Genomic DNA, 57,671 nt, shown 5'->3' on the forward strand with positions numbered 1-57,671 from the left:
AAAGTGCTGTGACATAACAGTCATCACAACACTACAGATAATCATAAAGTTACTTCTTTTATAAAATTGATAAACGCTTTATTACCACGCTCTTCAGCAATTTCAATTGGAGTTTTACCAGAATTATTCGTTTTAATTTCAGCACCGTTTTTTAACAAATGTTCAGCAATAGACGTATTCCCTTCAAATGCTGCGATATGTAATGGAGTGTGACCTTCACTGTCGTTAATATTAGGATCTGCTCCATTAGTTAAAAGAAAATCGATGACTTCAATTGATTTAGCACCTGCGATTGCTGCATGGAGTGCTGTGTTTTGCGGTATGAATGAAAGCTTTGAGTGAGAAATTGCATTGATTTGTGCACCATTTTTTACTAAAGTTTTTACAACTTCATATTGACCGTAATGAGCTGCGATTCCAAGTAATGTTAACCCATGCTCATTTTCTTCGTGAATCAAATTTGGCTGCTCATTTATTAACTCCATTACAATTTCATTTTCGCCTTTTTCCGTCGCATCAAATAATTTTGCAAGTAAACTTTCCATATTTATCTCTCCTTATTTCTACATTCAATTTGTAAATAGTTTAAAAATAAATGAAGCTTTTTATTTAAAAGTCTCGCCTCATCTAGATCTACTGGTATTAATTGAATTGTATTTCCTTGTTGCATTTGTACAAGTTTCCAAAGGTCTGAATAAATTATTGTACCTAATGTTGCATATCCGCCTGTAGTTTGAGAGTCTGCTAGTAAGATAATTGGTTGGCCAGTTGGTAGTACTTGGATCGTTCCAAAAGTAGTGCCTTCTGATAGAATATTTGAATCAAACGGTTCTAAATTAGATTTTTTTGAACTTAAATACATTCCCATTCGATTAAACGTACCAATTGTAAGTGGTTCAGATAAAATTTGTGATTTTATCTGGTGAGGTATTTTCTCAAAATGACTACTTTTTATAAAATGAACCAAATTATGCTTTGGATAGATTGGAATATACTCATGTTTTAGTCCATTTTTCACTAGTTTATAAGAAGAGCTTGAACCATAAATTTTGGTACCTTTTTTAGGAATTAATCCAAGAGAAGCAGGCTCATACGATGACTGACTTTCGAAATGAGATTCACTTTTAATACCGCCGGGTACTGATATATATGAATAAACACCAGAATTCCCCCCGTTAAAAGTCAAAATTTCCCCTTTTGCTATGTCGATTATTTTATTCATCTCAATTAATCTACCGTTAATAGTAGGTTTCAAATTTCCACCTGTAATGACGATTGAAAATTGATTTAATGCTTTTAGAAGGGTACCACCCAACGCAATTTCGATACTAGCCACGTTTAATTTATTACCTATTAATAGATTTCCAATTTGATAAGCTAACTTGTCCATAGCACCAGAAACAGGAATACCTAAATGTCTAAATTTGTTTCTACCAATATCTTGAATTGAAACAGTTACGCCTTTTTGTAAAACTTCAAAAAGCTCTTTCAAAGTATTACGCTCCTATAGACTTAACAAGTATATTATTTTCACTAAATACCTTACGTAATTCGCTCGCTAATTTAATCGAAATTTCTGAATCACTATGAATACACATGGTATCAGCTTGAATTGGAATATCTTTACCTGAAATTGTCGATACGGTTTTGGTTGTTACAATTTGAAGTGCCTGATTAATGGCATCTTTCGTATTGTGATGAACCGCGTTTAATTGATTACGTGGTACTAATAAACCATCATCACCATAAGCTCGATCTGCAAATACTTCTGAAGAAAAAGGAATATTCATTTCAATCGCTGCATCTATTAATTTGCTATTTGCTAGTCCATATAAGGTTAGTGAAGAATCGAAGTCTTTCATTGCTTTTGTAATTGCTAAAGCGAGTTTCAAATTTGTAGCTGCCATATTATAAAGTGCACCATGAGGCTTTAAATGACGAAGTTCAACTTGGTTTACTTTGCATACCGAATAAAGTGCACCAATCTGATAGAGAACTAATTTATATATTTCTTCTTCACTGAACTTCATTTCTCTTCTACCAAAACCAAGTAAATCAGGAAAACTTGGATGCGCACCAATTGATAAATTATACTGTTTTGCTAATTTTACTGTTTCATAAATTACAAATGGATCTCCTGCATGATATCCGCAAGCGATATTGGCTGAAGTAATATGTGGCATAATTTGCTCATCATTTATTTTGTAATTTCCAAAACTTTCACCTAAGTCACAGTTTAAATCAATGTGAATCAATAAAACGCACTTCCTTTTTAATTGAATAGTTGTCCACTTTCACTAGCTGTTCAATCTGATTAAATTCTTCGATAGTAATCTCAAAAAATTTCACTAAATCTCCAGGTTTAAAGTTTTCTGTGCCATTATTTTTCCTTGAAAATATTGAAATTGGAGTACGTCCAATAATATTCCAACCACCTGGAGATTCAAATGGATAAATCCCAGTTTGATTTCCAGCAATTCCAACCGAACCCTTTAAAACTGTTTTGGGCTTGATTAGTCTTGAAGTTGATAGTTTAGAATTTAACCCGCCAAGATACGGAAACCCAGGTATAAATCCAATCATATAAATGGGATACACTTTTTCTAGATAAAGTCGAACTACCTCTTCTGTTTTTAGTTTATTATCTTCTGCTACTTTTTGAAGTTCTGTCCCAAAAGTGGCATTAAAACAAATAGGAATTTCATAAATTATGTGTTCTCTGTTAATTTTTGAACCATTATAACGATTAAAATGAGATTTTATTTCTTGGTTTATATCCGTGTATGAACAGTTAATTGAATCATAAAAAATCGTAATCGAATGATAAGATGGTACGACTGCTGTTATTTTCGTCATTAATTTAGTTTTTAGATATTCTGAGAAAGCATGTACTAGATTATTTGTTTCCATTGAAATCGAATCACCTAAATAACATACTAAGCCAAAGCAACCTAATGGAAAAATATCTAATTTAGTGCTAGTCATTTAGACTAATTACTTCAATTGCAAGCTTTATAGCATTCGTCAAATCTGTTTGCGACCAACTTGGCAACTTCCGATCAATTACGGCCATTTCATGTGAAGCTGGAATATGAATAAAGCCACTAGGAATTTTCTTGTTTAATTTTTTTAATTCATTAAGCATTTGATACATAACGTTATTACACAAATAAGTACCAGCAGAATCGGATATTTCAGCTGGAAATTTGTGATTGTTTAATTCATTAACAATCTTTTGAATTGGAAGTGTTGTAAATAGTCCATCCGGGCCTTCTGGATCAATTTTAGCCCCTGCATATTTATTCCCTTTATTATCCGCTGCACCATCATTGCAATTTATGGCAATTCGTTCAGGCGTTATTTTAAATCTACCACCTGCTAATCCTAATGATATAACCGCCGATGGGTTATACTTATGAAACAATTTTAGTAACTCATTACCCACTGTACTAAAATCAACAGGTAAAACTGCCCCGATAATTTGTAACCCTCCAACCTCTTGATTATTTAACTCTTTCACAATTTCTTCTGTAGGATTAATTGAAAAGTTCAGAAAAGGTTCAAAACCTGTTAACAATAATGTGTTCAAAAGCATTCAGTCCTTTGGTAGAATTTATATAGTTCAATATTTCGACAAGCTCAGTATAATTTCCTGTCATATTAGTAAAAGAGGTTGAATTCCAAGTTATGTTCTTTTTAAATTAGGTCATCTGTTCAATATTGACTATTAAAAACTGTTTTTTTCGTTATTTCCTCACAATACGGTATGTGAAATTTTCAGTATTAGACATAAAAAAAGAAACTTAAACCTCTCTTTTTTAAGAAAAACTTAAGTTTCTGATATAATTTTATTCTTAAGAAGAACCTCCAACAGTTAATGAAACTTCAATTTTCTTATTCTCAACAACTTCGTTAAATATGAGTTTCAATAAATTTTTAGCCGCTAATGAACCCCAATCAAATGTAGAATAAGATACTGTACTTAATCTAGGTGTTACATATTGTGATAATTCAATATTATCAAAACCTACAATAAAAACATCTTTGCCTACTTTGTAATCTGTATCTTGTAAATAGTTATAGATCCCAATCGCCATTTCATCATTTAAACAGAAAACTGCACTTGGTTCAGTATAGTTTGAAAAGATTTGTTTTGCTGCTAACTCTCCTGAATCTTTCATGAAATTTCCACCGATTTCAATTAACTCAATTTCAGGGTAATTTGCTAATTCTTCTCTAACACCTTCCATACGTTTTCTTGAATCATATGATCCTTCTGGCCCTGTTACAACATATACTTTTTTGACATCATTTTTAAGAAGTTCTTTAGTCGCTAATTTAGCTCCACCGTTATTATCTAATAGAACTCCTTTAATATTTTTGTGCTGTAATTCTCGATCCATTACTACCATTTTATAATTTTTTTCAGCATAATCTAAAAGTTCTTCATCTGAAAAAGCTTGATCTAAAATGATTCCACCGTCAATTACTTTTTCTAGTAAAAGTCGGTGAGATTGTACGCCAGAACATGCAATTAATTCATACCCTTTGTCGTTTAGAGCTTGTCTCATTCCTCTTAATAGTGGTCCGTAAAAATAACCTCCATAATCAGCTAAAAATACTCCAATAATTTTTGTTTCTTTAACCTTTAACATTCTTGCCGCTGCATTAGGAACATAACCTAATCTATTTGCGATCTTCATAATTCTGCTTCGAGTTTCTTCTGTTACTTTTGGGCTACCATTCAATGCATATGACACTGTTGAAATGGAAACACCAGCTTCTTTGGCAATATCTTTTATTCCCGCCATCCCATATCCTCCATTCTATGTATACCAAAAAGCCTATTTTTTATATTTTTTACTTTTATTACGTTTAGATTAAATGTAGATGAATACAATACATATTTTAATTTTATCAAAATTAAGTAAAATTTTCCTACATTTTTTTCACCCTTTGTACCTAAATGAAAAATCTTACATTTTTATTTAAAAAGTGAGCACTGAAGTATTTTAATCATCCATCGCCCACTTTTACATCTCAGATATAATTTAAGAAGAAATTAAGTTATTGTGTTTCCAACCTAATATTTTAGCTCCATTCTTTACAAAATCGTTTTTCATGTATAAATCCCATATTAATCCTGTTTGATAGTTTTCAATCATCAGCAATGTCACACCTTTATCAATTCCAATTACTCGATCTGACACCCAGTTTGATGTAACGTCTCGATTATATGAATCTAGGAAACCATATTTGCTCCATAATTCAGGTACATTATTCAATACTTTTTCTTTAATAATTTAATCCCTTTTTTATCGAGTTTTGATGAAAATAGTTCAATGTTTACGTCAATTATAAAAGTAGTTGTATTGAAACAAAAAAGCCATATCTATGATATGACTTTTAAATAAGATGTTACTTTAAGGCAACTCTCGTATCCGTTTTTTAATAAGCTCATTTTAAATAAGAAGATGAACTACAAAATTTGTTATAGTTTCACGACTTATATCTTCTATCAATAACATATCACTTACCCAAAAATATTTACCGCCCAGACACTCGCAATTAGCTTGATTTTTTTCTCCTAAACTCAAAATATTTTTATATGTAATAAAGGTTGCATCTCCTTCTGTGCCATCTTCAAATATTACTTTCACATCTGTATTTGCATCATATATATCATATTCGTTTGCCCACTGTTCAGCTTCAATCCAAATTTCTTTCATAATACACCTTTTTACTTAGTATTTTATTTTTTATTAATGCTTACATTAGTTGAACTAAAATTTTTTTCATACCCAAATGCAGCTCTTCTACTGACATACTCTTCTTCATCAAGTATATATTTTTGTAGGAGTTGTTTAACCTCTATTCCAAAGTCTGTAATTTCTCCTAGTCCATAGGCAATCTGCCATCTAGCCTCAAAATCATTAAAAGATACTGAGTGTTTAGCTAATTTAATCAGTTGATTCGGATGATCAATTAACTGGCAAATAATGTTTTCACACTCATTATCTCTTGCTAAAATAAATAAAAATTTATTAACTAATTTACTACTCCAATTTTCTACTGGTATTTTTTTAATTAAGTTATTGGTAGATTTGTATATTCGATCCCAATGAAGATAATCGGTCTCCCATTCTCTGTAAGATTTTTCGCATGTTTTAGACCATAATATAAAACTTTCAATTTCTTTTATTAATTGAGACTCAAATTGTTTGTCCACTTTAGATTCACTCCTACAATATAAGAAAGTCAGTTTTTTTAACTAAATGTAATTTACTACAAAAAAAAGAACAAACTATGGTTGCTCTTGAACTTTAACTAATGTTTTAAGTTATTTTGAAGAAGTAGAAAATAATTTTCTTAACTATTCTACAATTTTGTTGAATAAAAAAGCCGCTCGTGTTCTTCAACTATTCAATGTGTTAGTTCAAAATACCGTACAACTATTTGTTCCTTATGTCCGTATTATCATATCTCATTTTTATAGTATAAAGTATAGTAGCAATCGCTAAAGTTACAATTGATGTAATTGTTTCTATTTTTTTATTGTCAAAGATTATGTAAATAATATTTATAAGTATTATCAGTATAAAGAAAATGGTTCTATACTTTCGAACAATAACTTCCATTAAAAATAGCACCTCTATTCCTTAAAATAACGCCTATTATTTATTCTACTTACTGTTTAAGTATTACTTCCTTTTAAAATTAATTTAAATGTTGACTATATTAAAGTCCAGTACCAACTGAAGTTACTTTGTAACCTTCTTTAATATTTTCAGAAAAAAGTGCATTTAGCTAAAAAAAAGTGAGGTTTCGGCAAATAAAACATTCAGCCAAGACCTCACTTTGCTTTTATTTAAGTATTCACGATAACTATTTAATATCACATAAACAAATTTAACAAATACATATAAAAATCAAATGAAATCGAACTTTGGTTATGATGCAATACTATATTCCTATTTTTATTAATTGAATAGTCTCGTTGCCAACTCGATAATTCCGCCAAATGTTTAAAATTCGGTCTAGTAACAGAATTAGAAAGATAGGCAGACCGATATGCACCTGGCCATCTCATATTATTTAATGAAAAAATCATTTGTTCGGCTGTCATTATCCCTAATCCATGTCCAAAATACGTACCATCACCAAGAACAACTGCATTTTCTCCTCTCCACTCAGGGGTTAGTGGACTAAATTCTGGATTATTAAAATATACGATATCCCCAGGTAAAATTCGGTCAGAATACTGGGCACCTATTCCTAAGTTAGGATCAGTATGCCAGCCGTATAAATAGATGTTTTGAAAAATTTGATTAAATAAGTCTTCACCAATCAGATTTAGGACCGCATGGTAATAGATAATGACCATTGCCGTTGCACATTCAAACGCATATAATGAACTATTAAAGTAAATATCATTAATCGCGTCAGAAGGTCTTACACCTTGCCTTAATAGGAACCCTCCTGTTCTCATTAATTGCCAGTACATTGGATTACATCGTGATTTTGCAAATACTGCAAAGCTTAATCTATTTTGAAACATAGCTCTCGCACTTAAAGTGATATTATTTCGCAACATACTTTCAAATTCATCAATGGATCGAAAATCATGAACCGTCGGATTTTCATTCATCTGTTGAATTTTCATACTTATAACACTATCAGACGCCCCTGTGTCACTTTGTTGAACTGGCATCCTCGATAAATGATTCATAATATACCTCTTTTCAGCATCAAGTATTATTTTCCATATATACCCATCATATTCAAAGATTGCTTTGAAGTGTATATTCGACGAAGAACCTTTCTCAATGGTTCTTTTTTTTATACACAAATTTGAAAATGTAAAGGAAAATTAGCCATTAAGATACTACATCTCCAATAGTTATATATATTAAAATTCTCATTGTTACTAAGAAACAAATAGGAACTTTGAAGTACCATAAGCACAAAAAAGTACCATATATACTCATAATATTGGTAAAGGTATAATAGATCTGACTTACTTTATATTGCTTATTTTAATTAGTTTGCTGTAAAAGTATGTTTATGAAATTACGTATGTATTATTAAACCAATTAGTAAAAGGTAATAATGTGCGAAGGAAAATTAATTTAGGATAACGATATCTATAAATACTATTTTTGATAAATGTGAGGAATTGAAAAATGAAAGAACAAAAACTTGCTATTAACGTATACCATGCAGAAGAAGCTAATGTAAATGCTTATATTTTTTCAGATAATAAAGGAACCTTTATTGTAGACTGCACACGAAACAGCGAGGAGGCACGAAAAGTAGCGGCACTTGCACTATCAAAGGGTTCAATACCAAAGACAATGCTAATTACACACGGACATCCGGATCATTATCTCGGTATGGGGGCTATGTTGCAGGAGTTTCCTGATCTTATAATTGTCGTTGCTTCACAGGAAATAAAAGATGATATCATCAATTTTACTGAATGGATGGATTCTGTTAATTGGCTTGAAGGTGAACCGGACATGAAACCTAAATCTGAAAAATATCCTGATGGATTTGATTATAAGCTGCGATTGGAAGTATTAGAAACAAATGAAATAGTTCTTCCAGGAGGTAGTGTACTTGAAGTCAAAGCGGATTATCCACCAACTGAGAGTGCCCATGTGACCACCCTTTACTCTCGCGACCTGAATGCGCTCATCAGTTCAGATCTAACTTACAATAAAGTTCACATTTGGCTAGGTGTTGGGGTTGAGCGAGAGCATATCAAAAACTGGCAGGAACAGTTAGAACTACTCAAAGTGAAATTCGGACCACTCGAACCGACGGTCTATCCTGGGCATGGAGCCCCGACGGATACATCAATTTTTGAAATTGATAAAAAGTACATGGATGATTTACTAAATGCAGTCCAAATATCAGAGACAGAGGATGAAGCAAAACAGAAAATAATGTAACTCTATCCTGACTGGCAGAACACTGAGTTCCTATTAACTGAGAGTATTAAGAATCAGATTGAATTATCTCGTAAGTAACCCTATCATATTAGTTATTTTATACTTTATTATGGTGGTTAAAATTCGTCCATATCAAAATCTTTGATATAGACTAAATGATTGATTGGGTTATTGCCTTTTGGTTTTAATTGGTTGCAAACAAATGTGTAAATATATTAAATGTGTATATTTATTGTCACACATAAAAATGAAGGATAGAAAAGCTGATATGATATCTGCTATTTCTATCCTATTTTTGTACTCATATGTCCTCTAGTATGTTCTAGTAAGCTTGTTTTTCTTGTAGTTATTTTAAATGTACTACGTACGGTAAATGAAATTTTTTGCTAATATGCTAAAATCCTTGGTTGCTAAAAGGTAATTAGTTAAGGCTTTTAATAGCAAAAAAATTATATCTCCATTGCTTTCACCAGCTTGAATACTAAAATATTTATCAAACATAAACCATTGTGGCCAATTACCAATCGTCTTCATATTGGTGAAAGAACACAGTAAGTAAAATTTCCCTTAAAATTTCAAAGGTGCTTTTTAAAAATAAAAAAAGCAAATAACATGAACGAAACCGTCCACATCATTTACTTTTTCTCGGTCTAACGCTTAAATTTTAAGGGGTTAAAATAGTTTATAAATAAATCCTCTCTTTTTTCTTACCTGATTCATAGATTGCACAAATCATTTTTTGAGTTTTCATCGCTTCTTCACCAGTTATATGTAACTGAGAATGATCATTCAATGATTCATAAAAATTATTAATCTGTTTTACATGACTTACGCCCCAATATCCTTTCGCACCATTGCCATAATCAAAGGTTTCATTTGGATTGTTATCAGCAACGAACTCTCTTCCATCGTTTAAAGAGACTACTCCACGGTCAGCAACCATTTTAGCAATTCCGTTTTCACAATGCAGCTCAATCGTAACTGGTGCATCATAAGAATAATAATTTATTGTATGAAAAGCCGTAACTACTCCGTTTCTATACTTAATAACTCCTTCTGCACAATCTTCAACTTCAATTATTTCATGTGCTCTATTACTAATTGTCGCGTCAACATATTCAATCTCATCATCAACGAACCATCGCATCAAATCCATCGTATGAATAGCTTGGTCAATGACTACACCGCCACCTTCTTTTTCCCAAGTCCCTTTCCAATCACTAGTTAAATAGTACTCATCAGAACGGTCCCAAGTTACTGATAGTTTTCCAGATTTAATTTTACCTAAAGTACCATTTTGTAACATTTCTTTAATTAGAACTGATCCTGGATTATACCTATTTTGGAAAATGACACCTAATTTTACTCGATTATTTTTTGCTGTTTCTACCATTTCCTGTGCATCAGAATAATGAATAGACATAGGCTTTTCAGTAAGAACATGGATTTTTCGTTTTGCGGCTTCAATTGCAACCAGCGCATGTAAATAATGTGGTAAGCAAATATGGATAACATCTAAACTTTCTTTCTCAAAAAGCTCCAGATAGTTTGTATAATAAGTACATTTGAATTGTTCAGCTTTCTCTTTTGCTCGCTCTTCCTTAATGTCACAAACCGCTACTAATTCAACATTTTCTCTTATGAAAGCAGGTTGTGCATGCATTAAAAAAATATTTCCACAACCTATAATCGCAACTCTTAATTTTTCCATTTTTACACCAACTTTTTTTAGATTGTTACTTATCTTTTATCAAGTCCACCACATTTGTGATGGCTCTTCATTTATTAATACAGACTGTAAGTTTTTTACAGCACGTGAAAACCCTTCTTCAATCGACATGATCGGGTCTTCATGTTCAATACTAACGACATAATCATATCCAAAAGTACGTAGTGCACTCATCATATCGGACCAATCTTTCAAACTATGTCCACAACCTACCGATCTGAATGTCCAAGCTCTAGTTTGAACTTCACCATAAGGTTGCATATCAGTTAAACCATACATATTTACATTATCTTGATCGATATAAGTATCTTTTGCATGGAAATGATGAATCGCATTTTCTTTTCCAAGTATTTTAATCGCTGCTACAGGATCAATCCCTTGCCACCAAAGATGACTAGGATCCAAATTAGCACCAATTGCATCACTAGTTTCTTTACGCAACTTTAATAATGTATATGGAGTATGAACTAAAAAGCCACCATGTAGTTCTAGCCCAATTTTTACTTGATGATCCTCCGCAAATTTGCCCATTTCTTTCCAATAAGGAATTAGCTTTTCTTCCCATTGCCAATTTAGAACATCCCTATACTCATTTGGCCAAGCAGTTACAGGCCAACTTGGAAACTTTGCTTCTTCATGGTCACCACTTGTTCCAGAAAAGCAATTTACAACTGGTACACTTAATAGCGAAGCCAGTTTAATCGTTTTAGCAAGTACATCATGGGATTCCTTTGCAAACTCTTTATCAGGTGATAAAGGATTTCCATGACAACTAAAAGCGCTAATCGTTAATCCACGTTTTTCTACTTTTTCAATATACTCTCTTCTTAGTTGCTCACTTTCTAATAAATCATTTAACGGACAATGAGCATTCCCAGGGTAACAACCAGTTCCTATTTCAACAGCTTTTAATCCGGAGTGTGCAACTTTATCAAGCATTTCTTCAAATGATTGATCCGCAAATAATACCGTGAATACTCCTAATTTCATCTTTTTCTCGCTCCAATCTATTATTTACGTTAATGCCTCAATGGCTTCTTTATGGCCATATGAAGGATAATTTCTTTTTGATTTATTCGCCCAATTTACTGCATTAATGATAATTTTTTGAACTTCTTTATGATGATAAGTTGGATAAGTTTCATGACCTGGTCTGAAATAAAAGATTTTCCCATTCCCTCTTTTAAATGTACATCCACTTCTAAATACCTCTCCACCTTTAAACCAACTTACTAAAACTAGCTCATCTGGGGTAGGAATATCAAAATGTTCTCCATACATTTCTTCTTGATCAATCTCAATATATTCGCCAATTCCATCTACTATTGGATGAGACGGATCGACAACCCAAAGTCTTTCCGTTTCCGCTGCTTCACGCCATTTTAAATCGCAGCTAGTCCCCATTAATTTTTTAAAAATCTTAGAAAAATGTCCAGAATGTAGGACAATCAATCCCATTCCTTGCAATATTTTTTCATAAACTTTTTGAACAATTTGATCTTGCACATCATTATGAGCAATATGTCCCCACCAAATTAATACATCAGTATTTTCTAGCACTTCATCCGTCAATCCATGCTCAGGTTGCTCTAATGTAGCCGTCATAGTATCGTACCCTGCTTCATTTAAGAAAGTAGCAATGGTTCTGTGTATTCCGCTTGGATAAATGCTTTTTACATCAGGATTAATTTGTTCATGTCGATTTTCATTCCAAATCGTTACTTTTACCATATGACTCACCCATCTCTATTTTTTTACATAGTTTAATAGTTTCTTAAGCTTCAGCTAGTATCATTTTTAAGTTATTCAATCCAACTTTTACACTTTCTAATTGTGGTTTAGTAAAAGCTTCTTGCTCAACAATTAACCATTCGGCGGAATTTAGTTTTGCTTGTTGTACAATACCTTTTATATTCATAATTCCATTTCCTACTTCGGTACTTTCCTCTTTAGATGGAGCCATATCTTTCACATGAATTAATGGCGTTCTTCCTTTATGCTTACTCATATATTCAACCGCATCTACTCCAGCAAATTCTAACCAATAAGTATCCAACTCTGCTTTTAAGAGATTAGTTGGAACTGAATTTAATAAAATATCGAGAATATATTCATTTTCAAATACAACTAATTCATGAGCATGATTGTGATAGACTAAAGATAGCCCTGATTCAGCCAGCTTCTTTCCTGACTGTTGTAAATGTTCTGCAAATTCTTTCCATTCTTCTAAACTAGTAAAATTAGCCCAAGGACATACAACGTATTTGTTTCCTAATTCTTTTTCGAAAGCAATTACCTCATCAATGTGATGGATAATTTGATCTGCACTTACATGGGCTCCTGCTATCTTTAACCCTAGTTTGTTTAAAACAGACTTTATTTCCGAAGCATTTTTACCATAGTATCCCGCGAACTCAACACCGTCATAACCCATTTGCGCTACTTTTTCTAATGTACCGAAAAAGTCGATTGCTGCATCCTCTTTAACACTCCATAATTGTAGGGCAATTGGTAATGTCATTTATTCCATCTCCTATACTAATTATTAAAATATACCGGTTTCTTTGATTTTGAAGATTCGTAGATTGCCTCTAAAATTTGAGTTACAACTAGTGCTTGCTCAGGTTTAACGGTTGGTTCGGTATCATTAATAATACTGTTGATCCATTGTCTCGCTTCTAATACTTCGGCGGAATCGGTTGCACCTTCATAAAAAGCTACGCCACCAGTGTCTATATCAATTTTTTTATCGTAAAGTCGCCCATATGCTTCCCCATTAATTCGGAGACCATCTCTCATATCAGCTCCACCTTCAGTACCACAAAGTGTAGTTTGAGCTTCTCCTATTTCAAGAGTGTTTAAAGCCCAGCTCGATTCTAGGATAACGGTTGCACCATTTTCCATTGTAATAAAACCAAAAGCAGAGTCTTCTACTTTAAATTCCTTTGGATCCCAAGGTCCAAAAGCATTTGCAGCGTTTTCTTTATGTGATAATTCGTGGTAAACGTTTCCAACTACAAATTTAGGTTTATAATTATCAATCAGCCATAATGTTAAATCCAAAGCATGTGTACCAATATCAATTAATGGTCCGCCACCTTGCTCTTCTTCATTTAAAAATACGCCCCAAGTAGGTACTGCTCTTCTTCTAATCGCATGAGCCTTTGCAAAATAAATTTCACCTAGTTCATTATTTTTACAAACTTGGCTTAAATATTGTGAATCGTTTCGAAAACGATTTTGATAGCCAATCGTTAATTTTTTGCCCGTACGTTTTGACGCTTCTACCATCGCTTTTGCTTCTGCTGAAGTTTTTGCCATTGGCTTTTCACACATAACGTGTTTACCAGCTTCTAAAGAATCAATCGTAATAAATGAATGTGATTTATTTGGTGTACAAACGTGAATTACATCAATTGACTCGTCTGCTAATAATTCCTTGTAATCTGTATAGATCTTTGCTTCCTCAACGCCAAATTTTGCCTTCGATTTAATAGCGCGTTCTTCAATAATGTCACAAAAAGCTACCATTTCTACATTTTCTAATGCTGCTAAGCTTGGCATATGTTTACCATTAGCTATTCCACCACAACCGATTATTCCTACTTTTAATTTCATTTGAAAACCTCCGAAAATGTTATTTACATTTCCAGTTTATAGAAATAATTCATTTGAGTCTTCCTTACACCTTGCCTAAAACTTCTCAAATATTGTCTTTTTTTTATATTGGGTTGGAGATAAACCAACCTCGTTTTTAAATAATCTGTTAAACGTTTTCACATTGATGAATCCAACATTATAAGCAATTTCTGTAATTGGTAAATCTTCATTAAATAAATACCATTGAGCCTTCGTTACTCTGTATTGATTTACATAATGACAAAATGTAGAACCAGTGTATTTTTTAAAAAACTTTGCAAAATATGAATTCGTAAAGCCGATATAATTTGCAACATCATTTAATGTAATATCATTCATATAATTTTCTTCTATATAATGAAATATTTTTTCTAATTTTAAAAGACTGGCCTTCCTATTAGGGTAATTAAGTTTATTATTTTCTGTATGAGGTAGATCTCGATAGATTAATAGTAAAATATCATATAATCTAGCCCTAATCGCCAATTCGTATCCTTCTTTTTTATCAATATATTCACTTTCAAGCTCTTTCAAATAGGTAATCATTTTCTGTTTCACTTCTACATTCCAAAAAACACTAGATTTTTGAATACAATTAAACAATTCAATTAGTTCCATATTATTTTTTTTCAAAAACTGCACATCTTCGAAAATAGTAAAATCAAATTGCACGACCAATCTCATACTATTTGGTGAAGATAAAAAATAATGAATGTCACCACTATTAATGATATAAAATTCTCCTTCTTCTAAATGAAGTAACTCATCATTTACACCAATCTTTAAAATGCCTTGTTGTACATAAATAATTTCTACGAGTTTATGCCAATGATGACCAACTAACGTCAATCCATCATTTGAAAACAAACAAAATGGAAAATTACGATCTAGTCTTCTTACTTCAAGAGTGGCGCTCATTCCTATTCCCCCTGTACAACTATTCTTACTATGTATGTAGTTTTACATTAACATTAAATATAGATTTTTTCATAGAATTACCATTTTAAAGAGTTAGAAAATAAAAAGATGCTTATACCGTCTAAAAAAGTATAAACATCTATATAGTGAAATCGTTCATTTTTTCACAAACTTATTTCCAATAAATCAACTGATTCTCAAGGTTTTCCTTATTTACATAATTTCTTTGCATTGGGAAAGGACAGCCTAAGTTATATTTCTTTATTTCATCATTTACTTCCGAGATCATTTTATCTATTTCTTTACTATTTTCATCGGAATTTAACTTCATCAATATCGTTTCAAGCTTTTGAAATATTTTCTTTTGTTGTAATACCCAATCTGGTTTAAAACCCGACTTCTTAATAACAGTTGTTAATAGATCATCTTTTAAAAGCTCTTTAGGTAATGGTTTACCTAATCCAGGTAGATCTTCAAATCCACCTTCTTTTTCATGACGCTTTACGATTTCACTTAACCAATCTACATATTTTTCATTATTCGACATCGTTTTAGCCACCTTTTTGGTTAGTCTAATATTATTATTATTCGTTACTTTTTAACTTTTTCCTTTCTATATTATTCAAACGAATGTATTAAGTAGATTTCTAACTTTATCTAAATTATGAACTTTTTTGAATAAACAAAAAGAGAAACTCATCATTCCAGTTTCTCTTAGATTTAATATGTATTTTTAAAACCAAAATTCATCGTTAAATTATGTTTAATACAAAGTTTATGCTCGATGTCTTTGAATAAACACATTCTCTTTATAATTTTTTAACAAGCCTCTTTCTCTCAAATATTCCTTAAAATACAAGTTCGCTTCTTTTCGCTCATCATAAGGATTCTTGGAAAGTACAAACCCTAACTTATCTTCCTTTTGAAGTTCAACACCTGACATATATAAATGAATTTTATTTTGATGATAAATTTCTTTTAACGGTTCCATAAAATTAATAGAAAAAGCAGAAAGTAACTTAATTTCTGTATCGAATGTAAACCTTGTAATATAGGATAAATCCACAAAAATTACACCTATAAATCCGGTATTTGAAATTTCAGCCTTTATTGTTTTATCATTATTTAAGTGACCAATCTCACGAAGATATTCAATAAAATAACGAATCCCTTCTTCTTTTTCGAATGGCTTTTTTGATAAAATTAAGCCAATTTTCTTTTCATCACGTAAATATTCACATGCAATATATGCTGGAATATTTTGTTTCTGAAATAATGCACATGCAGCTTGTAATAGACCATTTAATACTTCTTGTATAATTAAAGGATGCTTCCTTGTGAAATAATATTGATTTTCTTGCAATTCTTCCATATCAATGAAACTTGCTCCGATAAAACCTGTATTGGATATAATAGGTGTTTTTGAATTCCTTTTAGTTGCTCCATTTCTTTTCATCATGCAAGTTCCTTTCCTTCTAATATCTATATACAGAACATTAGTTCGCTTTTTATATTTTAATCATACACAATAAATTTTTAAATGTAAATCTTAAAATGAAAAAAGGATACGAAAATTTTTCGCATCCTTGAAATAACTCTTATTAAGATTGATCGCTTAAGAAACAGTTTCTTCCTCAATGTCTACATAGCAATCCATTGTATGTACTTCTTTGTCTTCATGATTTCCAAAGTAAATAGTGAAATTCATTGTCTAACACCCTTTCACGAAGGATATAATTTTAATTTTAATTCTATTTAATTATATTATTATTTCCAAGAAATAACAATACTTACATCATATATGAAAGAAGATGTCTAGGTTAGTAGATAATCATTTTAATTTAATACTAATTTTGTCTAATAATATACTTTAAAAACAAAGTTAGTAAGATGTTCGCTTTTTAACTGGCACAAATAAATGAACTTTAGCTTTTCCATCTGGGTCTTCGGCAGGATTATTCATACTAAATTCTAAGTTATAACGGTCGTAATCAGGCTCAAACTCACTATTTGGTAACCATTGTTCATACATAAATTTATAACCACCATTTAACATACTAAGAGAATCATAATATTGATATAAAGCGTACTGCCCACCATCTAATTTCCTAAATTCTATATTTTCATGTTTTTCCTTATCAAAACCATCGGGTATAGTAACACATGCATCATGACGACAATACTGACTTTCTACTAAATTTGGATTATCTAAGGAAATTCCAATGAAAGATTGTTGAGGTGGAAAAAGTCCATTATTTATTGCCCAATTTAATAGCTTATCCCAATGTTCTCCATTTGGTTCAAAATATGATCCGTAGCGTCTGAAATACGCAACTTCATAATCAGGTAGTTCTTTAACTAAAATATTCATTTTCACAACTCCTAATTAGTAATAAAGTCCTTTATTCTCTATTCATTAATAAAATTCCTTTTCTTATAAAAGTTAAATGAGAGCAGATAAATGAACGAACGAGAACTAATATGAAATCAACAAAATCTCCTAGTTCATTAATTCTTATGTCCAATCCGCTTCTCCTTATATAGAATATATTAATATGTTCTACTTAATAAGGAGGATGAGTTAAAACATTGATTGAACCAATAAAATATTTAGAAACATTACCAGGTAAGGCTGCACATTTATTTTTGTTTAGTGATGGTAATCGTTATGCAGTTAAATGTAAAAATAATTTCCATGGAACACGGGAGCTCGTAAACGAATACGTAGTCGCTAAATTAGGTCAGTTGTTGAATTTGCCTGTTGTCCCATTTGAAATTGTAAATATGTCCGAAAAGCAAATTCAGCAAATACCAAAAAAATTTTCAACTAATTACCAAGCAGGCAACCAGTTTGCTAGCCTTTTTATAGATAACTGTACTGGTCTTGCGAAAAAACCTCCTCGCCCGACTTTAAATGATATAAATAATCCCAATGTTTTGGCTGGAATTCTTGTTTTCGATTTTTGGGTGCACGGTGCAGACCGTACTAAAAGCAATATTCTTTTGAAACAACTCCCAGATGGACAGTATGATATTTTTATGATTGATCATGGAAAATGTTTTCCCGGAGGATATAAATGGAATGCAGAAACGCTTCAAAAATCTAAAAAGTTTAAAAAGGATTCAGTCGTTCATATTTGGACGGTAAACATATTAAATGACTTAAACATCATGACGTCTTATATTGAAAAAATCCTGGAATTATCAGAAGCATCAATCCATGAAGTGCTTCAGGAGATCCCTGTAGACTGGAATGTTTCAAACGAAGACAAAGAAGCACTTTTTATCTATCTGAAAGAACGCAAAAAAACACTTGCTGATTCAGTTTATACATTTGTAAAAAGATATTTGAATCAATAAAATTAAATTATCATTATTAATTTTACTTTGCTTTATCCACTTAACTATAAAATACCCTTCAGATATTATTCTGAAGGGATTCTTTATTTTTATAATTTTTCTTCTTATAGACTCTACGAAACTTAAGAAATGAAACAATTCTCCAAGGGCAAATATATCCGATTGCAACGGTCATAAACAGTGCTGCCTCGGTCTCATTACCGAGCCACTTTAAATAATCGCGAAGTACAAATCGGATAATAAAGATAATAACAAAGACGACGATGAAACTTATATTCTTTGTAGCATAGATATGTTGGTCGGATCGGAGCTCATAGTTAGTCGTCCAAATAAGTGGAATAGATAAAATAAATCCAAAGAAAAGTGCGCAAATCCATTCCCAGCTAGCAGCATGAGCCTTCGGATTCAAAATAAAGGGAATGCTAGGTAATATCAAAAATAGTATTGGGAGGAGAAGGCGAACTCCGCTTCCTTTAATTGGGCGATACATAGCTCTCGTTCTTCTCCATAATACCAATGCAGCAATCACAATAACGATCATGTAAAAAGAAGAAACGTTCATAAATTCCCCCCCATAAGGATCTATTTTAACTATTAAGATTTGAAAAAGATTAAACTTTTTTATTTATATTCCTTATTTAAAGAGTTAAGAAGAAATTGAAAAAATACTTTTAGGCATTCAAAAATTAAAGAGAAAGATAGATTTTCGAAAATGAAATTGCCATATTTTATATTTGCGTTAGTTTAACAAGTAAACTAAAACTCTATATAAAAGGGATGGCAGTTTTCATTCAAACAATATTCAATTCTTTGTTTGAAATTTTTCCAGGTTACCATTGCTAAGGCTTCCTCAATAGGAAAATATCCCACTTCTAAACTTTCTGAAGAAGTTGTCAACGTTCCGCCGATTGGTTTAGCTAAAAACAAAGTGTTACAAATAGAACTTCTAACATTTTGAAATACTCCACAAAATTTCAAAACTTCAACATCAATTCCACTCTCCTCTTTTGTTTCCCTAATTGCAGCTTCTTTCAATGATTCCCCCTCTTCAACTTGCCCACCTGGCATTTCCCAGCCTCGACGCGGACCCTTAATTAATAAAATTTCATTTTGTTCATTAATGACAATTGTAGCAGCTGAAATAATATGTTTGGGTGGCAAAAAATTATTATTTTCTGTATTTTTTTCATTAGTTAACAAAAGAATTCCCCTTTCTACTTTAGCTCCTAATAATTCTTTTTATATATTCTATTAAAACTTAAAGAGACCTTTCTTATCTAACTAAACGCATCTTTTTATAGTAACTATCTATCTATGGATGAAAATATCAACTATTCCATTCAAAGAGCAGTTAGCTAAAAAGAAGGATAATTTATCCCTTCTGTCGAATTTTGAAGGATTAGTACGATGAAGGAGATTTTAAATGGATTATATTAAAAATATGAGGAAATATATTGGTAACGAAACCCTATTCACTGTAGGTTGTGGGATCATTATAGAGGATCATGAACAAATATTGTTGCAACACCGAACAGACGAAGACAATTGGTGCATACCAGGTGGAATGATGGAAATTGGAGAAACTTTTGAGGAGGCAGCAACAAGGGAATCTCTCGAAGAAACGGGACTTACTGTAACTGGCTTAGAGTTGTTTGGTATGTATTCAGGTGAAAAATGCTTTGTTCAATACCCTAATGGAGATAAAGCATTCAGTGTTCAAATCATTTTTCTATCCAAACAATTTACCGGAGAATTAAAACAAAAAGATATTGAAAGCAGAGAACATCGATTTTTCAGTAAGACAAACCTTCCTGCTAACTTAAATCCGCGCCAAAAATCATTTATAATTGATTGGGCAGAAGAAAAAAGATATCCAATTATTAAATAGTTTCATAACCTAAAAGGCTTTAAAGGAATCAGAAATTAATAAAGAGTGAAACAACCAGAACAGTTATGATTTGATTTTTTCACTCTTTTAATATAATGCTATATTCAGTAAAAAGTTTTTGTAAATTTACCATAATTAAGCCATTCCTTTTACTATTAAAGCATTAATTGAAATACAATTCTTTATAAACTCACATATTGTATATCTTAATCGTTGAAACATTTACCAGAATCAATGGTGTTAAATATTTGTGTATATACATCCTTAAAATTAATTTTTTTGAATTTCACATTCTCTTCTCTTACTTTTGGAAATTTACCGATCACACCAATCATTAAATTTTTCCCATGATAAAGAGGTGTGTATATCGTATCAGAATTACAACCAGTAAATATGACTAATATTAGTAATAAAACTGGAATTATTTTTTTCATAAATTAAACTCCTTATATGTATGTAGTTGATTAGTTGTTTTTTCTATCCAATATCTCTTCCCCCAATATAATAGATAAAATTATATTTCTATGCGGTATTCGAGTTTTCCTCTATATACAAAAATAAAAACCTCTATTCTCTATTTAGAACAAAGGTTTTCAATTACTTTATTATCTTGTTACAAGCTGTCTACTCGATTTAGGTTCGTTATCTACGATCCTACTAACTTCATTTAATTTTTCCTTATTCACAAAATCAAAATCATTTAATCCATTATATAAACCTTCATTATTAATAGGTTGCTTCTTTTTTTGCACTGTTTGGTTTTCCATTAAACGCTCAATCCCCAATTTAATAAGATTAAAAGCAAAAATCGAAACAATAAAAGCTATACTTGGTCCAATGATTACCCATGAATCAATCGATAACTCGATGTAATTTGCACCAATCATTGCAGACCATTCATTAGCTTGTGACATCGGTCGGTCGACTCCAAGATCTAAGTAAAGAACTTTAACACCACCAATAAATAGTTTAAAAACACCTAATTGGGTTAGTAAAAATAAAGTTTGTATAGTCTGTTGTACAAATAATAAAAGAATACGGCTTCGTAAATAAGGTATTACATGCTTACGGCGGATCCAGCCATTTCGTGCACCTATGACTTTAGAGCTAGTAATGAAATCATTTTTTAAAAAATCTCTTACTTCTTCACTGATTGAATTCATCAATACTGGAATCGAAATAATGATTAGTAATGATATTTGAATTGCGATCGTTTTTTCTTTTACTGCTTCTGGAACGTCATTTAACTTCTCAAAAAATGGAAATATAATGATAACAGCTGGTACATAACGAAATGCATTCAAAATTGGTTCAATAATTTTTAATAATCTTTGATTCATGAATCCGAAAAATGCACCTAATAAACCGCCAAATATGACTCTCATAAATCCTACAACTATTGCAATGGATAAAGTGTATTTAGCACCATCAATTACCATCCAAAATACATCTCTTCCAAAACGGTCGACACCTAAAAGATATTTCCAACTTGGAGGATAACCATATGTATCGACTAATTTACCTTCTGCATTATATAACAAAGCTGGGGCTGGTTTGATCGTATCCTTAATAAAGTAAGTATAAATAAAACTAAAGGTGATTAAGCCAAGTATGATGAAGCTTCCTATTATAATTGGTAAATACTTTTTAATTTTTATCATATAGCTTGTCCCCCTTTCATTTTATTTACAATTTGTTTAAATAGAATCTCTAGCAAAAAGAACGGGATAAATAGTAATACTAACGCCATAAAAAAGATTTCAGGCGAACTACTATTATTAAATAAAAATGAAAAATAGCCCTTCATATTAAAGAATTTTTCTACTATTAAAAGATTCGAAATCATCATCCAAAATATTAACTTACTATTACTTAATAAAGTAATCGCAACATTACTGAATATATGACGGATAATAATCCAGGAATTAGAAAGTCCCTTTGCTTTTGCATACTCTACATAGTCTCTAATTTTTTCTTCCTGTATTGCCAGAAATAACATCTGGAAAAGTTGGATCGTCGGAATAATCGATACAAGAATGATCGGTAATGCGTAAGCTTTAGATTCAAAGCCACTTATTGGATCGACAATTTTAACGCCGGTTTTATTAAATATCCATAAAAAGAAAATTTGAAATGCGCAAATCATTACTATGTCTGGTATAGATTGTAAGAAAAATAGGAAACTATTCATTATTTTTCTAAATGATTTTGGACCTATATTTACTAGATAGGCAATAAATAATGCGACGAAAATTGAAAGTAAAAACGCAGAAAAAAGAATCGTAAAAGAATATACGTATGGCTCTAAAAATACAGAAGAAAAAGGAACATATTGAAATTCTTTTAAGTAAACTTCTAAATTATCGAAGTAAAAAAAACTCCAAAAAAAGATTTGTAGTTGATTCCAAAACTCTACCAGTCGCTCTCCTTTTGGTAAAAATAGAGTAAAAGAAGTAGCCGTAATTAAACCAATTCCGAATATAGTTAAACAAAACTGAAGAAGATATTTAGATATAGTTTTACTTGTTTGTATCATGTTTTTTACACAATCTGGTTCGTCTAATTGTGTATTATTTCCCCTCCTTTTCTTGCTTTATCTTATCTTTACTAAATACTAGAAAACCTCCATCACTTAATTTGCCGAATTTCCAAAATGTCCCGTACTGTTTAATATACATATATTTTTGGTTATGCTTTTTCCCAACTCTATAACCTTCTGTAGTAGATCGAATGTTTTCACCATATTTGCCGAATTTGTCTTGGATGTTTTTTGGTTGCTCGTCAGGTTTAAAAAATAAAATGCCAGTAATGTTTTTATTTTTTGATTCTAATAAAATTTTCTTATTTGCCGTGCCTTGTTCATCCGTTTTTATAGTAGTTTCGTAGATTACTTTCTTTGTATCATCATCCTTAAACAGAATATTAAATTTAGCATTTTTAGGAAGTGATGATTCCACTTTAATCCCAACACTTTTTAAATCATAAGTCCCTTGTGCTTTAATAGCTAAATTTTGTGGAGGTTTTTTAATAGTACATGCTGAAAGTGCAACAGTTGCAAAAGTTAATAAACAGACCATTTTTAATTTTTTCATTCGATTTAAAAAACTCCTTTCTAAGGAATAAAATTTATTTCCATTTTTTCTTATAAATGTTGAAATTTTTAACCAAATTCAAATTAATTTTATCAAAATAATGACGGCTTGTGCAGTAAAATTGTTATAATTTTCAATTTTATCGAATAATTTTACCATTTAAATGTTTTTATACAGTATAATAGACTCGTACCAACTACTACTAAAGGAGGCAATTTGATGGAAAAAATGTTAGTAAAACGTTTAACACGTGCTGAGGTTCCAACAGAAATGACATGGAAATTAGAGGATTTATATCCGACTCGTGCAGAGTGGCTAGTTGCTTTAGAACTAATTGAAAATGATTTAATAGAGGCGAAATCGTTAAAAGGTTCTGTCCTTAAGTCTGCTGAATCTTTAAAAAAGGCATTATTAACTTATGAATCTATTATGCTTCAATTAATTCGTTGTGGTACATATGTAAGCTTACGTCAGTCTGGAGATGGTTCAGATTCTCAAAATCAATCTGATAGTTTACAATTTTCAAGCTTAAGTACAAAAGCAAATACAACTTTAACGTTTATTCAGTCAGAGCTTTTACATTTGAATAATGACATGTTAGAGGCATTTATTAAGGAAGAAAATGAAATTGAGGTATTTAAATTATTATTAGAAGAAACTATTGCATCTAAAAAACATAGATTACTCCCTGAAACTGAAGAGGCTTTAGCTGCACTTGGTGAAGTTACTTCTGCCCCATATCGAATTTACCAAACTAGTAAGGCCGCTGATTTAAAATTCGATTCCTTTGAAGATGAAAATGGAAAAGAATTAGAAAATTCGTTTGCTATGTTTGAAAACTTATATGAATTCTCTCCGAATCATACAGTGCGTAAACAGGCGTATGAATCTTTTACTAAAACTCTTACCCAATACAAAAATACATATGCTTCGATCTATGCTACTCAAGTAAAAAAGGAAGTTGCTTTAAGTAAATTACGTAATTATGATTCAGTTACGCAAATGCTCCTTGAAGATCATAAAGTAACTTTAGAAATGTATCATAATCAATTAAATATCATCTTTAAAGAACTAGCTCCACATATGCGTAGACTAGCTAACTTAAAGAAAAAACAACTTGGACTTGAGACGATTCATTTCTATGACTTAAAAGCACCACTAGATCCAGATTTCAACCCAAGTACTACTTATGAAGAAGCAAAAGAAACGATTTTAAAATCACTAGAAATTATGGGACCTGACTATGTTTCGATTATGGAAAAAGCATTTGATGAGCGCTGGATCGATTATTCCGATAATGTTGGTAAATCAACAGGTGCATTTTGCTCTAGTCCGTATGGTGTGCATCCATATATTTTAATTAGCTGGCAGGATACGATGAGAAATGCATTTGTACTTACTCATGAGCTTGGACATGCTGGTCATTTCTATTATGCAAACAAATATCAGCGTGTTGTAAATACTCGTCCTTCTATGTATTTCGTTGAAGCACCTTCGACATTTAATGAGATGTTATTAGGCCAATATTTATTAAAACAAACAAATGATCCAAAAATGAAGCGTTGGGTCATCCTTCAATTACTAGGTACTTATTATCATAATTTTGTAACTCATTTACTTGAAGGTGAGTTCCAAAGAAGAGTTTATGAACTTGCTGAAAAAGGTACGCCTCTTACAGCGACAACTTTCTGTGAAGTTAAAGGGAATGTTCTGAAAGAATTTTGGGGAGATTCAGTTGAAATTGATGAAGGTGCAAGTTTAACTTGGATGCGCGAGCCTCATTATTATATGGGACTTTATCCATATACTTATTCTGCTGGATTGACTGCATCTACTGCTATTTCACGTAGAATTGCCTCAGAGGGCCAACCTGTTATTGATGCATGGATAGAAGTATTAAAAACAGGTGGATCGAAAAAACCTGTTGAACTTTTAAAAATGGCTGGTGTTGATCTAACAACAAGTGCACCAATCAAAGAAGCTGTTGAATATGTTGGTTCATTAGTGACTGAATTAGAGTCTCTTTTCTAAAAATATCAAAAAACACCTAAATTATTTTAATATAAATAATTTAGGTGTTTTTATTAGTTTTTCATTTATTTCTTCTTCCCTTTTGTTCCATTACTATAAAGAATAAATCCAATACATCCGAATAAAATCGGTCCAAGTACGATTGGTAAATATTCTAATAGTGTAGTATCTGGAGCTGGAATAAGTGTTAAACCGATTGTTCCAACTACTGATATCATTCCAATGAGTGCAACGAAAATAGCTAGTGAATTACTTTTAATTTTAAACGGTCTGTTTATTTTTTTATCAGTCATACGAAGTTTAAGATATGCACTAATTAAAAATACATAAGGAATAAAAAATGCCAATGTCGACATTAAAACTAGCATATTTAATGCCTTTGAAACACTTGGTACAAAAGCAGAAATAATTAAAATGAATGTAACTGCAACTGCTTGACCTAATATTAAAATTGATGGCATACCATCTTTATTTTCTTTTAATAAGTTTTTAGGAAGAACATCCTTTGCACTCTCAGCAATCATCACACTAGGATTTAAGATTAAAAATGAAAGAGAACCTACAAATGCTAATACAAAGCAGATTCCTAAAATTTGAGAAAGTGAAAAATTCAGTCCAAATTGTGAAGTTATTTTATCCGCAAATAAATATAGTGCAGTCGCAGTTTGGTCAGATGAAATTGTAATGACAAACTGGAAAGCAACTGTTGCAAGTATATAGACTAATGCAATAATAATTGATGTAATAAAAATTGCTCTCGGAAATGTTTTTTGGGGATTTCTTACATTCCCCGCAATCGTTCCTAGCATTTCTGCCCCTGAAAAACCAAACATTAATGTTGATAAAAACATTATCGTTCCAAAAGATAAATTATTTGGCATGATTGTACTTTGTGTAAAGTGAGTAGCGCTTGGTTCACCGCTAAACATACTATAAAATCCGAAACCAAATATTAATATTGCTGGAACTAATACGCCAAGTGGTGCGCCGATCGACGCAAGTCTTCCGCTCATTTTAGTCCCTTTTAATGTAAGTAATGTAACAATCCAAAATATAACACTAGATATAATAGCTGTTTTCATAGGATGGCTTGCCATTTGTGGCTGGTTAATTCCATATGCAATCGCAATTGTAGTTGTTAATAAAAGTGACGGATAATATGTAAAATTAGCAATCCAAAAAAACCACGAACATAAAAATGAAGCTTTTTCTCCAAAAGCTTTTCGAACCCAAACACCCATACCGCCTTGATTTGGATAGGTTGTAGATAGCTCAGCTACAATTAATCCAATTGGAATAAAATAGATTAATGCTGCAACAATCCAATAAAATAAAGCTGAAGGACCAATTGTTGAAGCAAAAGCAATATTACGTAATCCTAATATTGCATTTATACTTAAAAATGATAAACCCATTACACCTAATTTTTTAGTCGAATCCATGATGATACTGCACCTTTCAATATAAAAAAATCTTCTACTTATTAATCACTTGAGTAATTATACAGATATATTAATATAAATTCAAACGTTATCTTATATTAGTATAGTATTTTGAATTGATGTAAAATTTCATCTTTAAATGATGGGTTATTGATAAAGTTTTGAACTTCGTTAATAAAGTCAATATCTAATTTATTCTTCTATAAAAACACAAAAAACCCACGAGTAATTTCCTCGTGGGCTACTTAGTTTATTAATCAACGTAACGAATAATTTCTGCAACTTCTTTACGTGCAAGTTTCTTTGCAGGTTCTGATGGATATCCAAGTGAAATGACCATGTTAATTTCGCGGTTTTCCTCAATCTCTAAATACGTTCTAAGTTTATCTTGAGCTAAAAGGACAGGACCTGTCATTGGACATGTTCCTAAGCCTAAGGCATGTGCTGCTAACATTAAGTTTTGTGATGCTAAGCAGCTACTTTTAATTCCTTCTTCTTTCCAAACTTCATTTTCAACAAAGCCGATTGGATCAAATATTTTTGTTCTGAATTTTGATTCATAAGGTGTTGCTAAACAAATTATTAAAACTGGTGCTTCTCTAAATGCTGTTGCATAAGGACCAAAAGAACGAACTAATAGTTTACCTTCTTTTTCTAATCCTTTTTCTTTTGCTTTTTCAGCAACTTCATGTAAAGAATCCCATGTCATCTCTTCAATTTTTTTAATTTTGTCAGTGTTTTTAATAATAATAAACTCCCAAGTTTGTGAGTTTGTATCACTTGGAGCATAACGTGCGCAGTCAATAATTTCTTCAATTATTTCATTTGATACTGCTTGATCAGTAAATTTTCGAATACTTCTTCTTCCGTGAATAATTTCTTTAAACGAATTGTAATCCATGCTTCCACCCTTTATTGTATATGCTGATCTTCATTCATCCCTTGATGTTTTACTAATTCATAGTAAAAACCTTGTTTATCAATTAGTTCTTCATGTGAACCTCTCTCTATACACATTCCATTTTTCAAAACAAGTATTTGATTAGCATTTTTAATTGTATTTAGTCGATGAGCAATGACAAAGCTTGTTCGGCCTTGCATTAGTCTTTGTAAAGCTTCTTGAATTTTAATTTCAGTAATTGTATCAATACTACTTGTTGCTTCATCTAAAATTAAAATTGCAGGATTTGCTAGAATAGCTCGAGCAATTGAGAGAAGTTGCTTTTGACCTTGACTAATTTGCTGATCATCTTGTTGTAAAATTGTATCATATCCTTTTGAAGATTTCATAATAAAACTATGTGCATTCGCAAGCTTTGCAGCCTCTTCTACTTCTTCATCTGTTGCATCTAAACGACCATATCGAATATTTTCTCGAATTGTTCCTTTAAATAAAAATGAATCTTGTAAAACAAATGCCATTTGCTGTCTCAAGTTTTTTCTAGAATATTGATCAATACTTACACCATCTATGAGTATATCACCACTATTGATTTGATAAAAGCGTGAAAGTAAATTTACTACTGTAGTTTTACCTGCACCTGTTGGTCCAATTAAAGCGATTGTCTCACCTTGTGATACTTTGAATGAAACATCTGTTAATGTATTTGAATCCGAATCCTTCCCATAAGAAAAATTAACATTTTTATATTCAACTTTACCTTGAATAACCTTTTGGTCATTAATAATGTGGGATTCATCAATCGCTTCAATATCCTCATCGATGATGGAGAATACCCTCTCAGCTCCAGCGATCGCAGAAAGTAATGTATTAAACTGATTTGATAAATCGTTTAGTGGACGAGTAAATTGTCTTGAATACTCAGTAAATACAACAATTGTACCAATCGAAATATGTCCTTTATAGGCAAAGTAACCACCAATACCTGCAATGATTGCAAAGCTCACATTATTTAATACATTCATGAATTTAGGAATAAATCCGGCAAAGATAAATGCCCAAAATCCTGAGTTTTTCAATTTTTCATTTTTAGTTAAAAAATCTCGAATCATTTTATCTTCTTGAGAGAAAGTCTTAATGATTCTTTGGCCGGAAACTGTTTCTTCAATAAATCCATTTAACTCACCTAAGTTACGTTGTTGGATTTTATAAAGTTGGCCAGTACGGTGCGTTATCCATTTTATACCAATTATTAAAATTGGAACAATTGATAAAGTCAATAAAGTTAAGATTGGACTATACCAAAGCATAACTGAAACAGTACCGACTAAAGTTAAAACACTTGAAAATACTTGAATTACTGAAGTATTTAAAGTCGAACTAACATTTTCCAAGTCATTCGTTACACGGCTCATTAACTCTCCGTGTTGTCTTTTTTCAAAAAATGACATTGGTAATTTATGAAACATATTAAATAGTTCTGTTCTCATTTTTGTTACAGTGTTTTGAGCAATATCAATCATCCAAAAATTTTGTAAAAACAAAGATGCTGAATAACCTAAGTAAATAAACACTAAAGCAACGATTAACCAACTTAAACCACTTAAATTATCTTTTAGAATATAATGGTCGATTGAATAACCAACTAATACAGGTCCTAATAAACCGAGTACAGAGCTTACTAAAACCATAGAAAGTACGACAACTAATTTACCTTTCATTAATGCTAGGTAAGACCATATTCTTTTTAATGTTGAGGAAACGTTATCTGCTCGAGAAGCTTCCTTTTTCTTCTTTTCCTTTGATAATTGTAAGTGTTTATATTGGAAAGGTTTAGTTAGCTCCTTTAACATTATGAATTTCCTCCCTTCCATATTGTGAATAGTAGATTGCTTTATATAATTTTGAACTTTTTAATAGAAATTCGTGTGTACCCTCTTCTACAAGTTCACCTTCATCAATAATTAGTATTTTATCTGCATTTTTTGCTGTGCTGATTTTTTGAGTGATGATTAATGTCGTACACTCGTAATTTTTTAAAGCTTCAATCAAGCTAGCTTCGGTTTTTAAATCTAATGCACTAGTACTATCATCAAGTAATAAGATACTAGGCTTTCTAAGAATTGCTCTTGCAATCGAAAGTCTTTGTTTTTGCCCACCTGAAAGGTTAACTCCTTTTTGACCAATTAAACTTTCGTATCCATTTGGAAAAGTTAAAATCGAATCGTGAATTTGTGCATGTTTAGCAGCTAAATAAACTTCCTCATCTGATGCACTTTCTCTACCCATTAGTAAATTTTCTTTGATTGTTCCTGTGAATAGTAAAGCTTCTTGTGGCACATATCCAATTTGTCCTCTTAATTGCTTACTGTTTAATTTACGTATATCTTGATCATCAATTAAAATTGTTCCAGAATTAACATCGTATAAGCGAGGGATTAATTGGAATAAAGATGTTTTTCCAGAACCTGTTGAACCCAATATTGCAATTGTTTGTTCGGGGTATGCAACAAATGAAATATTTTTTAGCACTTCTTTTTCAGAATTAGGATAACTGAAAGAAACTTGATGGAATTGAATTTTTCCTTCTAATCGATTTGCTAGTTGGTTTCCTTCATTTTTTTCTACAAAGTCTTCTTCAATTGTTAATATTTCATCGATTCGTTCAGAAGAAGCTCTCATTCTTGAAAATGCACTAATAATAAATGAAAAAACAGTAAATGATGAAGTAATACGGGAAATATAATTTACGATTGCTACAATTTCTCCAATATTCGTTTCGTGTGAATGTACTTTACTATTACCAAACCACAATACGATCAAAATCGAAGCATTCATAAATAAAAGCATGACTGGCATCGTAATTTCCATTGTTCGTAATGCAACAGAAGTTTTTTGTTTTAAATTTTGATTTATATGTTGAAATCGATTATTTTCATGGTCATTTCGTACAAAGGCTTTAATTAATTTCATTCCAACTAAATTTTCTCTTAGCACACTATTTACAATATCCACATTATCTTGAACATTCTTAAATAGCCTTCTCCCTTTTTTAACCATCCAATTTAGGAAGATAAATAAGAAAGGTAAAATTAAAAACAGAATAAATGAAAGCTTCCAATTCAAAATTAATGCCATTACGACACTACCAGTTACGATTAATGGTGCTCTCAAAATAATTCTTAAGCTCATAAATACTGCACTTTGTAATTGTGATACGTCATTTGTCAATCTAGTAATGATTGATGAAGTTGGTAAATAACTAAACGTCGTAAATGAAAAAGTTTGTACTTTCTCAAATAATGTTTTCCTTAACGTATATGAATAGCTTTGAGCAACATGAGTAGCATAAAAAGTATTTAATACTCCTCCAATAAAAGCAACGATCGATAACACGATCATGACGATTCCCCATTTTGTAACATAAGCCATGTCTTTGTGAACTATTCCATTGTTAATGATATTAGATAAAATATATGGTTGAAATAATTCAACTACTAACTCTAAAAGTAAAAAGACTATGCTTGCAAAAATTGTTATTTTATATGGTTTTAAAAATTTAAAACTATTCACTTTAGTCACTCCCCTACTAAAGAGGTAAAGATTAAAAACCCCTCCGTATTTTTCTTATCTTTTTTTAACAAATCTACAAAACTCTTAATAAAGGCATTTAAAACAGGAAAAGAACTCGTAATTAAACGAGTCCTCCACATAAAAAATTATCATTCAGTGATCGATAAAAATTCTTCAACGTCTTTAAGAGATAGTTTTACTGCCTTCTCCCAGAAATCACGTTTTGTTAAATCTACACCTAAATGTTTTTGAGCTAATTCTTCAACTGTCATAGAAGCTGTATCTTTTAAAAGAGCAATATATTTCTGTTCATAGCTCTTTCCTTCTTCCAATGCTTTTGCATAAATTCCTAATGAGAATAAGTACCCAAAAGTGTATGGGAAGTTATAGAACGGCACACCTGTAATATAAAAGTGTAGTTTTGATGCCCAGAAATGTGGATGATACTCTTCTAAAGACCCACAATACGCTTCTTTTTGAGCTTCTTCCATTAGTTCATTTATTTTATTTTTACTTACAACACCATTTTTACGCTCTTCGTAAAAACGCGTTTCAAACAAGAAGCGAGCATGAATATTCATATAAAATGCTACACTACGTTGAATTTTGTCTTCTAAAAGAGCTAAACGCTCCTGATCGGAACTCGCATTTTTAACAGCTGCATCAGCTACGATCATTTCTGCAAATGTAGAAGCTGTTTCAGCAACATTCATCGCATAATATTTATTAAGTGTATGAACATCTTTCATCGCAAATGAATGGAAAGCATGACCTAATTCATGTGCTAATGTTGAAACATTCGAAGGTGTACCTGAATAAGTCATGAAAATACGAGATTGGCTACTTTCAGGAAATCCTGTACAGAAACCACCTGGACGTTTACCTGCGCGATCCTCTGCTTCAATCCAAGAGTCCTCAAATGCCATCTTTGTAAAACTAGTTAATTCATCACCAAATTTACCAAATTGATCTAATATAAATTCTGCACCTTCAGAATATGAAACAGTAGAATCAATATCAGCCACAGGCGCATCTAAATCATACCAACTTAATTTCTCTACGCCTAGTAATTTAGCTTTTCTTTCTAAATATTCAACAAATGGAGCTTTATTGTCGATTATCGCACCCCACATTGAATCAAGTGTTTCTTGACTCATACGATTGATTGATAATGGTTCTTTTAATACATTATTCCATCCACGTTGTCCATATACACTTAAACGGAAACCAGCAAGATGGTTTAATATTTTAGCGAAATAATCTGACTCTTCACCCCAAGTTTCTTCCCATTTTCCAAAAATCTCTTTACGAACATTGCGTTCTTTAGAAGAAAATAGATTTGATGCTTGACCAACTGATAAAAGTTTATCATCATGTTCGATCTGCATTTTTCCGACAACAGTATCGTACATTTGGCCCCAACCATGATATCCGTCAACTGAAAGGGCAGTAATTAATGCCTCTTGTTCAACTGATAATAATTCACTTGCATTTTGACGACGCTCATTTAATGCGAAAGAAATTTCCTTAAACTGATCAGTTTTTAAAATATCTTTCCAAACAGAATCTTCAATTTTAGTTAATTGACTATGGAATTTTGTTAAAGACGTAGAAAATGTTGCATATAGCTGCGTTAAAGTTCCTCTTAATAAATTAGCTTTTTGATCAGCCATATTTTGAGCTTGTAAACAGCTAACAAATCCACCAGCTTGCGATAATTTCTTACCTATTACTTCAATATTACTTATGATATCAGCTAATTCCTCAACTTCATCACTACTTTTAGGAGCAGAAAACAAAGAAACCTGTCTTTCTATTCTTTCTACTAAATTAGTAATTTCTTTTATGTATGATGCGAATGCAGGAGATTCACTGCCTCCTTTAAAGAAAACATCTAAATCCCATGTAAGTGAATATGTATTTGTTGACATACGACCCCACCTTTTGGTTTTATAAGTACATTTCTTATTATACATTATTCAAAATATTTAGTCTAATCATACTACTTTATACCATTTGTAACTCCTACACAAGCTTGTTGAATTTTAGTGTAATCGTACATTTTGTCTATTTATACAAGTATGAAATGTTTAGCGTGATTTATTAAAGGGTGTTTTTAGTAAATTTTAGTAGTTTTTAGAACTTAAATTCAGGATCTGTTAAACCTTAAATATGAAGGAAATATTACAAAACTTCACTAATTGTTACATAGTTTTTAATTCTAAATTAATAAAAACCATCTCAATCGTCCTAAAAAAGTATGTTTTTCTAGAATATTTATGATCTTATTGAAAAGTTTTTATTGTTTAACTGTCTCCCTATTAACTTTTCAATTCACCTCTTCAGCCCTTTAAAATCAAGCATTTTGGCTTATTATTAGACGACGAATATTCTTAAATTGGTACTATGTCGAAACAAGCTGTAACTATTATGCAGAATTTATAGAAAATTATAAAAAAAGGTAATATATTTGTAATATAAAATAAAACTACTGAAATCTTACTGTCACATTCCCATGGTAAAGTATTATACATAGAAGATGGACAGGAGCGGGAAATATGAAAAAATTAATGACATGTTTTGTTACTACTGTTATTCTAACAATGGGATTTACGACAAATACATACGCAGCAACTTACAAAGTTAAATCTGGAGATACTTTATCTGCTATCGCAAAAAAGCAAAAAGTAACAGTTTCTCAGATTAAATCTTGGAATCATTTAAAATCAGACCTAATTAAAGTAAATCAAGTATTGCAAATTAAACCTGCAACTAAGAAAAAAACGACAACGACTAAAAAAACAACAGCTAAAGCTGCTACACCTTATAAAGTAATTAAAATGAAAGCTACAGCTTACACTGGTAGCTGTAAAGGATGTAGTGGTAAAACAGCTACTGGTATAGATTTAAAAAAGAATCCAAAAGCAAAAGTTATTTCTGTGGATCCAAAAGTAATTCCACTAGGTTCTAAAGTATATGTAGAAGGCTACGGCTATGCTATTGCTGGAGATACTGGCGGTTCACTAAAAGGAAATAAAATTGATGTATTTATCCCAAGTCAGAAAAATGCCCAAAAATGGGGAGTTAAAACAGTTACTGTAAAAGTTTATAAAAAATAAGAAAACGAGCCCTTAATTCGGGCTCGTTTTTCTATTTCTAATTCCATTCGGATTTAAGTCAAATAATCGCCGTTCTAATTCATATAAGAATTCATTTCGCTTTTCCTCATTTGATTGAATCTCTAACATCTCTAATTTTACGAATAATTTTCGTATACTTTTTCTTTGAGACATTTCCAAAGTATAGATTTTGTATGGCTCAAACCAAGGTTCCTTTTTTAATAAGTAAATTTTCCCTTCAATTAATTCATCATCTTTCTCATTAAAAGGATAACCAAAAAACTTTTTTGGCAAATAATCAATAATCGATTCAACAACTATTTGCATGATTAATTGAAACAATATTCGAAAAATAAAAAATAAAATTTTCAATACAACCTCGTGCATCGTTTTATCCCCTATTCCTTATATTACCAATTATTTTATCATTTCTTTCGTACAATAAAAATAACGATTTAATTACAAAATTTTTAAAAGCATATTTTTCGTTTTAGAAATAAATAATAAAATTAAATATTTGGTTTGGAGATGAAACTAATTGGAAGATAAACGTTTTACAATAACTGGAACCGACATTAACGAAGTGAAAAGAAAAAATGCAAATTCTGGTTTAACATATAATCAAGTTAAACAATTACTTGCAGAAAAATATATGAAAGAACGAGAAAAATAAAGAATGATTGATTCCTTCTTCTAATTTATTGTTGTAACTCGTGATTTTCTCTTAATTTATACGTAGATGATGCTCTTATTTGCTGTTTTAGTGATTTTATTTGCAGCTTCAAAGATTTAATTGCAGTTTCACAATTTTTATTTGCACTTTCACAGATTTTTATTGCAGTTCCACTTTTTTTATTTGCACTTCAGATTTAATTGCAGTACCCTACTTTATATTTGCACTTTCGATTTTTATTGCAGTTCCAATCTTTTTATTTGCACTTCAGATATAATTGCAGAAGCACAATTTTTATTTGTACCTTCACAGATTTAAATTGCAGTTCCACATTTTTTATTTGCACTTCAGATTTATCTCATAAAATGCAAAACCACTCAACGATCCATAGTTGAGTGGTTTCTTTTAATTCGAGTGGATTGAATGTTTAACTGTTGCACCTTCGTTTTCTATTTTTATTTCACTTACATCACAATTTGGAAATAAACGTGTAAAGTAGTCAATTGCTTCAGTGCAACCTTCGATCGTAACAAATGCTAATACTGTCGGACCGGCACCACTTAATACAAATCCATGTACAAATTCAGGTAATTCGATTTGTTTTAGGGTATCTAGCTCTTTTACAATTTTGCATCGATATGGTTCGTGAAACAGATCTCGTTTCATCATATCGCCTGCTAATGCCCAATTTTCCATTAACAGTGCTAAAACTAATAGATTACTAAAGCTGCTAGATTGGATAGCATCCTTATAAGGAATCGTTGAAGGTAATATATTTCTTGCGTGAACAGTTTCTAATTCGTATTTTGGTATAATTGCTACTACTGACACTTTATTTAATGTCGAGTGTTGGATATATGCTTTTCCATCTATAAAAGTCCCAATAACTAAGCCGCCATAAAGTGAAGCTCCGACATTATCCATATGACCTTCAATTGAAGTTGCGATTCTAAGTTGCTCTTCTAGAGATAATTGAAGATTACAAAGTTCATTTGCTAGAATAATGCCACCTACTATTGCTGAGGCGCTACTTCCTAAACCTCTTGTTAACGGAATATTACTTTCAAGCTTTAAATGACATGTTGGCAAAGATTTATGATTTGCTTTTGCCACATCAATTGCTGTTTTTAAGATTAAATTTGTCTGATCAAGTGGTATATCTTTCAAATATTCACTAAATCCCTCACAGCTATATTGATCATGATCATATACTTCAATTGTTAAGTATCGATTTAATGCAATACCAATCGAATCAAAACCAGGTCCCACATTTGCAGTGCTTGCAGGAACTGTTATTTGGAAAAGTTTTTTCATATCGAAACCACACCTTGTAAATGTTCTAATACAATTTTTTCTTCATTCGGTAACAATATTGGCTCAATTTTACTTGATTGAATTGCAATATCTGGATCCTTTAATCCATTACCTGTTAGGATGGCTACTACTTTTGAGCCTTTTTTGATTACACCAGATTGTACTTGTTTAAATACTCCAGCAATACTTGCACATGAACCTGGTTCTGCAAATACGCCTTCTTTTGATGCAATCCATTTATACGCTTGTAGGATTTCTTCATCTGATACACTATCAATTGCACCGTTTGACTGTCCAATTGCATTTACAGCATGCTCCCAGCTTGCTGGGTTCCCAATTCGAATAGCTGTCGCAATTGTTTCGGGATTTTCAATCTTTTTATTTTGGACAATTGGTGCTGCACCTTCAGCTTGAAAACCATGCATTTTAGGTAATTGATAACCTTTTGATAGATTGTATTCATTAAATCCTTTCCAATAAGCTGTAATATTCCCTGCATTTCCAACTGGAATTGCTAATATATCTGGGGCTTCTTCCAATTGCTCACAAATTTCGAATGCAGCTGTTTTCTGGCCCTCGATTCGATATGGGTTAACGGAATTTACTAGTGTGATTGGTTCGGACTCACTAATTTTTCTTACCATTTGTAATGCGTGATCAAAATTTCCATCGATACTAATGATATGTGCTCCATACATGACCGCCTGCGCAAGTTTACCATATGCAATTTTGCCATTAGGAATAATAACAAAACATTTCATACCAGCTCTTGCAGCATAAGCAGCAGCGGCAGCAGATGTATTACCTGTCGATGCACAAATAATTGCTGAACTGCCTGCTTCCTTTGCCTTAGCAACTGCCATTACCATCCCACGATCCTTGAATGAACCTGTTGGGTTTAGCCCTTCTAACTTAACATATAAATCAATTCCCCACTCCTCTGATAAGTGAGGTAAAAATAGTAATGGCGTATTTCCTTCATTTAAAGTTAATTTAGGTGTTTCTTCATTTATAGGTAAGAATTTTGAATATTTTTCGATTAATCCTTTATACATCAAGATCTTCACCTGCAATTCGATAATAGCTACGTACTTCATCGACAACATCAGATGTTTCTAAATTTTCCAATACTTTTTTGTATGATGAATATGAAGCATGGTGTGTTACTAAGATGATTTCAGCAAGACCTTTATGCTTTAATGGAACTTGAATAATTTTTTCAAAGCTTATATCAGATTCTGTAAAAATTGAAGTAATTTCTGCGAATGATCCTAATTGATCTTTTACTGTAAAACGGAAGAATGATTTAAAATAAATTTCATGATCTTCTTTAATTTCTTTTGGATATTGTGGTAACACAGCACTTGTGCCGTTTACACCAAGTCGCATATTTTTCATTACTGCAACTAAGTCTGATACGATTGCAGTTGCAGTTGGTAAACTACCCGCACCTGGTCCATAGAACATCGTTTCTCCTACAGCTTCCCCATATACATAAACTGCATTAAATTCATTGCTAACAGATGCTAATGGATGATTGTGTGCAATTAAAGTTGGTCCAACACTAACTTCAATTCGATTATCGTTTCTCTTCGCATAACCGATTAATTTCATTGTATAACCAAAGTATTTAGCAAAATCGATGTCTTCTGAAGATACTGAACTAATTCCACGTACTTGCACATCTTCTAGTTCAACATCCATTGAAAAACCTAATTTAGCTAAAATTGTCATTTTTCTTGCTGCATCTAGTCCTTCAACATCTGATGTTGGATCTGCTTCTGCAAAGCCTAGTTCTTGAGCTTCTTTTAACACATCCTCATATGCTTTTCCTTCATTGCTCATCTTTGTAAGGATAAAGTTTGTCGTTCCATTTACAATACCCATTAACTTAGTTACACGGTCTGAAGCTAAACCGTCTACTAAACTACGAATTATAGGGATACCACCAGCAACACTAGCTTCATAGAATAAATCGCATTTATTCTCATTTGCTACACGGAGTAATTCAGTACCATATAATGCCATTAAATCTTTATTAGCTGTGACTACATGCTTTTTATTACGGAGAGCATGGAGTATGTATTGTCTAGCATCTTCAATTCCACCCATTACCTCTACAACAACATCTACATCTGCATCATCTAAAATTTCAAATGCATCTGTTGTTAATAAATCCTTTTGAATTGAGATTGAGCGCTCTTTTTCAAGTTCCTTAACAAGAACCTTTTTTACTTGAACAGAACAACCGATTTGATGGGCTAATCTGTCCTGATGATCTTCAACAATTTTTACAACACCACTTCCAACAGTTCCAAGTCCTAATAGTCCGATAGATATACAGTCCTTCATATGATCTCCTCCGTTAAAATTTGATATTATTTCCATTATGGGAATGTTTTATGAAAATAGCAAACATTTTTTTAAATTTTCCAATTTTTTTTATTTAGTATTTGACGAAATTATGAAACTAAAAATATAAAATTATAAATTGTAAGGGGTTTCTTGATAAACGTAATAATTTAACCAATTTGAGAAAAGTAGATTAGCATGACTTCTCCAACGTACAATCGGTGGTTTTTCAGGATTATCATTCCGGAAATAGTTTTTTGGTATAGCAATTTCCGCTCCTCTTTGTACATCTCTTTCATATTCTGATTTTAAAGTATTAATACAATATTCATGATGTCCAGTTGCAAAAATTTGCTTTCCGTCCTCACTAGTAACAAGGTGGACACCTGCATCATCCGATAGACTTAAAATCTTTAATTCTCCTATTTTATCGATATCTTCCTTCTTAACTTCAGTGTGTCTTGAATGCGGTACATAATACTCGTCATCAAAGCCACATACTAGTTTCACAAAGCGATCCTCTACTGAGTGTGGGAAAACACCAAACATTTTTTTATCTAATGTGTATTTAGGAACTCCGTAGTGATGATAAAGACCTGCTTGTGCACCCCAACATATATGCAATGTAGATGTTACATTTTCTTTTGTGAAATCCATGATTTCTTTAAGCTCCGACCAATATTCAACTTCTTCAAAGTCCAATGTCTCAACTGGAGCACCGGTAATAATAAATCCATCATATTTTGTATTTTGAATTTGTGAAATTGTTTTATAAAAGCTTGAAACATGCTCTTCTGAAACGTTCTTGGGCTTGTATGATTCAGTACCGATTAAATCGATATCTACTTGTAGAGGTGAATTTGCAATTAAACGTAATAATTGTGTTTCGGTTTCAATTTTAGTTGGCATTAAGTTTAAAATGCCTATTTGAAGCGGTCTTATATCTTGTGACTCCGCTCGCTCTTTCGTCATATAGAAAACATTTTCTTTCGTTAGTATTTCCGTTGCAGGTAGATCTTTGTTGATAATTACAGGCATTTTTTCCACTCCTCTTTTTTCTTAAGAAAAAGGTAGTAGATTAATGCATGAACTATTTCTACTACCTATTTGAAATAACAAAATTATAGTTTTATTGAATCAAATGAATAATTATTCTCACTTTTTAAACTGAAAAATATCTTCCATCCTTATGCGAGAATACCATTGCAGTTACAGATGCTTCTGGTAGCATCATGAATCCTTCTGTCAAATTAATTCCAATTTCATTTGGATTAATTAACTTAAATAGCTTTTCTTGATCCTCAAGATTTGGACAAGCAGGGTAACCAAATGAAACCCTGATTCCTTGATATCTTGCTTTAAAACGCTCAGACATTGTGAAATCTGGACGATCTGGGAATCCCCATTTTTCTCTCATTAGCATATGCGTTTTTTCAGCTAGACCTTCTGCTAATTCTAGGGCTAATGAGAATAAAACGTGACTCTTTAAATACTCCCCTTCTTGTTTCAATCTTTCGGCAATATTTCTTACTCGTGGGCCTGATGTTACAGAGAAGAATCCAACATAATCCATCTCTTCAGCAACAGGATTTAAAAAGTCGCTTATACAAAGATTTGGTTCTTTTCTTTGTCTTGGAAATTGAAAACGTTCAATCGGTTTTTTCGTTTCAGAGTCATAGATAATGACATCATTGCCATCACTTTGAGCCGGGAAAAATTGATAGATTACTTGGCAGTCAAAATATTCATTTCCATCTTTTATGAATTCTTGAACTAACTCGTATAACTCTTGGCCGCGTTCTTGATTTTCCCATTTACCTTTTACTCCCAAATGATGTCCTATTAGCATTTGGTAATTAATAAAAGGTGCCACTTGAGCTACTGGAATATTTTTAATGACTGTTTTACTCAATGATGAAGGAACTAGGCAATCTGAATTTTGTATTGCTGATCTCTTTGTACTAACTTCAGGAACTGGCAATTCAATCACATTGTCTATTTTTTTAATTGCCTTTTTCTTTTCTTCTAATGCTTTTAATTCATCTGGATTAACAATTTTATTTGCTAAGTCTAAACCAGTCATCGCGTCATTTGAATAAACAACTAATCCATCGTAAATTGGCTGAATTCGATTTTCAGTAAATTTTCTAGTTAATGCAGCGCCACCAACTAATATTGGTGTGTCAATTCCTGCACTTTTTAAGTCACCAGCTGTAATAACCATTTGTTGAGCAGATTTTACTAATAAGCCTGATAAACCAATTATGTCGGGTTTGTTCTCACGAATCTTTGTAATTAAATCATCTGGTCGAATATTAATACCTAAATTGACAACATCAAAGCCATTATTCGTCAAAATAATATCGACTAAGTTTTTTCCGATATCATGAACATCACCTTTAACAGTTGCTAAAATGACTTTTCCTTTTCTAGAGCTTTCAGTTTTCTCCATAAATTGCTCCAAAAAGTTTACAGATGCCTTCATTACTTCTGCACTTTGTAATACTTCAGCTACGATTAGCTCATTATTATTGAAAAGTCTTCCAACTTCATCCATCCCGGTCATTAGTGGACCATTAATAATATTTAACGGTGTGTCACCACGGTCGAGACAAGCTTGTAGATCTTCTATTAATCCTTGTTTTGAACCTTCAATTACACACGCAGCTAATCTTTCTTCAATCGGAAGCTGTTCTTTCGGTTTTTCTTCTTTCTTTACTGAATTTCTAAAATGCTCAACAAATTTATCTAATGTTTCTTGAGACGTATGGAATAATAAATTCTCAGCAAGCTCACGTTCTTCCGCAGGAATTGAAGCAAATCGTTCTAGTTTTTCAGTATTTACAATCGCGTAATCAAGTCCAGCCTTTGTAGAATGATATAAGAAAACGGCATTTAACACTTCACGACCAGCGTTTGGTAAACCGAATGAAATATTACTTAAACCTAAAATCGTTAAACACTGCGGAAATTCATCTTTTATTAATTTAATGCCATCAATTGTTGCTTTTGCAGAACCGATATATTGTGTATCACCTGTTCCAACAGGGAAAACAAGCGGATCAAAAATGATGTCAGTCGCACGAATTTTATATTTTTCAGTTAATAGTTGATAACTTCTTTTTGCAATTTCTAATTTTCTTTCTGCCGATACTGCCATTCCATCTTCATCAATCGTGCCAACTACAACGGCAGCACCATATTTATGAATGAAAGGTAAAATTTTCTCAAATCGCTCCTCCCCATCTTCAAGATTAATCGAATTAATAATCGCTTTACCTTGAATATAAGTCAGTGCTAATTCAATTACTTTTTCATCAGTTGAATCAATCATGATTGGTACTTTTACTTTATTAACTAATTGCTTTACGAAATTTTCCATATCTTCAACTTCATCACGATCAGGATCTGCCATACATACGTCGATGACATGAGCACCTTTTTTCACTTGAGCTCTCGCAATTTCTGAAGCTTCTTCAAATTTTCCGTCAGCGATTAAATTTTTAAATTTACGCGATCCAATAACGTTTGTTCTTTCACCGACAAAAAGTGGTCTCATACTATCATCATAGCGAAGTGATTCTAACCCACTAACCGCATGATCCTCTCTTTTTTTAGGTTGACGAGGAGATATTCCACTTACAGCTTCTTTCATTGCTCTAATATGTTCCGGAGTTGTTCCACAACAACCACCTATAATATTGATCCATCCTTGTTCAGCAAAATCGCGTACTTTGTGCGCTAAAGATTCTGGTGACTCATGATAATGTCCATCTTCATCTGGTAAACCAGCATTTGGATAACATGAAACAAATGTCTCAGATAGATCTGACAATGAACGAACATGGTCTCTCATAAACTCAGGTCCTGTTGCACAGTTTAATCCAACTGAAATAGGAGAAATATGTTCAATGGCTAAATAAAAAGCATCAATTGTTTGACCTGCTAATGTTGTTCCCATTGGTTCAATCGTTCCGGAAATCATCACTGGTAATTTTTTATTTAATTCGTTAAATGCATTACTAATCCCAATACATGCAGCTTTAACATTTCTCATGTCTTGACAAGTTTCAACTAATAAAACATCTACTCCACCATTAATTAAGCCAGTTGCTTGTCGATTATATGCAGTAATTAATTCTTCAAAAGTCACACCACCTGTAACACTGATTGCTTTTGTTGTTGGACCCATCGCTCCTGCTACGTATACATCTTTACCCGATGCCACAACTGCTTGCCTTGCAATCCTTGCTGCAATTTCATTTAATTCAATATCTAAATGCTGTAAATTATAATCGGATAAAACAATATTCGTTGCTCCAAATGTGTTCGTTTCGATAATGTCAGACCCAGCAAATATATATTCCTCGTGAATTTCTTGAATAACATCCGGTCTTGTAACAACTAAATATTCATTACAACCTTCGTATTCTTCACCACCAAAGTCTTCTGCTGTTAAATTTCTTTGCTGGATCATCGTTCCCATTGCTCCATCAAGAAGTAATATTTTTTCTTTTAATGCTACATCTAAAGTTTTCATAGTTGAATCTCCTCTTTATTGCTGCTTTTAGTAAATTGAATTAAGTCCTCTGTTATTTCATACTTCAAAAATGGAGTGATAAAATAAATGCCGTTAAATTTATCCTTAACATAATCAATAAGCTCTTTTGCAATTTTTTTCCCTTCATCAACTGCTCTCTCTGGTTCCACTGATGAAATTCTGTTTCTTACCTCTTCAGATAAAGTAATTCCTGGAACTTCGTAATGGATAAAATCAGCATTCTTCTTACTAACTAATGGCATAATTCCGATAAAAATTGGCTGTTTAATATGACGAGTTGCCTCATATAACTTATCAATCGTTTCAAAATCATAAATAGGCTGCGTTAAAAAATAATCCGCTCCCGCCTCGACCTTTTTTTCAAGTCTTTTAATTGCCGCATCAAATTTTCGAACATTCGGGTTAAAAGCTGCAGCGACAGAAAATCTCGTTCCATTTCCTAAGCTTTTACCGGAATAAAGTCTACCTTCATTCATTTCTTTAATCATTCGAATTAGTTCAAGTGATGCTACATCATATACTGAAGTTGCACCTGGAAATTCTCCTACCCTTGCTGGATCACCTGTAATAGCAAGAACTTCATTTAATCCTAAAGTGGATAGCCCCATTAAATGAGATTGAAGTCCAATCATATTACGATCTCTACAAGTTAAATGCGTCAAGACTGGTACATCCAATCTTTGAAGCAGTGATGCCATTGCCACATTCGAAATTCTAGGTGAAGCTAGTGGATTATCTGCTAGCGTAATTGCGTCAGCCCCTGCGCTATGTAATGCTTTCGCTCCTTCAAAAAACTTTCTAGTTTGTAATGTTTTTGGTGGATCTAGTTCTGCAATGATCGTCGTTCTCTTTTTTGCCTTTTCTGCAAGAGTTTCATTCTTTTGTTCTTCTTGCTTAGGGAATGTAATTTTAATTGTTCTGTTTTTCACTTCTTTTTTTGTAACAGGCTGTAAAGTATCAATCTTACTTCGTAAAGCAGCGATATGCGCTGGTGTTGTACCACAACATCCACCGATTAGTCTTACACCTTGTTCAATAAATGGTTTTGTCATATCTTCAAAATATTCTGGATTCGATTTGTATACGTATTTTCCCTCATTGTATAGTGGTAATCCTGAATTAGGAAATGCCGATAAGTAACCATTCGTTGGTAATGAAACAGTATTTAATGACTCCAACATATGAAGTGGTCCTAGATGACAATTGATTCCGACTACATCTGCACCCAAATCGATTAAATTAGGAAGTATTTTTTCGATATATTGGCCACTTTGCATGACGCCAATTTCTTGTAGTGTTACTTGTGCAATAATTGGTAAATCCGTTCTTCTTCTTAATAGATTTAAAGCATCATATAATTCATTTTCATCATAAAATGTTTCAAGCATGATCCCATCTACGCCTTCTTCTAGTAACGCTGAAGCTTGCTCAAGCAGCATCATTTCACGTTCTAAAGGTGTCGTAAAAGTTGAACCTACATATTTCATTCCACCTATACCACCGATTACTAAAGCTCTTCCTTTTGATGCCGCTCTAGCATTTCTAACAGCCATTTGATTAATTTGCTTAACCAGCTTTTCCAAACCATATTGTCTCAGTTTTCCAGCATTAGCACCGTACGAATTTGTTTGAATCACTTCTGCGCCAGCATCTATATATTGTTCATGTATATGAATGATTCGATCACGCTCAGTAATATTAAGTTCTTCAAAACAGCTGTGAAGTCCACCAGAATACAAAAGTGTTCCCATTGCGCCGTCACCTAAAACAATTCCATCTTTTAACTTTTCCAATAAGCCCATTCAATCACTTCCCGTTTAGATAAAATAAAAAACGCCATTCTCTCAAAAAAATGAGAGAATGACGTTTAAGTACAGATTACGCCTTATCTCTCATGTTTTAAACATGCTGGATTTAGCACTTTTTAGCTTTCGCTAAAGTTGCCGGGTTTCAAAGGGCCAGTCCCTCCACCACTCTCGATAAGGATTATTTAGTTATGTTTAATATAAAACAGTTTACTATATTTATATGATAAAGAAAAGACATTTATGGAAAAATTTCCAAAAATAAATTTATTTTGTTTACATAATAGTATTATTTAACTATTTTTATAGTGTGCTAGTGCTAATAGCGGATAAATTTCATTATAGCTATGATAGTGAATATAAAACTGACCAGGTAATCCTAATCCAGTTGGATAAGTTAATGCTTTATTTGATAATTCACTTTGTGTAGTTAAAAATTTAATCCCTTTTCTAATTATTTCATCTTCTTTATTACGAATTGAAAGTAAAGTATCGACTGCCCACGCTGTTTGACTAGGAGTGCTAAATTTTAAAGGAACATATTTATTTTTAACAGGTGAAAGACCCGATTCTCCCCAACCTCCGTCTTCATTTTGAATACTAACTAACCATTTCTCCGCTTTTTTAATTGCCTCATGATTTTTAGGTATTCCAACGGCTCTGAGCCCAGTAATCGCTGCCCAAGTCCCATAAATATAACAAATCCCCCATCTACCATACCAACTACCATTTGATTTTTGATTTTTTAAAAGCCAATTAATCGACTTTTTCACAATCGGATCATCGTTTGAAATCGTCGTATAGTTTCCAATAAATTCTAAGATACGTCCAGTTAAATCTGCAGTTGAAGGATCGATGATTGCATCTTTTGCATTTTCAATTGGTAAAAATGTTAACCATTTATTTGTAACATTTTTTTCGAAAGCTCCCCAACCACCATCATCATTTTGAAGTCCAAGTAAAAAATGAACTCCCCTTAACCAACTTTCATGAATTGTGGACTGATCCAAGGAACTTCTAGTTAACGCCCTTAAAACTGCACCGGTATCATCATTATCTGGGATAAAAGAATTAACATCAGAGAAGCCCCAACCACCAGGACTTAAATTTTTAGCATGAACCTTCCAGTCACCATTCATATTTTGCTGTTTTTTAATTAGGTAGTTTATGGATTTCGAAACAATCGGATCACTTACGTGGTAACCAGCTTCTTGAATTGCATATGACAATAATGCAGTATCCCAAACTTTTGATGGCGAATTTTCAATATGAAGACCTGCTTCAGTATCGGCAGCATATGAAAGAAGTCCTTGTAGCGCATTTTGAATGACAGATGAAGTAGATTCATAGCCTAAAGCCATTAAAGCATAAATCATATAAAACGTAGAAGTAGCATAGCTATAAAAAGTTCCATTTGTTTCAATACGATCCAGAATAAATCTCTCAGCCTTTTCATATCCTTTCTGGTGAAAATAGAGAGGATACGAAGCTAGCTTCTTACCTTCCTCAAGTAAAAATTGATAAAAACTCCCTCGCTCCTCGTAAAACCATTCTACCTCACTAGTTTCCAAAAGATGATCGATAGTTAGATCATCATCCAATTTCACTTTAAATCGTTTATTTATACATAGAATCATTGGAACTAAATGAACTCTAGCATAATTACTTAAATCAAATAAACTTAACGGCATTTTATCCGGTAGCAAAAAATAACTCATTGGAAAGTAAAATAATTTAGGATACTCAATTAAACCATGAGTAGCTAGAATCATTTTTAACATAAAATGCGTTTTTTTAATACCACCGTTTTCACGAATAAATTTTTCAGCTTTCTTCATACTTGAATGTTCTTTTGTATACTTTTTTGAGAGTAATAAAGCTATGTAAGCTTGTACTGTAGCATTTAAGTTTCCATCTTTTTCATCCTCGTATAATTTCCAAGCTCCATTCGGATGTTGAAGATTGATGATCCGATCAATAATCCCATCAATGACCTTTTGATTTTTGAATTCAAGATCATTCATTAATAAAATCATAAAACTATCCGTTATTAATGAACCTTCAAAACAATATTCCCAAGAACCATTTTCATCTTGTTTTGCTCTTAGATGATTGATCCGCTCTTCAATATTTCGTAAAACAATATTTTCGAGGTCCATTTTACCACCTCAGTTCAATTTTTTTCAGCCTGATGGTATTTTTCCATTCTTGTTGATTGCTCAATTTTAATTTCTTCAAGTTCATCAATTTCTTCTGATACCTCGATTTCTATTTTTTTACTAAAATAAACAATTGAAATAATAAAAGCTAAAAGGCTAAAAGGTAAAACAATTATTTTAAATCCGAACCAAGTAAATGAATGTAAAATATGAAAATAGCTACCTAGTAACAAGCAATAAATGAGTAATAACAGGTCGATAACAATTACACCGCAAAATGATTTTACTATTTTTATTAAAAAAGGATTCAACTAGATCACACTCCATTACTAATCTATGATTTAAATGTGAAATAATGAATTATTCTGTGTAATTAGTACCTGTTAATTGGAAAAACAACAAATTTTAGTGGGAATTTCAAACTTTTTTTCTAAAGTATTTAAATTGAAAATCTATTATATGTCTAATCAGAAACTATTAAAACTGAATATAGTGAGAGTATTGATAGAAAGGAGGGTTTTTAGTATGGCAGCAGAATTTGAAGATTTCAAAGCTTTAAAAGAAGAAATTCAAGAGGTGCTTGCAGCAGCTAATCAAGATGGTTCAATCAATTTTAATTTTTTCAACATTGAAATTAAAGAGAATCGCATCCAAGTCGAACAAAGAGCTGAAGGCGGAGGTCAAATTAATCGAAATGTTGGAATGAACGCAAATCAAGGCGGACAAAATGCTAGAGACAATAGCCAAACAGCAAATGATCGTTCACAATTTGCAGATGGAAATGGTAGAAGTGGTATTGCTGGAAGAGATAATGATGAATTAGGCGGACAACAAGGAATTAAAATCAGAGACAGCAAAATCAAAAGAAGCAAAATCAGAACAGATTCCGAACACAACGAAGGCGCTGGAACTGAAGAAGCAAACAGCGAACAATTCCAATTGCCAAGATTAAATAGAATTAATAGAACAGAATAAATGACTTACCCACTTACAGACTCATATTTTTAAAGTGTGGACAAGCTATGCTAAGATTTAAATAAAAGATGCCTCATCATGATTGAGAATGTTGATCTTGAAATCTATTTGCAATTTTATGTTCACTCTAGTTCATTTTAACTTGACGAAAAATGAGTAGATCTAATAAAAACCCACGAGGAAAATTCCTAGTGGGTTTACTTCATTTTTGACTTAAAACTCCGGTAAATTACTCAAATTATTCTCCGCTATACCATCCGGTTCACTTCTGAGGATGTCACGACCATACTTATGGATTACATCGACATGTGCTAAATTCCCACTTTTTGCTTCTTGTAAAGCTTGAAGATAATCTAGTTCACGATTAAAACTTGTTCTGAAACCAATTAGATCACCATCTTCATTTTTACGAACAGCAACAATATGTTCCTTGTCCTGATTTACTGATTCCTCTACCATCATTTGTTCGTCATCACTTTGATTTCTATACATTTCATATGCTTCTTCAAATCGATCTTGCGTCACTTTTGCATCCTCCTTTTATCATTAGTTTTGCCATTGTAAGAGGATGTAAAACTAATTAGTCCCAGATGAAGGATAAACTACTTCAACTTATAAAGCATTAATTAGTTTTAACTTACTTTTTACTTAATCGATTTTGAAAATAAAATGCAATTGTAGCAGAAAACAGTGCAATTATTATTGTCGTCATCATAATTTTTTAATAGAATCTACTTATCACCAAAGATTCTATTATTTACACTTATTCACATACCCTCATAAAAATCTTTTTTAGATGGAATATATTTAATTGTATCTATGTACTGTTTCATATTTTTATTTTTATAATTCAGTAATTGTATAACCTTCCTTATGTATGAAATTACCTGATTACCAATTTTTTTGTATGCTTTGATATTACCAACAAAGAATTTTCCATATCCTTTACGTAGTAATTCCCATTAATTAAAAAATAATCAGCAGTAGGCTCGTATACATTTAATGGGTTGCTAGCTTTAAGGAGTCAACCTTGAAGTGCACCCAGCGATTACTATCTTTTATTAATTAAACTTTTTTAAAATGTTCTATAAAATCTTCAAGAAACTCATTATACAAATTCGATAAACCTCTTGTTTCTAAATAGATTAGCCAAAAATCAAGTTCAAATAATTGCATCTGTTTATCCTTCAGTGGGATTATTTTCAAATCTCCATTTAATACCATTGGAGAATTCTTTAGTGTAAAGTCGTGAAGATATATAATTGCATCACTTTCTTTTACTAGCTTAAAAAGCATGCTAGTCCTATTTGAACTTATTATCACTTGCTCTGGATTTATTTTCGTAAATTTTAAAATCTGGTTATAATCAGATGTTTCATAAGTTACTAATTTAGTATTTTTTAGATCACTTGGAGTTACAAAGTCTGATGTATAAAAGGGTGAGTTTTTTCCAACTGCTATACATATATGTCCTTTGTAAATGTGCTTATAAGAAATATTATTAGCTTTTTTCAATTCATCAACAGATGCAGAGATAAGCGCAAAATCATAATCTTCCTGATTAAAATTCTCAATAATCTTTGTAGGATTTTGTTCAATTAATTCAAAGGTTAAATCTTCATTTTCTAGATTAAGCTTTACCAAAAATTCTTGAAGTATATAAAAAAAAGCAGGTGCAATTTTTACTTTTAAATGCCTTTGAAAACTGTTTTTATATATGCTCAGTTTTTTATTCATTTCATTTATAGTTTTTAAAACTGAATTTGCTGTTGAAATCACTATTTCACCTTCAAAAGTTGGCGTAATACTTTTTTTGGATCGATTAAAAATTTTTATTCCAAGCTCGTTTTCAAGTTGGGTAATAGACTGACTCAAACCTGGAGTAGATATAAATAGTTTTTCTGCTGCTTTTGTAATCGACTTTTCAATTTCGACAGTGACAATATGCTCCAATTGTTCAAAATTCATATTTATCCTCCGCAAATAATTTTTTTAAAAGTTCAATAAAAAACTACTTCTTTATTCTAGCTATTTTAATTCACTATTTAAAGTTGGTTTAATTTCACTTTTATTTCACAATTTATTCATAGATTACGATGGTAATCTGGTTTTAGTATCAGAAAAAGAAGAAACTATGATGCTTTAATGTTATTCATTTATGAATTCCCTCAAAATGTTTATTTATTATTAAGATATCATTATCAAAATGCTAGTTCAATTATCACCCAAATGTAAAATAGAGGATGATCGATTAAAGATCATCCTCCATTTTGTTGAACCAATGCATGACTAAGTTCAACAACATGATTGAATAATTCAAAAGAGAAGTTAATTGAACTATTAAAAAATAAGAAAAACAGCCCTTAGAGGTTTACCAAATTACCAAATAAAAGTAATTTTATTTCGACTAGTGACTTAATGCCCTCTATTCTATGATTATGCTCAATTTCGTCATAAGACCATGAATCTCTTATAATATGAATTGCTTTCATACCCGCATCTAAAGCAGGTACAATATCACTTCTAAGTGAGTTCCCGATCATTACTGGATTACTTAATTTTTCATTTAACTCCACATAGGTATTTGTATCTTTTTTACTTGTAATAAATACGTTATCAAAATGATGCACCAATCCAGTATCCATTACTCGCTTTGTTTGTACGTCTTTTTCACCTAAAGTCAATATAGTCATACTTGCTACATCTTTGTGGTTTGATAATTCTTCTATTATAAACGTATCATTTTGCAGTGGAATATTTACTTTAAATATCGTTTTTGCTAATGATTGTAATTGATCATTGACAATACTTGATATCTCTATCTTAAATCGTGTTGCCAATAAATCTAAAGTTGATTCCCAAGCATAAGGATATCGCGCTTTACTGAAACCCATATCTTTTATTAGTTCCAAATCAATTTTATTAAAAACTTCTTTAATGTCATTTATTACTACTTTTTCATCTAGCGCTTGATATACTAGATTCGCACATAAATCTACATTATGCCGAAATGCGGCTTGGGTTTGAATTAATGTATCGTCTAAATCAAAAACTAAATCATATTTCATAATTAATTTATCTCACTTTCCAACTGAACCATATTGTTATTAATTTTCACATACGCCTATTGATTCGGCTTTTCTAATTATATATGCTAATTTGCTAAGTGTCCCTAATTTATACTTAAAATAATATAAAAGTAAACCTTAAGTTTGTTTTGCTAATATACTGTAAAAATTTATTTAGATTCTTTTAGCTATTATTCTTTTTAGAAAAAAGAGGAAGATCCTTAGATCATCCTCTTTTTGTTTCTCTATTAATATAAATAATTAATAACAAAGTAAAATACATTCATTGTAATATTATGTATTTTAGAACAAGTCCCAATGATTAAATATGACTTCACTTATTGTTTTAAGGTTCCAATAAGCTATTTGATTTAATTCTGCACTATTCAATTCATTCTCGCTTTATAGTAAGAGCGGTTCAATCAGCCCACTTGTACTCAACACTATATAAAATGGACTAACCTCTTCTTTTATTTGAGGAACACTGAATCACAATCTTTTAAATTGCTTACCATCAGTTTTGGGAGGTTCATTTTGTTTTTTATAGAAGCCAGTTATACCAAACTCATTCCTCATTCAAATGATAAGTTACCTGCACAACCCCAGAAGAAAACGTTCTTGTATTCATCATGATTAAATTCTTTCTCTCTTTTATGTCAACAAACAAAGGTTTTCCTTCACCCAATATAACGGGATGAATTGATAATCTAAATTCATCAACTAGCCCTAAATTTATAAATGATGTAATAAGGCTTGATCCTCCATACAACCAGATGTCTTTGCCAGGCTTTTCCTTCAATTTATTTACTTCTTCAATTATATTTTCATTTATAAATGTTGCATTATTTTCATCTTTTGATTGAGTTCGGGAAAACACATATTTTTCCTTGCTATGTACTAAATTCCACATTTCTTTATCAGATTCAGAGTCGTCTATATTTGGAATATAATTCCCCCACAAATCATAGCTTTTTCGGCCATATAAAATCGTATCAATTTGATTCAAGAAATTTGTGAATTCCATTTCAGGATCCATTATGCACCAATCAATTTCTCCGTTTTTCCCTTCTATAAAACCATCTAATGTAACCGCTAAATCTAAAATTATTTTTCTTTGTTTTATGCTATTTGACAAAACTGTTCCTCCTAATTCGTTTAGACATTTTATTAAACTGGTACTTCTCACTATTAACGAATATTTGTTCTTGTTTTGATTATAACAAGCATGCTTGGTGCTATCAAATTTCGGTATTTTGGTTTAAAAGTACTAAAAGCCTCATGATTTGTAATTTTAGAACGTGTATTCTAAGTTTATTTGCACTTTGGTTTTTTTTATTTGCAGTTTCGAAATTTTTATTTGCAGTTGCCACAATTTTAATTGTAGTTTTGTGATTTTTAATTGCACTTTTGCCAGATTAAATTGCAGTTTCAATATTTTTAATTGCACTTCGACCTTTATTTGCAGCTCGAGAGTTCATATTTGCACTGTTTCAAAATTTATTTGCAGTCACTTTTATCTTAATTGCGCTTCGACCTTTATTTGCAGCTCGGGAGCCCTTATTTGCACTGTTACAAGTTTTATTTGCAGTCACTTATCTTTTTTTTGCACTTCGACGTATATTGCACCCCGGGATCCTTTATTTGCACTGTTACAAATCTTTATTACAGTCACTCATCACTTATTTACACCTCGACCTTTATTTACAACCCTACCCATAAAAAACAAAAAAACCCGCAAACATCTAAGTCTACGAGTTTCAAATTTTACTTATTTAATAACTTAACCTTCTCAACAAGAAAGTTTAAAATAACATGTGCAGCGATTCTGCTTGTCATATCACGGAAGTCGATTGTTGGGTCAAGTTCAACGATGTCCATTCCACAAACTTTAGGATGTGATGCTAAATAACAGATGCCATCTAATAGAGTTTGACTGTCCATTCCTCCAGGTCCAATTGCAGGGCAACCAGGAGCAAAGGCTTGGTCTAGTACGTCCATATCTAGGCTAATGTAAATTGCATCTACTTTGTCTACTAAATGGTTGATGCTCTCTTTAATAATGTTTGAGATTCCTAATTCGCGAACATCACGCATTGAATAGATTGTTACTCCGTTATTAACACCGAATTCAGTGTACGGTGCACTATTTGAAAAATTCCTGATTCCAATTTGAACTAAGTGTTCACCTTTTAGAATGCCTTCGTCAATTAAGCTACGGAAAGGGGTACCGTTTGAACGGCCACCATCTTCAGTATTTCTTAAGTCATGATGAGCATCAAATTGGATAACTCCTACTGTTCCGCGTTCTTTTGCAAAAGCTGAAATGCTTGGAAAGCTAATTCCGTGATCCCCACCTAAAATAATTGGCATCGTTTCTTTGTATTGGCCTAGCAATTCAGAGATTGTCGATTTAATACGATTTCTAGACTCTTCAAAATCAGTCACATGCATCGTAATATCACCAAAATCTGTAACCTTGTAATCTTTTAAATCAATTTGGTCTTCGATATGATAAGTACTGTAGCTACTTAGCATTTTCCGAATTGAAGCAGGTGCAAAGCTTGCACCTGAATGACTAATTGATGTTTTAGATAATGGTACACCGATAATTGAGAAATTTGATGCTTCTGTTCCATTCCATGTAGAGATGATTTCATTTGCCTTTGTTACTTTTGAATCAATGAAAATGGCATCTCCTGCTTTTTTAAGATGTGATAGCGACATCGTGTTCACCCCTACTTACTACTAATTTACCATTCTTAAATACTGATTCTACATGATTTACACCAAAATGGTAAGGTACATAAGTATAGTTTGGTACATTCCAAATTACGACATCTGCCCTACGACCAATTAGTAATTTACCAGCTTGATCTCCACGATTAATCGCGTATGATGAGTTAATCGTTACGGCATTCCAAATTTCTTCAGGTGTCATTTTTAGTTTAAGCATTGCGATTGTCATGATTAATTGTAAATTTTCAGTTGGGCAGCTTCCTGGGTTGAAATCAGTTGCTAATGAAACTGCTACGTTATTTTCAATCATCGCTCGTGCAGGTGCAAATTCAGGTTTATTTAAATAGAAAGTAGTTCCCGGTAAAATGACACCAATTGTGTTGCTCTTCCCAAGCATTTCTACACCTTTTTCAGATGCTCCACATAGATGATCAGCAGAAATAGCGCCAATTTCAGCTGCCATTTCAGTGCCACCTAGAGGATCTATTTCATCTGCGTGAATTTTAACATGAAATCCTTGTTCTTTTGCTTTTAATAAAAATTCTCTTGATTGTTCAACTGAAAAAACACCTGTTTCAGCGAATACATCTACAAATTCAGCAAGTTCTTCTTCTTTAATAACATCTAATAGAGAAAGCATTTTTTCTAAGAAAGCTTCTTCATTTCCTTTATACTCCTTTGGTACTGCATGCGCACCTAAGAAAGTTGAAACTAAATCAATATCATGCTCGGCTTGTAATTCCTTAGCAACTCGAAGTTGTTTTAATTCAGTTTCTTCATCAAGACCATAACCACTTTTTGCTTCAACTGTTGTTACACCGAATGAAAGCATTCTGTTTAAGTGATGAATCGTTTTCTTTTTTAAATCTTCATGAGTAGCTAATTTAGTTTGACCTACAGTAGAATGGATCCCGCCGCCCATTTCTAATATTTCTAAATAAGAAGCACCTTGTAATTTCAAACTAACTTCATGCTCACGTGATCCTCCAAAGACCACGTGAGTATGAGGGTCAACTAATCCTGGAGTGACTAGTTTTCCCTGGCAATCAATTACTTCTTTTGCATCAATTTTCTGTTCGTTCATTTGTCCGATATAAATAATTTGCCCATCTTTCCATGCAATTTCTGCATTTTCTAGTACAGGAAGATTACTCATTTCTTTTCCATGAATTGGACCATCACCATGATCCATCGTTAATAATTGACCAATATTTGTTAATAGAATATCTGCTTTCAATTTTAACACCTACTTCATCATTGGGATGTTTACGCCTTTTGCTTTCGCAGTTTCAACAGCTAAATCATAACCTGCATCAACGTGACGAACTACACCCATTCCTGGATCAGAAGTTAATACTCTTTCGATACGTTTTGCAGCTGCATCAGTACCGTCAGCAACGATTACCATACCAGCATGTAAAGAGTAACCCATACCTACACCACCACCGTGGTGTACACTTACCCAGCTTGCTCCATTTACACCATTAATAAGTGCATTTAGAATTGGCCAGTCAGCTACTGCATCACTACCATCTTTCATGCTTTCTGTTTCACGATTTGGAGATGCTACTGATCCACAATCTAAGTGGTCACGACCGATTACGATTGGAGCTTTTAATTCGCCATTTTTAACCATTTCGTTAATGATTTTACCGAATTTTGCACGCTCACCGTAGCCTAACCAACAAATACGTGATGGTAAACCTTGGAATGCAACCTTTTCACGAGCCATACGAATCCAGTTACATAAATGCTCGTTATCAGCAAATTCACGTAAGATTACTTCGTCTGTTTTGTAAATATCTTCTGGATCACCAGAAAGTGCTACCCAACGGAAAGGACCTTTCCCTTCACAGAATAATGGACGAATAAATGCAGGTACGAAACCAGGGAAATCAAATGCATTTTTAACGCCTTCATCTAATGCAACTTGACGAATGTTATTACCGTAATCAAATGCGAGTGCTCCACGTTGTTGCATCGCTAAAATTGCTTCAACATGAACTGCCATACTATGTTTTGCACGTTTAATTACTTCATCTGGATTTTCTACACGAAGTTTCTTTCCTTCTTCCATTGTCATTCCGATTGGTAAATAACCATTTAATGGATCATGTGCTGAAGTTTGGTCAGTAATTAAATCTGGTACAAAATTACGTTCAACTAATTGAGGTAAAATTTCAGCAGCATTACCTACTAAACCGATTGCTAAAGCTCTTCCTTCGTTTTTAGCTTCAGTAGCAAGTTGTAAAGCTTCCTCTAAATCGTGAGTTAATACATCACAATATCTAGTGTCAATACGACGTTGAATTCTAGTTTCATCAACATCAATACCGATTACAACTCCACCATTCATTGTTACAGCTAGAGGTTGAGCGCCACCCATACCACCAAGACCTGCAGTAATTGTAATTGTACCTTTTAAGCTGCCACCGAAATGTTGTTTAGCAGCTTCACCAAATGTTTCATAAGTACCTTGTAAGATCCCTTGAGTACCAATGTAAATCCAGCTACCAGCAGTCATTTGACCGTACATCATTAAGCCCTTTTCATCTAATTCACGGAAGTGTTCCCAAGTTGCCCATTTTGGAACTAAGTTTGAGTTCGCTAATAAAACTCGTGGTGCATCTTCGTGAGATTTAAAAACTGCAACTGGTTTACCTGATTGAACTAATAATGTTTCATCGCTCTCTAATTTCTTTAATGATTCAATAATTGCATCAAAGCTTTCCCAGTTTCTTGCCGCTTTACCGATTCCACCATATACTACTAAATCTTCTGGTCTTTCTGCTACTTCTTCGTCTAAGTTGTTTAATAACATACGAAGTGCTGCTTCTTGAACCCAACCTTTAGTGTTTAATTCAGTACCTCTTGGCGCTTTTAAAGATCCTTTTGTGATTTCCATTTTATTTCCACCTCTTCTTATATTTGTGTTTGTTTTGTATAGTTTTTTGCTATGAAATTTTCTTTTAAATAAGTTGTTAATTTTTCAATATCTTTTGAGAATACGCGATCTCTAGTAATTGATGGAACAGTTTTACGAGCATCTTCCATAAACTTTCTAGTTGTTTCAGACATTTTTTCAATTCCTTTATATTCAACACCTTGCATTGCACAAATACATTCGATTGCTAAAACTCTTCTAGCGTTTTGTAGAATTTGGTAAGCATGACGTGCACCGATTGTACCCATACTTACATGGTCTTCTTGGTTTGCTGAAGAAGGAATTGAGTCAACACTTGCTGGATGCGCTAATGTTTTATTTTCAGAAACTAAAGCAGCTGCCACGTATTGCATAATCATTGCACCAGATTGTAATCCTGGTTCTGGACTTAAAAATGGTGGTAAATCATTTAATTGTGGGTTAACTAAACGCTCAATA

Annotated in this window: 55 protein-coding genes and 1 riboswitch (1 of these 56 cut by a window edge); of the genes, 7 read left to right on the forward strand and 48 right to left on the reverse strand. The window is 32.1% G+C overall.

Features of this window, described 5'->3' with window-relative positions; all coding sequences use genetic code 11:
- Positions 1-41: 41 nt before the first annotated feature.
- From COJ46_RS02600 to COJ46_RS02650, 10 genes are all read right to left on the reverse strand, one after another.
- Positions 42-545 carry an ankyrin repeat domain-containing protein gene (locus COJ46_RS02600; RefSeq protein WP_097977485.1) on the reverse strand — a complete coding sequence of 168 codons (504 nt, stop codon included), beginning with the start codon at positions 543-545 and terminating at the stop codon, positions 42-44.
- Between the two features lie 2 nt (positions 546-547).
- A complete protein-coding gene (locus tag COJ46_RS02605) occupies positions 548-1,492 on the reverse strand; it encodes a 5-oxoprolinase subunit C family protein (RefSeq protein ID WP_098565684.1) in 945 nt (314 codons plus the stop codon).
- A gap of 4 nt (positions 1,493-1,496) precedes the next feature.
- Positions 1,497-2,252 (reverse strand): 5-oxoprolinase subunit PxpA, encoded by a 756-nt coding sequence (locus COJ46_RS02610; RefSeq protein ID WP_286133616.1) that lies wholly within the window; start codon positions 2,250-2,252, stop codon positions 1,497-1,499.
- Complete coding sequence (pxpB, locus tag COJ46_RS02615) at positions 2,242-2,985, reverse strand: 5-oxoprolinase subunit PxpB (RefSeq protein ID WP_097977491.1); 744 nt, start codon at positions 2,983-2,985, stop codon at positions 2,242-2,244. Before pxpB ends, COJ46_RS02610 begins: the two co-directional genes overlap by 11 nt.
- Entirely contained in the window at positions 2,978-3,595 is a 618-nt protein-coding gene (locus COJ46_RS02620) for a pyroglutamyl-peptidase I (RefSeq protein WP_335448835.1), read from the reverse strand. Before COJ46_RS02620 ends, pxpB begins: the two co-directional genes overlap by 8 nt.
- 259 nt (positions 3,596-3,854) lie before the next feature.
- Positions 3,855-4,811 carry a LacI family DNA-binding transcriptional regulator gene (locus tag COJ46_RS02625; RefSeq protein WP_097977494.1) on the reverse strand — a complete coding sequence of 319 codons (957 nt, stop codon included), beginning with the start codon at positions 4,809-4,811 and terminating at the stop codon, positions 3,855-3,857.
- A gap of 240 nt (positions 4,812-5,051) precedes the next feature.
- Positions 5,052-5,285, reverse strand: a complete 234-nt coding sequence (locus COJ46_RS02630; RefSeq protein WP_217993270.1) for a glucoamylase family protein — start codon at positions 5,283-5,285, stop codon at positions 5,052-5,054.
- 177 nt (positions 5,286-5,462) lie between these two features.
- Positions 5,463-5,729 (reverse strand): hypothetical protein, encoded by a 267-nt coding sequence (locus COJ46_RS02635; RefSeq protein ID WP_097977498.1) that lies wholly within the window; start codon positions 5,727-5,729, stop codon positions 5,463-5,465.
- Between the two features lie 23 nt (positions 5,730-5,752).
- Positions 5,753-6,229 (reverse strand): hypothetical protein, encoded by a 477-nt coding sequence (locus tag COJ46_RS02640; RefSeq protein ID WP_098565685.1) that lies wholly within the window; start codon positions 6,227-6,229, stop codon positions 5,753-5,755.
- A gap of 666 nt (positions 6,230-6,895) precedes the next feature.
- Entirely contained in the window at positions 6,896-7,729 is an 834-nt protein-coding gene (locus COJ46_RS02650) for a protein-glutamine gamma-glutamyltransferase (protein WP_097977502.1), read from the reverse strand.
- Positions 7,730-8,183: 454 nt separating this feature from the next.
- Between COJ46_RS02650 and COJ46_RS02655 the strand changes: the two genes are divergently transcribed.
- Positions 8,184-8,954: an MBL fold metallo-hydrolase gene (locus COJ46_RS02655; RefSeq protein WP_097977503.1), complete on the forward strand. Its 771-nt coding sequence runs from the start codon at positions 8,184-8,186 to the stop codon at positions 8,952-8,954.
- A 682-nt stretch (positions 8,955-9,636) separates the two neighbouring features.
- On the opposite strand, the gene COJ46_RS02660 is transcribed toward COJ46_RS02655, so the two are convergent.
- From COJ46_RS02660 to COJ46_RS24890, 10 genes are all read right to left on the reverse strand, one after another.
- A complete protein-coding gene (locus COJ46_RS02660; protein ID WP_097977505.1) occupies positions 9,637-10,665 on the reverse strand; it encodes a Gfo/Idh/MocA family protein in 1,029 nt (342 codons plus the stop codon).
- Positions 10,666-10,704: 39 nt separating this feature from the next.
- Positions 10,705-11,673 (reverse strand): sugar phosphate isomerase/epimerase family protein, encoded by a 969-nt coding sequence (locus tag COJ46_RS02665; protein WP_097977507.1) that lies wholly within the window; start codon positions 11,671-11,673, stop codon positions 10,705-10,707.
- 24 nt (positions 11,674-11,697) lie between these two features.
- The gene (locus COJ46_RS02670) at positions 11,698-12,414 is read right to left on the reverse strand and encodes a ThuA domain-containing protein (protein ID WP_097977508.1); all 717 of its coding nucleotides are present in this window, start codon (positions 12,412-12,414) and stop codon (positions 11,698-11,700) included.
- 43 nt (positions 12,415-12,457) lie between these two features.
- Positions 12,458-13,204: a sugar phosphate isomerase/epimerase family protein gene (locus tag COJ46_RS02675; protein ID WP_097977510.1), complete on the reverse strand. Its 747-nt coding sequence runs from the start codon at positions 13,202-13,204 to the stop codon at positions 12,458-12,460.
- 17 nt (positions 13,205-13,221) lie between these two features.
- Positions 13,222-14,301, reverse strand: coding sequence for a Gfo/Idh/MocA family protein (locus COJ46_RS02680; RefSeq protein WP_097977512.1), 1,080 nt, complete (start codon positions 14,299-14,301; stop codon positions 13,222-13,224).
- 75 nt (positions 14,302-14,376) lie between these two features.
- On the reverse strand, positions 14,377-15,240 hold the full coding sequence (locus tag COJ46_RS02685) for an AraC family transcriptional regulator (RefSeq protein WP_097977513.1): 864 nt from the start codon (positions 15,238-15,240) through the stop codon (positions 14,377-14,379).
- Positions 15,241-15,412: 172 nt separating this feature from the next.
- A complete protein-coding gene (locus COJ46_RS02690; RefSeq protein WP_097977515.1) occupies positions 15,413-15,787 on the reverse strand; it encodes a DnaJ family domain-containing protein in 375 nt (124 codons plus the stop codon).
- 228 nt (positions 15,788-16,015) lie between these two features.
- Entirely contained in the window at positions 16,016-16,699 is a 684-nt protein-coding gene (locus COJ46_RS02695) for a hypothetical protein (protein WP_097977517.1), read from the reverse strand.
- A gap of 423 nt (positions 16,700-17,122) precedes the next feature.
- Positions 17,123-17,611, reverse strand: a complete 489-nt coding sequence (locus COJ46_RS02705; RefSeq protein ID WP_097977519.1) for an AraC family transcriptional regulator — start codon at positions 17,609-17,611, stop codon at positions 17,123-17,125.
- Positions 17,612-17,642: 31 nt separating this feature from the next.
- A complete protein-coding gene (locus tag COJ46_RS24890) occupies positions 17,643-17,765 on the reverse strand; it encodes a hypothetical protein (RefSeq protein WP_286133604.1) in 123 nt (40 codons plus the stop codon).
- Positions 17,766-17,829: 64 nt separating this feature from the next.
- On the opposite strand from COJ46_RS24890, the gene COJ46_RS02710 reads away from it, so the two are divergent.
- The gene (locus COJ46_RS02710) at positions 17,830-18,600 is read left to right on the forward strand and encodes a HipA family kinase (RefSeq protein WP_097977520.1); all 771 of its coding nucleotides are present in this window, start codon (positions 17,830-17,832) and stop codon (positions 18,598-18,600) included.
- 58 nt (positions 18,601-18,658) lie between these two features.
- Here the strand turns inward: COJ46_RS02710 and COJ46_RS02715 are convergent, their stop codons facing one another.
- Together COJ46_RS02715 and COJ46_RS02720 are read right to left on the reverse strand one after the other, a co-directional pair.
- The gene (locus tag COJ46_RS02715) at positions 18,659-19,162 is read right to left on the reverse strand and encodes a CcdC protein domain-containing protein (RefSeq protein WP_097977522.1); all 504 of its coding nucleotides are present in this window, start codon (positions 19,160-19,162) and stop codon (positions 18,659-18,661) included.
- Between the two features lie 194 nt (positions 19,163-19,356).
- Positions 19,357-19,800 (reverse strand): NUDIX hydrolase, encoded by a 444-nt coding sequence (locus COJ46_RS02720; protein ID WP_286133605.1) that lies wholly within the window; start codon positions 19,798-19,800, stop codon positions 19,357-19,359.
- A gap of 223 nt (positions 19,801-20,023) precedes the next feature.
- Here COJ46_RS02720 and COJ46_RS02725 point away from each other — a divergent pair, with 223 nt between their 5' ends.
- Positions 20,024-20,488 (forward strand): NUDIX hydrolase, encoded by a 465-nt coding sequence (locus tag COJ46_RS02725; RefSeq protein WP_097977524.1) that lies wholly within the window; start codon positions 20,024-20,026, stop codon positions 20,486-20,488.
- Between the two features lie 206 nt (positions 20,489-20,694).
- On the opposite strand, the gene COJ46_RS02730 is transcribed toward COJ46_RS02725, so the two are convergent.
- The 4 genes from COJ46_RS02730 to COJ46_RS02745 form a co-directional block, all read right to left on the reverse strand.
- Complete coding sequence (locus tag COJ46_RS02730; RefSeq protein ID WP_097977526.1) at positions 20,695-20,922, reverse strand: hypothetical protein; 228 nt, start codon at positions 20,920-20,922, stop codon at positions 20,695-20,697.
- A gap of 171 nt (positions 20,923-21,093) precedes the next feature.
- On the reverse strand, positions 21,094-22,149 hold the full coding sequence (locus COJ46_RS02735) for an ABC transporter permease subunit (RefSeq protein WP_097977528.1): 1,056 nt from the start codon (positions 22,147-22,149) through the stop codon (positions 21,094-21,096).
- Positions 22,146-23,024, reverse strand: coding sequence for an ABC transporter permease subunit (locus COJ46_RS02740; protein WP_097977530.1), 879 nt, complete (start codon positions 23,022-23,024; stop codon positions 22,146-22,148). The genes COJ46_RS02735 and COJ46_RS02740 overlap by 4 nt, the downstream gene beginning before the upstream one ends.
- A gap of 34 nt (positions 23,025-23,058) precedes the next feature.
- Complete coding sequence (locus tag COJ46_RS02745; protein ID WP_097977532.1) at positions 23,059-23,580, reverse strand: hypothetical protein; 522 nt, start codon at positions 23,578-23,580, stop codon at positions 23,059-23,061.
- A gap of 219 nt (positions 23,581-23,799) precedes the next feature.
- Between COJ46_RS02745 and pepF the strand changes: the two genes are divergently transcribed.
- Positions 23,800-25,611, forward strand: coding sequence for an oligoendopeptidase F (gene pepF, locus COJ46_RS02750; protein WP_098565686.1), 1,812 nt, complete (start codon positions 23,800-23,802; stop codon positions 25,609-25,611).
- 65 nt (positions 25,612-25,676) lie between these two features.
- On the opposite strand, the gene COJ46_RS02755 is transcribed toward pepF, so the two are convergent.
- The 5 genes from COJ46_RS02755 to COJ46_RS02775 all read right to left on the reverse strand — a co-directional run bounded on the left by COJ46_RS02755 (position 25,677) and on the right by COJ46_RS02775 (position 33,458).
- Positions 25,677-27,053, reverse strand: coding sequence for an APC family permease (locus COJ46_RS02755; protein WP_097977536.1), 1,377 nt, complete (start codon positions 27,051-27,053; stop codon positions 25,677-25,679).
- A gap of 253 nt (positions 27,054-27,306) precedes the next feature.
- The gene (locus COJ46_RS02760) at positions 27,307-27,954 is read right to left on the reverse strand and encodes a nitroreductase family protein (RefSeq protein ID WP_069032559.1); all 648 of its coding nucleotides are present in this window, start codon (positions 27,952-27,954) and stop codon (positions 27,307-27,309) included.
- 11 nt (positions 27,955-27,965) lie between these two features.
- On the reverse strand, positions 27,966-29,807 hold the full coding sequence (locus COJ46_RS02765; RefSeq protein WP_097977538.1) for an ABC transporter ATP-binding protein: 1,842 nt from the start codon (positions 29,805-29,807) through the stop codon (positions 27,966-27,968).
- Entirely contained in the window at positions 29,788-31,527 is a 1,740-nt protein-coding gene (locus COJ46_RS02770) for an ABC transporter ATP-binding protein (RefSeq protein WP_286133606.1), read from the reverse strand. Before COJ46_RS02770 ends, COJ46_RS02765 begins: the two co-directional genes overlap by 20 nt.
- A 149-nt stretch (positions 31,528-31,676) precedes the next feature.
- The gene (locus COJ46_RS02775; RefSeq protein ID WP_098565687.1) at positions 31,677-33,458 is read right to left on the reverse strand and encodes a M3 family oligoendopeptidase; all 1,782 of its coding nucleotides are present in this window, start codon (positions 33,456-33,458) and stop codon (positions 31,677-31,679) included.
- 627 nt (positions 33,459-34,085) lie between these two features.
- Here COJ46_RS02775 and COJ46_RS02780 point away from each other — a divergent pair.
- Positions 34,086-34,646 carry a 3D domain-containing protein gene (locus COJ46_RS02780; RefSeq protein WP_025671360.1) on the forward strand — a complete coding sequence of 187 codons (561 nt, stop codon included), beginning with the start codon at positions 34,086-34,088 and terminating at the stop codon, positions 34,644-34,646.
- A gap of 12 nt (positions 34,647-34,658) precedes the next feature.
- On the opposite strand, the gene COJ46_RS02785 is transcribed toward COJ46_RS02780, so the two are convergent.
- Positions 34,659-35,033 (reverse strand): hypothetical protein, encoded by a 375-nt coding sequence (locus COJ46_RS02785; RefSeq protein ID WP_098565688.1) that lies wholly within the window; start codon positions 35,031-35,033, stop codon positions 34,659-34,661.
- Between the two features lie 151 nt (positions 35,034-35,184).
- Between COJ46_RS02785 and COJ46_RS24895 the strand changes: the two genes are divergently transcribed.
- The gene (locus tag COJ46_RS24895; RefSeq protein WP_025671362.1) at positions 35,185-35,319 is read left to right on the forward strand and encodes a hypothetical protein; all 135 of its coding nucleotides are present in this window, start codon (positions 35,185-35,187) and stop codon (positions 35,317-35,319) included.
- Positions 35,320-35,724: 405 nt separating this feature from the next.
- Here COJ46_RS24895 and thrB read toward each other — a convergent pair whose 3' ends face one another.
- The 8 genes from thrB to COJ46_RS02830 form a co-directional block, all read right to left on the reverse strand.
- Positions 35,725-36,633: a homoserine kinase gene (gene thrB / locus COJ46_RS02795; RefSeq protein WP_097977547.1), complete on the reverse strand. Its 909-nt coding sequence runs from the start codon at positions 36,631-36,633 to the stop codon at positions 35,725-35,727.
- The gene (gene thrC / locus COJ46_RS02800; RefSeq protein WP_176522593.1) at positions 36,630-37,688 is read right to left on the reverse strand and encodes a threonine synthase; all 1,059 of its coding nucleotides are present in this window, start codon (positions 37,686-37,688) and stop codon (positions 36,630-36,632) included. The genes thrB and thrC overlap by 4 nt, the downstream gene beginning before the upstream one ends.
- Positions 37,681-38,985: a homoserine dehydrogenase gene (locus COJ46_RS02805; RefSeq protein WP_097977551.1), complete on the reverse strand. Its 1,305-nt coding sequence runs from the start codon at positions 38,983-38,985 to the stop codon at positions 37,681-37,683. The genes thrC and COJ46_RS02805 overlap by 8 nt, the downstream gene beginning before the upstream one ends.
- Positions 38,986-39,117: 132 nt before the next feature.
- Positions 39,118-40,023: a homoserine O-acetyltransferase MetA gene (gene metA, locus COJ46_RS02810; protein WP_097977553.1), complete on the reverse strand. Its 906-nt coding sequence runs from the start codon at positions 40,021-40,023 to the stop codon at positions 39,118-39,120.
- 124 nt (positions 40,024-40,147) lie between these two features.
- On the reverse strand, positions 40,148-43,525 hold the full coding sequence (gene metH / locus COJ46_RS02815; protein ID WP_098565689.1) for a methionine synthase: 3,378 nt from the start codon (positions 43,523-43,525) through the stop codon (positions 40,148-40,150).
- Entirely contained in the window at positions 43,522-45,348 is a 1,827-nt protein-coding gene (locus COJ46_RS02820; RefSeq protein ID WP_098565690.1) for a bifunctional homocysteine S-methyltransferase/methylenetetrahydrofolate reductase, read from the reverse strand. Before COJ46_RS02820 ends, metH begins: the two co-directional genes overlap by 4 nt.
- 80 nt (positions 45,349-45,428) lie before the next feature.
- Positions 45,429-45,532, reverse strand: a riboswitch (SAM riboswitch).
- 112 nt (positions 45,533-45,644) lie between these two features.
- Positions 45,645-47,510: a terpene cyclase/mutase family protein gene (locus COJ46_RS02825; protein ID WP_097977558.1), complete on the reverse strand. Its 1,866-nt coding sequence runs from the start codon at positions 47,508-47,510 to the stop codon at positions 45,645-45,647.
- Positions 47,511-47,524: 14 nt separating this feature from the next.
- Positions 47,525-47,821, reverse strand: coding sequence for a hypothetical protein (locus COJ46_RS02830; protein WP_097977560.1), 297 nt, complete (start codon positions 47,819-47,821; stop codon positions 47,525-47,527).
- A 214-nt stretch (positions 47,822-48,035) separates the two neighbouring features.
- On the opposite strand from COJ46_RS02830, the gene COJ46_RS02835 reads away from it, so the two are divergent.
- Positions 48,036-48,485, forward strand: a complete 450-nt coding sequence (locus COJ46_RS02835) for a hypothetical protein (RefSeq protein ID WP_286133607.1) — start codon at positions 48,036-48,038, stop codon at positions 48,483-48,485.
- 213 nt (positions 48,486-48,698) lie between these two features.
- Here COJ46_RS02835 and COJ46_RS02840 read toward each other — a convergent pair whose 3' ends face one another.
- The 8 genes from COJ46_RS02840 to hutH form a co-directional block, all read right to left on the reverse strand.
- Complete coding sequence (locus tag COJ46_RS02840; RefSeq protein ID WP_420488154.1) at positions 48,699-48,947, reverse strand: DUF3892 domain-containing protein; 249 nt, start codon at positions 48,945-48,947, stop codon at positions 48,699-48,701.
- Between the two features lie 603 nt (positions 48,948-49,550).
- Entirely contained in the window at positions 49,551-50,453 is a 903-nt protein-coding gene (locus COJ46_RS02845; RefSeq protein ID WP_097977564.1) for a LysR family transcriptional regulator, read from the reverse strand.
- Positions 50,454-50,848: 395 nt separating this feature from the next.
- The gene (locus COJ46_RS02850) at positions 50,849-51,553 is read right to left on the reverse strand and encodes an HAD family hydrolase (RefSeq protein WP_097977566.1); all 705 of its coding nucleotides are present in this window, start codon (positions 51,551-51,553) and stop codon (positions 50,849-50,851) included.
- A 565-nt stretch (positions 51,554-52,118) separates the two neighbouring features.
- The gene (locus COJ46_RS02860) at positions 52,119-52,688 is read right to left on the reverse strand and encodes a dihydrofolate reductase family protein (RefSeq protein ID WP_097977568.1); all 570 of its coding nucleotides are present in this window, start codon (positions 52,686-52,688) and stop codon (positions 52,119-52,121) included.
- Between the two features lie 629 nt (positions 52,689-53,317).
- Entirely contained in the window at positions 53,318-54,277 is a 960-nt protein-coding gene (hutG, locus tag COJ46_RS02865; protein ID WP_097977569.1) for a formimidoylglutamase, read from the reverse strand.
- Positions 54,258-55,481, reverse strand: a complete 1,224-nt coding sequence (gene hutI, locus COJ46_RS02870) for an imidazolonepropionase (RefSeq protein WP_217993271.1) — start codon at positions 55,479-55,481, stop codon at positions 54,258-54,260. The genes hutG and hutI overlap by 20 nt, the downstream gene beginning before the upstream one ends.
- A 54-nt stretch (positions 55,482-55,535) precedes the next feature.
- On the reverse strand, positions 55,536-57,194 hold the full coding sequence (hutU, locus tag COJ46_RS02875; protein ID WP_097977572.1) for a urocanate hydratase: 1,659 nt from the start codon (positions 57,192-57,194) through the stop codon (positions 55,536-55,538).
- 17 nt (positions 57,195-57,211) lie between these two features.
- Positions 57,212-57,671, reverse strand: the 3' end of a protein-coding gene (hutH, locus tag COJ46_RS02880) for a histidine ammonia-lyase (protein ID WP_097977574.1). Its footprint extends 1,049 nt past the window's final position; 460 of the gene's 1,509 nt are visible here — the last part of the coding sequence; its start codon lies beyond the right edge, outside the window — the gene reads right to left on this strand; it ends in the stop codon at positions 57,212-57,214.

Origin of the sequence: Bacillus sp. AFS077874 (assembly GCF_002566505.1) — a bacterium.
Lineage (GTDB): Bacteria > Bacillota > Bacilli > Bacillales > Bacillaceae_G > Gottfriedia.

Coding starts and splice junctions, on each gene's coding strand:
- COJ46_RS02745 (WP_097977532.1), bottom strand. CDS start 23,580: ATGAAAAAATTAAAAATGGTCTGTTTATTAACTTTTGCAACTGTTGCA.
- COJ46_RS02670 (WP_097977508.1), bottom strand. CDS start 12,414: ATGGTAAAAGTAACGATTTGGAATGAAAATCGACATGAACAAATTAAT.
- COJ46_RS02725 (WP_097977524.1), top strand. CDS start 20,024: ATGGATTATATTAAAAATATGAGGAAATATATTGGTAACGAAACCCTA.
- COJ46_RS02655 (WP_097977503.1), top strand. CDS start 8,184: ATGAAAGAACAAAAACTTGCTATTAACGTATACCATGCAGAAGAAGCT.
- thrB (WP_097977547.1), bottom strand. CDS start 36,633: ATGAAAAAACTTTTCCAAATAACAGTTCCTGCAAGCACTGCAAATGTG.
- COJ46_RS02845 (WP_097977564.1), bottom strand. CDS start 50,453: ATGAATTTTGAACAATTGGAGCATATTGTCACTGTCGAAATTGAAAAG.
- COJ46_RS02765 (WP_097977538.1), bottom strand. CDS start 29,807: ATGTTAAAGGAGCTAACTAAACCTTTCCAATATAAACACTTACAATTA.
- metH (WP_098565689.1), bottom strand. CDS start 43,525: ATGAAAACTTTAGATGTAGCATTAAAAGAAAAAATATTACTTCTTGAT.
- COJ46_RS02835 (WP_286133607.1), top strand. CDS start 48,036: ATGGCAGCAGAATTTGAAGATTTCAAAGCTTTAAAAGAAGAAATTCAA.
- hutU (WP_097977572.1), bottom strand. CDS start 57,194: ATGGAAATCACAAAAGGATCTTTAAAAGCGCCAAGAGGTACTGAATTA.
- COJ46_RS02780 (WP_025671360.1), top strand. CDS start 34,086: ATGAAAAAATTAATGACATGTTTTGTTACTACTGTTATTCTAACAATG.
- COJ46_RS02675 (WP_097977510.1), bottom strand. CDS start 13,204: ATGACATTACCAATTGCCCTACAATTATGGAGTGTTAAAGAGGATGCA.
- COJ46_RS02755 (WP_097977536.1), bottom strand. CDS start 27,053: ATGGATTCGACTAAAAAATTAGGTGTAATGGGTTTATCATTTTTAAGT.
- COJ46_RS02685 (WP_097977513.1), bottom strand. CDS start 15,240: ATGAGCGCCACTCTTGAAGTAAGAAGACTAGATCGTAATTTTCCATTT.
- COJ46_RS02805 (WP_097977551.1), bottom strand. CDS start 38,985: ATGAAGGACTGTATATCTATCGGACTATTAGGACTTGGAACTGTTGGA.
- COJ46_RS02600 (WP_097977485.1), bottom strand. CDS start 545: ATGGAAAGTTTACTTGCAAAATTATTTGATGCGACGGAAAAAGGCGAA.
- COJ46_RS02665 (WP_097977507.1), bottom strand. CDS start 11,673: ATGAAATTAGGAGTATTCACGGTATTATTTGCGGATCAATCATTTGAA.
- COJ46_RS02820 (WP_098565690.1), bottom strand. CDS start 45,348: ATGGGCTTATTGGAAAAGTTAAAAGATGGAATTGTTTTAGGTGACGGC.
- COJ46_RS02735 (WP_097977528.1), bottom strand. CDS start 22,149: ATGATAAAAATTAAAAAGTATTTACCAATTATAATAGGAAGCTTCATC.
- hutG (WP_097977569.1), bottom strand. CDS start 54,277: ATGTCGCTATCACATCTTAAAAAAGCAGGAGATGCCATTTTCATTGAT.
- COJ46_RS02620 (WP_335448835.1), bottom strand. CDS start 3,595: ATGCTTTTGAACACATTATTGTTAACAGGTTTTGAACCTTTTCTGAAC.
- COJ46_RS02740 (WP_097977530.1), bottom strand. CDS start 23,024: ATGATACAAACAAGTAAAACTATATCTAAATATCTTCTTCAGTTTTGT.
- COJ46_RS02695 (WP_097977517.1), bottom strand. CDS start 16,699: ATGATGAAAAGAAATGGAGCAACTAAAAGGAATTCAAAAACACCTATT.
- thrC (WP_176522593.1), bottom strand. CDS start 37,688: ATGTATAAAGGATTAATCGAAAAATATTCAAAATTCTTACCTATAAAT.
- COJ46_RS02705 (WP_097977519.1), bottom strand. CDS start 17,611: ATGAATATTTTAGTTAAAGAACTACCTGATTATGAAGTTGCGTATTTC.
- COJ46_RS02635 (WP_097977498.1), bottom strand. CDS start 5,729: ATGAAAGAAATTTGGATTGAAGCTGAACAGTGGGCAAACGAATATGAT.
- pepF (WP_098565686.1), top strand. CDS start 23,800: ATGGAAAAAATGTTAGTAAAACGTTTAACACGTGCTGAGGTTCCAACA.
- COJ46_RS02840 (WP_420488154.1), bottom strand. CDS start 48,947: ATGATGGTAGAGGAATCAGTAAATCAGGACAAGGAACATATTGTTGCT.
- COJ46_RS02715 (WP_097977522.1), bottom strand. CDS start 19,162: ATGAACGTTTCTTCTTTTTACATGATCGTTATTGTGATTGCTGCATTG.
- COJ46_RS02785 (WP_098565688.1), bottom strand. CDS start 35,033: ATGCACGAGGTTGTATTGAAAATTTTATTTTTTATTTTTCGAATATTG.
- hutI (WP_217993271.1), bottom strand. CDS start 55,481: ATGGATCATGGTGATGGTCCAATTCATGGAAAAGAAATGAGTAATCTT.
- COJ46_RS02730 (WP_097977526.1), bottom strand. CDS start 20,922: ATGAAAAAAATAATTCCAGTTTTATTACTAATATTAGTCATATTTACT.
- COJ46_RS02690 (WP_097977515.1), bottom strand. CDS start 15,787: ATGTCGAATAATGAAAAATATGTAGATTGGTTAAGTGAAATCGTAAAG.
- metA (WP_097977553.1), bottom strand. CDS start 40,023: ATGCCTGTAATTATCAACAAAGATCTACCTGCAACGGAAATACTAACG.
- COJ46_RS02775 (WP_098565687.1), bottom strand. CDS start 33,458: ATGTCAACAAATACATATTCACTTACATGGGATTTAGATGTTTTCTTT.
- COJ46_RS02850 (WP_097977566.1), bottom strand. CDS start 51,553: ATGAAATATGATTTAGTTTTTGATTTAGACGATACATTAATTCAAACC.
- COJ46_RS02625 (WP_097977494.1), bottom strand. CDS start 4,811: ATGGCGGGAATAAAAGATATTGCCAAAGAAGCTGGTGTTTCCATTTCA.
- COJ46_RS02660 (WP_097977505.1), bottom strand. CDS start 10,665: ATGGAAAAATTAAGAGTTGCGATTATAGGTTGTGGAAATATTTTTTTA.
- COJ46_RS02650 (WP_097977502.1), bottom strand. CDS start 7,729: ATGAATCATTTATCGAGGATGCCAGTTCAACAAAGTGACACAGGGGCG.
- COJ46_RS02760 (WP_069032559.1), bottom strand. CDS start 27,954: ATGGATTACAATTCGTTTAAAGAAATTATTCACGGAAGAAGAAGTATT.
- pxpB (WP_097977491.1), bottom strand. CDS start 2,985: ATGACTAGCACTAAATTAGATATTTTTCCATTAGGTTGCTTTGGCTTA.
- COJ46_RS02680 (WP_097977512.1), bottom strand. CDS start 14,301: ATGAAATTAAAAGTAGGAATAATCGGTTGTGGTGGAATAGCTAATGGT.
- COJ46_RS02825 (WP_097977558.1), bottom strand. CDS start 47,510: ATGGACCTCGAAAATATTGTTTTACGAAATATTGAAGAGCGGATCAAT.